Here is a 57,671-nt window from a genome sequence, read left to right as displayed (position 1 = left end):
ATCGTTGAACCATTTTACGGTGCCGGTTTGGCGATTAGACATGGTGAATCTCCAAGAACATAATTTTTCAGTGTACGTGTTGCTCAGGCCAACTGGGCACACCGGCCTATCATAGTCGAAATGCGGGAATGTAGAACTTTTTCAGTAAGAACTTTGAGTCAGTGTCGTAAGAAGGAACCGCATAACGCCCCTCGAACTTACCTTTTCAAATACATTGGTCATAGGTTCAAGCTCCGACAGCGGGGCTACAAGGCGCGTATTACGTGGGTCTCAGAAAAACCCTGCTAACTTGCGGACAGTGCGCCCCGCGTTACAGTCTCGATTCATCTATATCAATTATTTTTTTGGTCCGGCACAGTTTTTAGCCACTAAGTCCCGCATTTTTGCAGTTTGCTCAGGGGTTGGTGGCGGATTGGCATTGCTCATTTTTTCAATTTCAGCGCTGCTGAAATTTTTGCTGACTTGTTCGGCGCCGCATTCGCAATGGGCCTTTGCGGATTTCTCATCCAGCGTCTGGCCCGCAGTAGCGACGCAGTCGTTGATAAATTTTGCTTTGGTTGGCGCGCTCATGGCTGCCTGGGCGCTGAGTGGCACTGCCAGTGCGATAGGGGCGAGCAGGGCTAAAAGACTTAACTTCATGGCGTTCTCCTTATAGGGCACAGCGGGATTGCTATGAGTTGCACATCCATCTGACGGCCTTGAGGCGCTCCAGTTCAGTGCGCGTTTTATTGGGATGGGAGGGCAGGGTGGTGATTAAGTGATACTGCGTGCATGTGCTTGGGCTGAGCTGTGATAGGATGCGCGTCCTTTATATCTGTTCGCTGCTGGTCTAGAGCTTGTCTAGCCTCGTCGTTCAGCTTTTTATTGTTCAATCCAGTCATCTGGTTCGGTTCAAGGTTGGCCGCAAGGCTCCTGCCACTGTGAGGCAGGCATACCACCGGATCACGTACTGGCTCATCCCAACCCACGTGACCTTTGGTAGGGGTCACCACTAGGAGAGGAGGCGCCATGCCCACCATTACTCTTCCCGACGGTAGTCAACGTTCATTCGATCATCCGGTTTCCGTAGCCGAGGTCGCGCTTTCCATTGGTGCCGGTCTGGCGAAGGCCACCGTCGCCGGTAAAGTCGACGGTCAACTGGTCGATGCCAGCGATCTGATCGAAAAAGATGCCAGCCTGCAAATCATTACCCCCAAGGACCAGGAAGGGCTGGAGATCATCCGCCACTCGTGCGCCCACCTTGTAGGTCATGCGGTCAAGCAGCTGTACCCGACTGCCAAAATGGTTATCGGGCCAGTCATTGATGACGGTTTTTATTACGATATCGCTTACGAGCGCCCGTTCACGCCTGAAGACATGGCGGCGATCGAGCAGCGCATGCAGCAGTTGATCGAAAAAGATTACGACGTCATCAAGAAGGTTACTCCACGTGCCGAAGTGATCGACGTGTTCACTGCGCGTCACGAAGATTACAAACTGCGTCTGGTTGAAGACATGCCGGAGCAGCAGACCATGGGTCTGTATTATCACGAAGAATACGTCGACATGTGCCGCGGTCCGCACGTACCGAATACTCGTTTCCTCAAGTCGTTCAAGCTGACCAAGTTGTCGGGCGCCTACTGGCGTGGTGATGCCAAAAACGAGCAGTTGCAGCGTGTCTACGGCACGGCCTGGGCTGACAAGAAGCAGCTGGCTGCTTACATCCAGCGGATCGAAGAAGCTGAAAAGCGCGATCACCGCAAGATCGGCAAGCGCCTTGGTCTGTTTCATACCCAGGAAGAAGCGCCAGGCATGGTGTTCTGGCATCCGCAGGGCTGGACCTTGTATCAGGTGCTTGAGCAGTACATGCGCAAGGTGCAGCGCGAGAACGGTTATCTGGAGATCAAAACTCCGCAGGTCGTCGATCGCTCCCTGTGGGAGAAGTCGGGTCACTGGGCGAACTACGCCGACAACATGTTCACCACCGAGTCCGAGAGCCGCGACTACGCAATCAAGCCGATGAACTGCCCTTGCCACGTGCAGGTGTTCAATCAAGGCCTGAAAAGCTACCGCGAGCTGCCGATGCGTCTGGCCGAGTTCGGTGCCTGCCATCGCAACGAGCCGTCCGGTGCGCTGCACGGGATCATGCGTGTTCGCGGCTTCACTCAAGATGATGCACACATCTTTTGCACTGAAGACCAGATGCAGGCCGAGTCCGCGGCGTTCATCAAACTGACGCTGGATGTGTACGCGGATTTTGGCTTCAAGGACATTGAGCTGAAGCTTTCGACTCGTCCAGAGAAGCGTGTAGGTTCCGACGAGCTGTGGGATCGCGCTGAAAGCGCGTTGGCGTCGGCTCTGGACAGTGCCGGTCTGCCGTACGACCTGCAACCGGGCGAGGGCGCATTTTACGGTCCCAAGATCGAGTTCTCGTTGAAGGACTGTCTGGGTCGTGTCTGGCAGTGTGGTACCCTGCAGCTCGATTTCAACTTGCCGATCCGTTTGAGCGCGGAATACGTGTCCGAAGACAACAGCCGTAAGCATCCGGTCATGTTGCACCGGGCGATTCTCGGTTCCTTCGAGCGTTTCATCGGAATTTTGATCGAGCACTACGAAGGTGCGTTCCCGGCCTGGCTGGCGCCCACTCAGGCAGTGATTATGAATATCACTGATAAACAGGCAGATTTTGCCCTTGAAGTGGAAAAAATTCTCTCGGAAAGCGGGTTTCGTGCCAAGTCCGACTTGAGAAATGAAAAGATCGGCTTTAAAATCCGTGAGCATACTTTGCTCAAGGTTCCTTATCTCCTCGTGATTGGAGATCGGGAAGTTGAAATGCAAACTGTCGCTGTGCGGACACGCGAAGGTGCAGACCTCGGCTCGATGCCGGTCGCCCAATTCGCTGAATTCCTCGCACAAGCGGTTTCCCGGCGTGGTCGCCAAGATTCGGAGTAATTATTATTAAGCGTGAAATGAGACAAGATAAACGAGCTGCACCGAAAGCCCCGATCAACGAGAATATCTCGGCACGCGAGGTTCGGTTAATTGGAGCTGAAGGCGAGCAGCTTGGGATTGTGTCAATTGAAGACGCGCTTCTTAAGGCTGAAGAGGCCAAACTGGATTTGGTGGAAATTTCCGCCGATGCAGTACCCCCTGTTTGCAAGCTGATGGACTACGGCAAATCGATCTTCGAGAAGAAGAAGCAGATTGCTGCCGCGAAGAAAAACCAGAAGCAGATTCAGGTTAAAGAAATCAAGTTTCGTCCAGGGACGGAGGAAGGGGATTACCAGGTAAAACTACGCAACCTGGTACGTTTCCTGAGTGACGGGGACAGGGCCAAGGTATCGTTGAGATTCCGCGGTCGTGAGATGGCCCACCAGGAGCTGGGCATGGAACTGTTGAAGCGGGTTGAAGCTGACCTGCTCGAATACGGTTCCGTTGAGCAGCATCCTAAGATGGAAGGACGCCAGCTGATTATGGTCATCGCCCCGAAAAAGAAGAAATAACCACCAGGGCACGGCAGGCCTTGCGGTTATGTTTATCAACTGAATGCGGAGTATCCGAACATGCCAAAGATGAAGACTAAAAGTGGTGCAGCTAAGCGGTTTTTGAAAACTGCTAACGGCATCAAGCACAAACACGCTTTCAAGAGCCACATCCTGACCAAAATGTCGACCAAGCGTAAGCGTCAACTGCGCGGTAGCAGCTTGCTGCATCCGTCTGACGTGGCAAAAGTCGAGCGCATGCTGCGCCTTCGTTAATTTTGATCAAGAATAGAGGAAGTAACTCATGGCTCGTGTAAAGCGTGGCGTCATTGCCCGTAAGCGTCACAAAAAAATTCTGAAACTTGCTAAAGGCTACTACGGCGCGCGTTCACGCGTATTCCGTGTTGCCAAGCAAGCGGTAATCAAGGCAGGCCAGTACGCCTACCGCGACCGTCGTCAGAAAAAACGTCAGTTCCGCGCTCTGTGGATCGCTCGTATCAACGCTGGTGCTCGTATCAACGGTCTGTCCTACAGCCGTTTCATCGCCGGCCTGAAAAAAGCGTCCATCGAGATCGACCGTAAGGTTCTGGCTGATCTGGCAGTGAACGAAAAAGCGGCGTTTGCTGCGATTGTCGAGAAAGCTAAAGCCACTTTGGCCTAAGTCCCCGACAATCACCGGGCCTCAGTTTCTGAGGCTCGGTGTTAAACGTCATAAATAGGGGAAGAGCCTTAAAGCTCTTCCCCTATTTCGTATCTGGAGTCTGTACATGGAAAACCTGGACGCGCTGGTCTCGCAAGCTCTTGAGGCTGTGCAGAGCGCTGAAGATATCAATGCCCTGGAGCAAATCCGGGTTCAATACCTTGGCAAGAAGGGCGAGTTGACTCAGGTGATGAAGACCCTGGGGAATTTGCCTGCAGAAGAGCGTCCGCAAGTCGGCGCCCTGATCAACGTCGCCAAGGAGCGTGTCACAGAGGTTCTCAATGCCCGCAAGGCGTCGTTCGAGGAAGCGGATCTCGCCGCCAAACTCGCCGCCGAGTCCATTGACGTGACCCTGCCTGGCCGTGGCCAGACCTCGGGCGGTCTGCATCCTGTTACCCGTACTCTGGAACGCATCGAACAATTCTTCACCCACATTGGCTACGGCATCGCCGAAGGCCCTGAGGTGGAAGACGATTACCACAACTTTGAAGCGCTCAACATCCCAGGCCATCACCCGGCCCGCTCGATGCATGACACCTTCTATTTCAACGCGAACATGCTGTTGCGGACCCATACCTCACCGGTACAGGTCCGCACCATGGAATCGCAGCGTCCGCCGATCCGCATTGTCTGCCCGGGCCGTGTGTACCGCAGCGACTCCGATATCACTCACTCGCCGATGTTCCACCAGGTCGAAGGCCTGCTGGTCGATCGCGACATCAACTTCGCTGACCTGAAAGGGACTATCGAAGAGTTCCTGCGGGTGTTCTTCGAAAAAGAACTGGCCGTACGTTTCCGCCCGTCTTACTTCCCGTTCACCGAGCCTTCTGCTGAAGTCGACATGGAATGTGTGATGTGCAGCGGTAAAGGTTGCCGAGTCTGCAAACAGACTGGCTGGCTGGAAGTCATGGGGTGCGGCATGGTTCACCCGAACGTGCTGCGCATGTCCGGCATCGACCCTGAAGAGTTCTCGGGCTTTGCTTTCGGCATGGGCGTGGAGCGTCTGGCCATGCTGCGTTACGGCGTCAACGACTTGCGTCTGTTCTTCGATAACGACTTGCGGTTCCTCGCGCAATTTCGCTGAGGCGCTTCGCGGCAGCCCGCCAATGGCCGCTGTCGCAGAGCACCGGAGTCGCCCGTAACGCATTTTTTTGGAGAGCAGGATGAAATTCAGTGAACAATGGTTGCGCGGCTGGGTAAGCCCGCAAGTATCCCGCGACGAGCTGGTTGCTCGTTTGTCGATGGCTGGCCTTGAAGTCGATAGCGTCACCCCGGCTGCGGGTGTATTCAGCGGTGTGGTCGTGGGCGAAGTGCTGAGCACCGAGCAACACCCCGATGCTGACAAACTGCGTGTATGCCAGGTCAGCAACGGTTCGGAAACCTTTCAGGTTGTCTGCGGCGCGCCAAACGTGCGTCCCGGTCTGAAGATTCCATTCGCCATGATCGGTGCCGAGCTGCCGGGCGATTTCAAGATCAAGAAAGCCAAGCTGCGTGGCGTTGAGTCCAACGGCATGCTGTGCTCCCAATCCGAGCTGCAAGTAGGCGAGGGCAACGACGGCCTGATGGAACTGCCAGCCGATGCGCCGGTGGGTGAAGACTTCCGTGTGTACCTTGAGCTGGATGACGCCAGCATCGAAGTTGACCTGACCCCCAACCGTGGCGATTGCCTGTCGCTGGCGGGGCTGGCTCGCGAAGTAGGCGCGCTCTACGCGGCCCCGGTGGCTGTTCCGGCTGTTGCTGCTGTTGCGGTAACCCACGATGAAGTACGTCCGGTTGACGTGCTGGCGACCAACGCCTGCCCACGCTACCTCGGGCGCGTGATTCGCAATGTTGATCTGTCTCGTCCAACGCCTTTGTGGATGGTTGAGCGTCTGCGTCGTTCCGATATTCGCAGCATCGACGCCGTGGTCGACATCACCAACTACGTGATGGTTGAGCTGGGCCAGCCATTGCATGCGTTTGATCTGGCTGAAATCAACGGCGGCATCCGTGTGCGTATGGCAGAAGAGGGCGAGAAGCTTGTTCTGCTGGACGGTCAGGAAGTCAGCCTGCGTTCCGACACTCTGGTGATTGCTGACCATCAACGCGCCTTGGCAATCGCCGGTGTGATGGGCGGGGAGCACAGCGGTGTTTCCAGCACCACTCGTGATGTATTCCTCGAAAGCGCGTTCTTTGACCAGATCGCCGTTGCGGGTAAAGCCCGTTCCTACGGCCTGCACACCGACGCCTCGCATCGCTACGAGCGTGGCGTTGACTGGCAGCTGGCTCGCAAGGCGATGGAGCGAGCCACTGGCCTGCTGCTGGAAATTACCGGTGGCGAAGCCGGTCCGGTAATTGAAGCTGTCAGCGAAAAAGATCTGCCGTCGATCGCACCGGTTACTTTGCGTGCCGAGCGTATCGAGCAGATGCTGGGTCTGAAAATGGACTCCGCCGAAGTCGAAGGTTTCTTGAATGGGCTGGGCCTCACTGTTTCGTCCGAAGCAGCAGGGCAGTGGCGCGTTGAAGTGCCTAGTCATCGTTTCGATATCAGCCTGGAAGTGGACCTGATCGAAGAGCTGGCTCGCCTATACGGCTACAACCGTCTGCCGGTTCGTTATCCACAGGCGCGTCTGGCGCCGCAAGCCAAGGCCGAAGCCCGCAGTGATCTGCCTGAGCTGCGTCGTCTATTGGTCGCTCGTGGTTATCAGGAAGCAATCACCTACAGCTTCATTGATCCTAAGCAGTTCGAACTGTTCAGCCCAGGGGCCGAGCCGTTGCTGTTGGCGAACCCTATCTCCAACGACATGGCCGCTATGCGTGCGTCGTTGTGGCCGGGCTTGGTCAAGTCTCTGCAGCACAACCTCAACCGTCAGCAGGACCGTGTGCGCCTTTTCGAAAGCGGCTTGCGCTTTGTTGGTCAACTGGACGGCCTGAAGCAAGAGCCGATGTTGGCAGGTGTGGTTTGCGGCAGCCGCTTGCCTGAGGGCTGGGCGCAAGGTCGTGAAGTAGTTGACTTCTTCGACGTCAAAGCAGACGTAGAAGCAGTATTGGGTTTCGCGGGCGCATTGGGCTCTTTCACTTTTGTGCCGGGCAAGCATCCAGCGTTGCACCCTGGTCAGACGGCGCGCATCGAGCGCGACGGTCGTGAAGTGGGCTATGTCGGTGCGATTCACCCTGAATTGTCGAAAACCCTGGGGCTGGATCGTCCAGTCTTTGTTTTCGAGCTGGTTCTGGCAGAAGTTGCACTGGGTAAGATGCCTAAATTCCAGGAGTTGTCGCGCTTTCCTGAGGTACGACGTGACCTGGCGCTGCTGGCTGATGAAGGTGTTCCAGCGACTGCAGTTCTTGACGTTATTCGAGAAAATGCAGGCGAATGGCTCACAGACCTCAGGCTATTTGACGTTTATCAGGGTAAAGGCATTGATCCGCATAGAAAAAGCCTTGCAGTTGGCTTGACCTGGCAGCATCCATCGCGCACTCTTAACGACGATGAGGTCAATGCGGCGACGCATAAAATCCTCACCTCACTCGAGGAAAGGTTAAACGCCACGTTAAGGAAGTAGCGTATGGGGGCTCTGACGAAAGCTGAGATGGCCGAACGTCTGTACGAAGAGCTGGGCCTGAATAAACGAGAAGCCAAGGAATTGGTGGAGCTGTTCTTCGAGGAAATCAGGCACGCTCTGGAAGATAACGAGCAGGTCAAATTGTCCGGATTCGGCAATTTTGACCTGCGAGATAAACGCCAGCGGCCAGGTAGAAATCCGAAGACAGGGGAAGAAATTCCTATCACGGCTCGCCGTGTTGTCACGTTCCGTCCAGGGCAGAAGTTGAAGGCCCGAGTTGAGGCTTATGCTGGAACCAAGTCATAACGACGAGTTACCGCCGATCCCAGGCAAACGCTACTTCACCATTGGTGAGGTCAGTGAACTCTGCGCGGTAAAACCGCACGTTTTGCGCTATTGGGAGCAGGAGTTTCCTCAGCTCAACCCCGTTAAACGACGTGGTAATCGCCGGTATTATCAGCGCGAAGACGTGCTGATGATCCGGCAGATCCGCGGCTTGCTCTACGAGCAAGGTTTCACCATCGGCGGTGCGCGCTTGCGCATGACCGCTGGCGAACCCAAGGATGAAACTCAGGATTACAAACAACTGCTCCGGCAGATGATCGTCGAGCTGGAAGACGTTCTGGTGGTATTGGGCAAGTAGAAATCGCCCGGATACTTCCATAATTCAAACGCTTAGGTTATATTCCTCGAAGTTTCCGCAGCATTGAAACTGATACACGCCTAGTCGGGGCGTAGCGCAGCCCGGTAGCGCACTTGCATGGGGTGCAAGGGGTCGAGTGTTCGAATCACTCCGTCCCGACCATATTCTCTGAGTAAAATCAGACACTTAAGCCGGTTATCTCAACCGGCTTTTTTGTGCCTGCGGAATAGATGCGCAAAACTATTCGATGAACTCGCTGATATTCAGGTCCGGAATTGCTTCAGACCAGACGATTTCCGAGTGGTCGCGCTGGTAGTTTTTCGTCATTTCCTCCGTCGCGTGCCCCGCGATCTTCTGACCATTCTTCCCGTACTGTTTGTACAGATGCAGCGATGGGGGTCTATGCGCTACGGACTGACCTCAGATTGAGTCTCGTAGCGAGTCCAGCCAAACATGCCAATCCCCAGAACAAGCGCGGCAGCTAAAAATCCCTGAATTACGTTCTTCATATCCCCTCCATAGGTGAAAGGTGATTCTACCTTGCCACCGCTGGCGAGCACATTGCGCTTGCCTCAGAGCCAAATCTCAGACATGAAAAAGCCCGCGATGGGAGAGCGGGCTAAGGCCTGATAGTGCCTGCATTCAAATTACGAGGCCGCTTGTGAAAAAAGCGTGAAGGTCAGGCTGAAAATGTTCGGCGCTAGACTTGGCCACACCAAAATCTGCAACAAATCCGCCCCAGCTTGTCTACTCTTCATGAAACTATCGGGTCAGCAGAGGACGCACGATGTATTCAAAACCAGATATCCAGCGAATTCTTGAAACAGCGTTTTTGCCCTCGAAGTGCGAATGCGTTGTCAGTGGAAACGACAGCTTCTCGGTGAAGCTCATCAATCCCGCATCAGGCGATATCGAGCTGTATGTAGCAGCGATCTCCTGGTCTGAGCTTTCCACCAGCAGATCCATCGCCAAGCTGGTGCTCTCGCTGAAAGAACAGAGGGACCTTATGGGTAAGATGGAGTTGTCTATGAAACGACTGGGGTAGGGCGAATACGAAAAGCCCGGCGAACTGGCTCCTACAAGTTCCTATCCTCAGATAACCCAAACTCATGGCTTCAAAAACAGAAACATTACCCACAATGGGAGGGCGAGGACCAAAGGCACCCCGACGAGCAGGACCAAACCCTGAACAAGGTATCTCCAGCGATAGAGGCGGGTCCCTTCAGGTGCGTTCCTGGCATCCTTCCACCAATCCCAAAGGTCCAGAATCCTTAGCAGCTCAAAAACATCTCCGATGTCTGCACGCAATGCCAATTTCTCCCTTTTGCTACGACTCGATATCCGCGCGTAGCGCTAGTTCACACCGACTGGCCATTCCACACATACAGCACCCGACCCAAGATGTGGGTATCGTCGACGCGGATGTCCTCCGGGTCAAGCGATCCTTGCCTTTCTTCTGCAGGCGCTTCTCGTACAGCATTTCGTCGTGGGAGAAGAGGTAGATACCGTTGCCCGTGAACTCCCTGATCGTAGCGTCAACCAGCAGGGGGGGGCGCGGTCCTTAGTCGTCGGAGCCATCGACTGACCCCAGGCGATAATCATCTTGAGATGGAGATGGTCGGTCAGAGGCTATGCAACTGGGTGGTCAAGTCGTAGGTATTTCCCCAGACGGTAATGACGTTCGAGCCGTTGGTGCTGGAAGCCACTTCCTCGGCTGCGTCAGCGATCTTTTGCCAAGCGTCGTCTGACAGGTTCTTCCCGTGCTTTGCCAGCATCTGCTGAACGATGTCCGCGGATGACTGGTGCGCAATCCAAAAAGCCCTATCCTCGAAACGGGACATCCCTGTGCTTGAGCTGCCCGATACCGCTCTTATATTTGGCTGCTCGACATGGAAATGTTCAAAACCACAAAACCTACCAATGGTAGGTTACGACGAATAAGGTTCTTGCTAGGCTATCTACGAATGGTAGGTAAACCCCTAAAGGAGAACCGACAATGTCACTCAATCCTATTTTGTTCATGGGCGGCTCGGGCGCCATTGGCCATCGCACTGCGCGGGCATTACGCGCTGCCCATCCCGATATCCCGTTGCTGATCGGCGGCCGAGATCTTCGCAAAGCTCAGCAAGCAGCGGAGCAGATCGGTGGCGCGCAGGGCGTGCAGATTGATTCCGGTGCAGAAGACCTAGGGCTCGGCGACCGTCAGGTCAGCGCCGTGGTGGTGTTTTACATGGATCACTCGCTTGCCGGGCTGCGTTATGCGCAGAAGCGTGGCGTGCCGCACCTCAGTATCTCTTCAGGCATCTTCGAGATTGCACCGGAAATAGCCGCCTACATGCACACGCCTGATGCTGCGCCTATCGTTCTCGGTTACGAATGGCTGGTAGGCGCCACGACCGTGCCTACGCTCGAAGTCGCCCGGTCGTTTGGCCGGGTGGACGAGATATGCATCAACGCACTGGTCGATGAACAGGACGGCGGAGGGCCAACCGTTGCCACCGATTTTGAACACTTGAACAGAATGTTGCCCGCTGCGATGACTCGCCGAAAAGGTGTGTATGTCTGGCGCGAAGGAGAGGATGCAAAGGCCAGCTTCCACGCTGTGGATGGTACGGCCATCGAATCCACTGGGTTCTCTTCAATCGACGTCGTGGGCCTAGCGACTGCAACAGGTTCGCCCAACGTCCAGTTCAACCTGGCGACAGGCGTGAGCTCGACCCGTCGCCAGGGTGGGGCGATGTCGACGGAGATCATCATTGAACTCGCTGGGGAGGACCTGAAGGGCGAGCCGCTACGCACTCGTCATGCCGTTGTGCATCCGGAGGGCGCTGCCGCCCTGACGGGGCTCAGCGTGGCAATGATTCTTGAGCGGCTATTGGGGCTGGATGGTAAAACACCGACGCAACCCGGCCTGTACTTCCCTTACCAGATTCTCGACGCACAAACGTATCTGCAACGGCTGCAGCAAGAGGGCGGTGAGTTGCGTGAGCTGCAATCGCAATGAGTCAGCGCGCTGCTCACGTCGCTGCGCATTCAGGATTTCGCCTTGATCGCGTATAACCCGCCCGCAATCACCAGTAAACCTCCTGCGATCGTCCACGCATCCGGCACCTCGCTAAACACGAACACACCGATGAGGGTGGCGAATACCAGCAGGGTGTAGTTGAACGGTTGCAGGCTACCCGCCGTGGCCAGTTTGAGTGATTGAATGAGCAGTAACTGGGCGACGATGCCGGTCGTTGAGAGCACGCCAATCAACAGCCATTGGTCAAAAGTGGGATCTACCCAGCCGGGTAATCCGATAAAGGTAATGGCAATCGCGCCGACGACGGCCATGTAGAGCATGTTCGTGGCGAAGGAGTCATGCTGGCTGATACGCCGCGTAAGGATGTTGAACAATGCAAAGCCCAGTGCCGAGAGCAGAGGTATCAGCGCCACCAGTTCGAAAACACCGGCGCCGGGGCGCAGGATAATCAGCGTTCCAGTGAAGCCTATGGCTGCGGCGAGCCAGCGGCGCAGGCCGATGAACTCGCCGAGCATGATCCCGGCCAGCGCCAGCGTCATCAATGGGAAGACCGCATACAGTGCATGCATTTCTGCCAGGCCCAGAAAACGTAACCCAAAGGCAAAAAGCGCTACGTCGATAACGCCAAGCAGTGCTCTGAGTATCTGCAGCCGCGGTTGCTTGCTGCGTATTGCGGTTCTTACACCGCCCCGGTAGGCGGCATAAACGGCGGCAAAAATAACGAATGCCCAATAACGCACCATCACCATCTGTGCCACGGGGAGGTCTTTGACCAGTACCTTGGTGATCCCGTCCTGAGTTGCAAATATCAGCATCGACAGCAGACACAGGACGATCCCAAGCTGTGGGCGTGAGGCCCCAACAGGACGCTCGATACTGGCCAGCGGTTCACTCACTGGTTCAGCCTTCCTTGCCAGCGCGAAGGGCCTGCCAGCTGATGACCGAACTCACCCCAAGCCGGGTGAGGATTTTCGGAGGCAGTTTGCTCGGCCCGGGCGTATTACTGAAATCATCCAGAAACCTGGACTTTATGCCCGTCGCCAACTCAGCCGCCATCACGCCTGCCAGCGTGCTCTTGACCGTTCCGAGGCCGTTTTCGCAGCACGCTGAATACAGGTTCTCTTCTATTTCCCCGAATGCCGGTGCGCTGTTGCGGCTCAGGCACAGACGACCCGCCCAGCTGAATTCCAGCGGTGTTGATTTCAATTCCGGAAAGCGTGCGTCCAGAGAGTGTCGTTGTTCCCGGGCGACATCTGCCACGCGCTGGGGCGTCACTTGAATGCTCGGATCGTAGGTGAATTTAGTGCGAATCACGATTCGTGAAAGTCCATCCACTGTGATCTTGCGCACCGTAGCGCCCATGGGGTCAGCCGGCAGGAGGGCCCACCGCTCGCGTCCCGTCACTGCTCTTTTGAAATCATCGTGATGATAACCGGCAGTCATCGAGGCATACGTGAACACATGCAGCAGGCGCCCCTGGAAATGCCCGAAGTCTTCGATGTGCCCGTTGACGGCGAGAATGACCTTGGGCGCCGTCACCAGACCGCGATGAGAGCGTGCCGTCCAGTCATTTCCCGAGCGTGACAGTTCGACGATAGGAGAGCGTTCGTACAGGCTGATTTTTTCATTCAGTCCGGTTGCCAGATCGCGGATGTATTGCGCCGGTTGGATCATCACGGCCCCAGGCGTGTACAGCCCGCCGTGATAGTAAGTGGAGCCGGTGATGTCGCGCATTTGCGCAGCATCGAAGAGCTCATAATGCTCGCCGATGCCTTTGAGCGACGCCGCGTAATTGGCGTTCAGCCGTTCGCCGCGCTCTGTGGCGGCAGCGTTGATCTTGCCCGAAGGGTCAAAGGTTTCGCTGGCCATGCCGTAGTCGCGTGCAGCCTGAGCGGCAAAATCGATAGCGAATCGGTTCTGCGCAATTTCCCGTGCTGTTGCTGATTCGCCTGCCACTGAGTACTCCCCCGAAGACAGGCTGTGGGGCACGTCGATCATGAACCCGGAGTTTCTTCCCGCGGGCCCGGTAGCAACCTCGTGAGCGTCAACAACCACGATGCGATCCCTGGGTCGCAATTGGGTCAGTCGACGTGCCGCGGAGAGGCCGGCGAAACCGGCTCCGATGATCAGCCAGTCCGCCGTCACGCTCCCATCAAGCTCACGCACAGGAGTAGCACGTCTGGAAATAGCCTCCCAACCCGAAACACCGGTATCTACCGGCAGGCGCTTGATGGAATGTGTGCTCATTTTACGGTCTCATCTACCGACCGATCAGACACATCGATCCAGATGGTTTTGATTTCGGTGTACTGATCGTGAGCGAAAACCGACTTGTCGCGACCACCGAAGCCTGACTCTTTGTAGCCGCCAAACGGGGTAGAGGCATCGCCCTCACCGAAGCAGTTGACGGTGACAATCCCGGCACGGATTTCCCGGGACAGCTTGATCGCTTTGCGCAAGCTGCCGGTGTAAACCGAGGCGGCCAGGCCGTAGACCGTGTCGTTTGCCAGAGCGATCGCTTCAGAGATCGTATTGAAAGTGGTGACTGACAATACCGGCCCGAAAATTTCCTCCTGAAACAGTCGGCTGTCCCGTTCTACGCCATCCACCACGGTCAACTGGACGAACGCGCCATCCTGAGTATCGCCGCCGTAGACGATGTCTAGGTTAGCGGCGCTGGCGTAGTCCAGGTAAGACTTCACCTTGTCGAAATGGAGGCTGCTGACCAATGCTCCCACCCGGTTCTGAGGATCCATCGGGTTACCCATTTTCCACTCGCGTATGTAGGCACCCATGCGTTCCAGCAACTGGTCTTTGACCGAGGCGTGAACCAACAGTCGAGACGTTGCGGAACAGTTTTCGCCCATGTTCCAGAACGCGCCGTTGACCACCTGCTCAGCCACCAGATCCAGGTCTTCGGCATCGTCCATGACCACCGCAGGGTTCTTGCCGCCGCACTCAAGCACCACGCGCTTGAGGTTTGAATCGGCCGAATAGTGCAGGAAGCGCCGACCGGTCGCGGTGGAGCCGGTGAAGCTCACCATGTCGACATCTTTGTGCAGGCCGATAGGCTCACCGACGTCTTTGCCGGTACCTGTCACGATATTGAGCACGCCTGCAGGTACACCCGCTTCGAATGCCAGTTCGGCTACGCGCAGAGTGGTCAGGCTGGTCTGCTCGGCGGGTTTGACGATCACCGAACAACCGGCGGCCAGCGCCGGCCCGATCTTCCACGCGAGCATCAACAGCGGGAAGTTCCACGGCAGCACGCAGCCCACCACTCCGATAGGCTCGCGCACCACCATGGTCAGCGCGTCGTTGCCCACCGGGGCCGTGTTGTCATACAGCTTGTCGATCAATTCGGCGTGCCAGCGCAAGGTATGAATAGTGTCGGGCACATCCACCAACTGGCATTCACGCACCGGTTTGCCGCTGTCCAGGCTTTCCAGTACCGCCAGTTCGTGGCGGTTGTTTTCGAGCAGTCGGGCAAATTTGAGTAACACGGCTTTCCGGTCGCTTGGCGCAAGCAGTCTCCAGCGCCCATCGTCGAACGCTTCTTTGGCCTTGCTAACCGCGATGTCCACATCCTCGGCCGTGCAAGCCGCCAGATCGGTCAGAAACTCGCCCGTTGCCGGGTTGGTTGTTGCCAGCGTGTTGCCTGAAACGGAAGGTTTGAATGCACCGTTGATAAACGCGTTGGCGGGAAACGAAATCGATCGTGCAATAGCGGCATATTCATCCGCAGTAAGAAGGTCACGCATGGCTGGCTCCTGATGTGATGTGTGCAACGGTGCGTTTCACGTTGGCGATAACGGTTTGCAGGCTACGTTTGTCTTCGCCGTTCAGAGGCCGCAACGGCGCGCGGACATCTCCGACTTTCAGGCCGTTCAACTCACAACCAAACTTGATGCATTGCACGAACTTGCCGCCATCCAGCGCATTCATCAGCGGCATCATGGCGGACATGATTTGCCGGCCTTTGTCGAAGTTCTTCTCGACCACACAGGCTTCATATAAAGCCACATGCTCTCGGGGCAGAAAGTTTGAACCGGCGCACACCCAACTTCTTGCACCCCAGGCGAAGAACTCCAGTGCCTGATCATCCCAGCCGCAGGACAACGCGATATGCGGGAATTCACGAGCGAGTAAATGCACGCGGCCCATGTCGCCAGAACTTTCCTTGATGGCCACTACGTTTTTTGATTTGCCTACGCGAGCGAGGTAATCCTCGTTCATCTGTACGCACATGCGCCCGGGGTAGTTGTACAACATGATCGGCATGTTGGCGGCGCGGTCGATGGTTAACGCGTGAATGGCGTTTTCCTGATCGGTCGGCAATGCGTAGGGGGGAGTGGTAACCAGAATCGCGTCGGCCTTGATTGCCTTGGCGTCCTTGGCAAACAGCACGGCATCTTCGGTACGAGTGGCGCCGGTGCCAATAATCAACTGAACACGCGAACCAATAACTTCTTTGGCCCGGGCAGCAAGTTTCAGACGCTCTTCGGCGGTCTGCGCATAATATTCGCCCGTCGAGCCACCAATAATAATGCCATGCACGTTGGCTTCGATTAGCGACTCCAGAACTTCCGGAAAAACAGCCCAGTCAATTTCACCATCGGCTGTGTGCGGGGTTACCGCAGGCGTATAAATACCTTCGAATCTCAAGAGGATTACTCCGAATAGTCATGGCCGGAAGAGCAGTGAACGCGCACGTGATACCGCTGCGGACGCGTTAAAGTTCCAGTGTGTTGTCGTGGCGCAGAGGTAAGAAGTGACTCAGTAATGCCCGCTGAATATAAGGTCATCCTGAAGGTTAGTTATTATTGTCAGTCCTTTAGAAAAGCCTGGCGGTGACTGCCTTAATCACCGCCACACTGTTATCCAACCGACTTCAGTTTTATGGGCGCGTTGCCGCTGTCATCTTTAAGTCTGTTGAGCATGATGTCGCAATACCAGTCGTCAAACTGGCAGACGCCATTTTCGGCCTTCGAAGAAAAGGGCCCGGGTTCATAAGCGGGAGAGTTCACACCCACTTGTGCGCCTTCAACCAGCGTGCGGTCCTGATCATTGGTGGCGAGCCAGACTTTGGTCAGGCGTTCAAGATCGTAGTCAACGCCTTCCTGAGCCGTCTTCTTGACGATCCATTTGGTGGTCACCAGTGTTTCGTTAGGGCCAATAGGCAAGACGCGGAAACTCAGGGCGTGATCGCCCAGGAAATGATTCCAGGTGGACGGATAGTTGAAATACAGCAGCGCCCCGATGTCTGCTTCACCGCTGTTGTCCAGCCTGCCAGACACTGCTGGCTTGCCATCCATGGTGTAGCTGACCGCGCCCGATGACAGAGGGATCCGGGTAATGCGGAAGCGCCCGGCTTCGTCCATGACCAACTGGCTAGGCATGCCTGCGGCTTCGCAGCGGTCCCAGTGTGCTTTTAGCTCCGGGTCATCACTGCCGCCGACGCCTGCAACCGAGAGGTTTTCCACGAACGAATTCATCAGTTCAGGGTGGGTACCGTCACAGTGATAGCATTCGCGGTTGTTTTCGAAGACCAGCTTCCAGTTGCCTTTTTCAATCAGGTTCGATTCGAAAGCGACCCTGCAGTCATCCAGCAGATGAGGCGCAAGGAAAGGCGTTACTGCTTCACGGAAAGTGGAGAAATCAGGGGCTACGTCAGCCACACAGACATAAATGTAGGTGTTGACGATTTCACAATGCACGGGCTTGAGGTTGTACTGGGACTTGTAGAAATCGTCGCCCATGTTGCCAGCAAACAATAGCCGCCCATCCAGCTCAAAAGTCCACTTGTGGTAAGGGCAGACCAGTTTGGCGACTTTGCCTTTAGCCTCGGGGCATACCTTTGAGCCCCGGTGCCGACAGGCGTTATGGAATGCGCGGATCTCGCCATCGGCACCACGAACTACGGCAACCGGATACTGACCGATCTGCAGTGAAAGGTACTGCCCGGATTTCTCTAGTTCGAAGGTGTGACCCGCGAAAATCCAGTCTTTGTGCCACAGCTGTTCAAGGTCTTGTTGATAGACATCCGGATCGCTGTAAAGCGCTCCTGGGAGAGCGTGTCGAGGTTTGCGTTGTGCAATAAGCTGAGAAACGGCTGATCTGATATTCACGTCCCACGCACTCCATTCGCTCCAGGCGCTGCTCACCGGTAAGGGAGCTGCAGCCGATCATTATTGGTTCGAAACTCGGTATTGACCGTCACTTGAAATGTTCAATGATGACGCGATGATCCTGACAAACATCTGTAAACGGCCAACCGTCAGTTCTTCCGGCTTTTGTGAAGGTTACGTGTACAAATCGACGTTCAACAAGAAACTTTTAGGTCAGGCAATGCATAAACAAATGTTATCAATCGTGAGAGGCGCACGGGGAAAGCAGGGCAGGGGAAGTGTGCGAAGCGAAGAGTATCGCAAGCATATTTCAACGCCCTGACCGTGACAAACCAGAGTGTGATTGGCTTTATCACGGAGAGTGAAGGGCTATTTAAGAGGCGTGTTACGTGAAATAGGAGAGCAGCCAGTCGCGCAATTTGCAGCACGCGTGGTCATTGGCCCGGTCTTCCCTGAACGCGAGGTAGTGTTGAGAGTCCTTGTGGACCACTTCTTTCTGAATAGGGCGAACCAGTGCGCCGCTTTCAATCAATTCGGCTACCAACTGGCTCCAGCCGAGTGCCACGCCCTGATTGGCCAGCGCCATATTGATCACCACGTTGTAGTCATTGGCACTGAAGACATGAGGCCGGTCGTGCGGGCGCTTTTCTATATCGGTGTCATGGAAGGCGAGCCAGACGCTCCAGTCAACATGTTCTGCCACTTGTGAGCGCCCGTAGGGGCTCAAGTTGAGCAGGGCGCTGTCGCGCAGGCCTTCCAGGGTCGCGAGCTCCGGATGCTCGTCGCGATACTGAGGGGTGCACACGGGGAATATCACGTCGTGAAACAGCGGATAGTTACGGTAACCACTCTGCACGCTGGAAAATTTAGTGATGAAGATATCAGGTGTAACACCGGGCTCCATTGAAAGGAAGTTTTGCGTGCTGATCAGATTAAGGTCGATGTCCTGATTCTGGCTGAAGAACCCCGGCAGTTTCGGGGAAAGCCACAGTGCGGCAAACGCGGCGGAGCAGCACAGGGTCAGCTCTGACTTGCCAGCCTTGTAAGCGCCGACTCGCTTCGCCGCCTGGGAAATGTTGACGAAGGACAGTTGCGCCGCATCGAAAAAAGCAGAGCCCGCTTCGGTAAGCTCGACCGCTCTGCCAACCCGCCTGAACAGTTCGACGCCCAGATAAGCTTCCAGCTCGCGAATCTGTCGGCTGATAGCGGCCTGAGTCACGCAAAGCGCCTCTGCGGCACGCGTGAAGCTCTGGTATTTCGCGGCGGCCACAAAGGATTTCACCGCTTTGAGCGACGGCATCTTTAATAACGTGTTGTCAGGGTCGATGTGCTTAACCATAACCTAAGGTATCCATTTTCCTGGAAAACGGGTGTAGAGGGCTCGTGACCGAGGCGGGTCGCCAGTACTTCGCAACAGCCTGCATCGCTGATAACCGCCTCTCGCTAGCCTTATGACAGGCGTAGGCAGGCGCTGTCCATAAGGGACCGCCAAGCGTGTCGTTTTTGGATATGTGCTGATCAATAACCTGACGTTATTGATTGATTGGACGAAATGTTGTTAGACGTTGCGGGGCTAAGGTAATAACTTTGTCATCAAGGCTCTCGTCCCACTCAGAAGTCATTGACCATAAATAATAATAAGAGGATTCAAAGGATGTCTCATTCTTTTCTTTCAAGAAGTTCTTCTGCTGCCATAACAAGTTCATTCTGATCGGTGATAGCCCAGTCTATTTCCGAACCTTTTTTAGCACTCGCAGAAGGAAGGGATTATGAGTCATGGTGACGAAATACTCTCGGTCAAGAATATCTATAAAGTCTTTGGCACCCAGCCAAAAGTAGCAATGGATATGCTCAACGGCGGGGCGGATAAAAATGAAATTTTCAACAAGACCGGGCAAGTCGTCGGTGTATTTGACGCTACATTTTCGGTAAAGCGTGGCGAGATTTTTGTCATCATGGGATTGTCGGGGTCCGGCAAGTCAACCATGGTCCGTTTGTTCAATCGTCTGATCGAACCCACCTCGGGCACTATTCATCTTAACGGCAAGGAAATCACCGGCCTCTCCGACGTGGCGCTTTTAAATGTGCGTCGCAAGGAAATGAGTATGGTTTTCCAGTCGTTCGCGCTCATGCCGCACATGAACGTTATCGACAATGCCGCCTTCGGTCTTGAAGTGTCGGGTATCGATGAAAAAGAGCGCCACGAGCGCGCCCGTAAAGCGCTGGAGCAAGTGGGGCTGACCGGTCATGAATACAGCTTTCCGCACCAGTTGTCCGGCGGTATGCAGCAGCGAGTCGGCCTGGCCCGCGCGCTGGCCAATGACCCTGCGATCCTGCTCATGGACGAGGCCTTTTCAGCGCTGGATCCACTCATCCGTCATGAGATGCAGGGTGAGCTTATTCGCCTGCAGGCGGAACAGCACCGCACCATCATTTTTATCTCCCATGACATCGAAGAGGCCATTCGTATCGGCCATCGCATCGCGATCATGGAAGGCGGGCGCATTGTACAGATTGGCTCTCCCCAAGAGTTGCTCTGCAACCCGGTGAACGATTACGTCAGGGCCTTCTTCAAGGGTTTTGATGCGTCGAAGATTCTACGAGCTGGCGACGTCGCAACCCTCAGCGCTGAACATCCGTATGACGGGGACACTTCGCGGCCAACGCTGCATGTCGATGTTCCGCTGCAAGACATCTTTCACATCGTCGCCAATGCCGTGCACCCCGTCGCCGTTGTGGATGGGCAGGGCGTGTTCAAAGGCACCATTTCCAAGAGTCTTTTGCTGCAGACAATGAGTCGTCACTGACCGTGTCAACCGGGCGAAACATCAGCCTCAGCTACTCAGGTATCCAGCATGTCCGATTTCAGCGTTCTTGATCCGTTCCAAAGCATCACTATTCCTCTGGGCCAGTGGGTTGAAGTAGTGCTCAACTATCTGGTGCATAACTTCCGTGAAGTGTTTCGATCCATACGATGGCCTGTGGACCAGATACTCAACGGTATTCAAAGCGGATTGCTGTCCATCCCGCCGACGATTTTCATCATCTTTGCCACGCTGCTTGGTTGGCAGGTGGGCGGCAAGAAGGTGGGTGCCCTCTGTTTTGTCACGCTCACGCTTCTGGGGCTGATTGGCGTCTGGAACGACGCAATGACAACCTTGGCGTTAGTCCTCACATCACTGGTCTTTTGCGTAGTGATCGGTGTTCCGCTGGGTGTGCTCTGCGCCCGCAGCGACCGCCTGGAAAGAATACTCAGGCCAGGGCTTGATGCGATGCAGACCTTACCGGCCTTCGTTTATCTGGTCCCCGTAGTGATGCTGTTTGGTATCGGTAACGTGCCGGGTGTCTTGGTCACCATCATTTTCTCGGTCGCGCCATTGGTGCGCCTGACCAATCTGGGCATCCGCCAGGTACCCGAAGACAAGGTCGAAGCCGCCCGGGCGTTCGGCTGCACACGGCGGCAGATGCTGCTCAAGGTGCAACTGCCCCTGGCTGCCCCCACGATCATGGCTGGCCTGAACCAGGCGCTGATGCTGTCGCTGTCCATGGTGGTCATCGCCTCCATGATTTCTGTCGGTGGCCTTGGGTTGATGGTCCTTCGCGGCATTGGTCGACTGGACATGGGGCTTGCCACGGTGGGCGGAGTTGGGCTGGTGCTGTTGGCAATCTTCCTTGACCGGTTGACCCAGGCCATGGGTGAGCGCAGCAACAGTGCCGTCAAGGGTGAGCGCTGGTACCAGACAGGGCCCGTTGGAATGTTGTTCAAACTTGGAAAAAAGACTGAAGCAAAACATACCGGTGCACCTTTAAAAGAAAACTAAGTGCCGGACGTTAATTGATCGCTGTACGCCTGCCCCTTATCCCCCTGCAAGGTAGATGACGATGAATGCTGACAAACACAGTGTAAAAATAAAAATGATTCGTTGTATGGCCGCTCTGGCGATCGCCATAACACCGGCTTTTGCTACTGCTGCTCAGGAACCTGGCAAGGGCGTATCCATCACACCGATTTTTCCAACCATTGCCGAAGAGCGATTCCGCGGTGAAATTGCCATGGCCGGGCTCAAAGATCTGGGCTACAACGTGCAGCAGCCCAAGGAGACTGACTATCCGGCAATGATGCTCGCGCTGTCTTATGGTGACGCAGACTTCACCGTGCATGCCTGGGAGCAGTTGCATGCGTCGTTCTACGCCAAAGCGGGCGGGGACGACACCATGGTGAAAATCGGCAGCATCATGCCCGGTGTATTGCAGGGGTACATGATCGACAAGAAAACTGCTGATCAATACAAAATCACTTCAGTCGAAGACCTGAAAAAGCCGGAAATTGCCAAGTTGTTCGACAGCAATGGCGACGGTAAAGCCGATATGACGGGGTGCAACCCCGGATGGGGCTGTGAGGTTGTCGTCGAACACCATATGCAGGCCTACGGCCTTGAAAAGACGGTCACCGACAACCGTGGCTCTTACTTCGCCCTGATGGCCGACACCATTGCCCGCTATAAAGAGGGTAAGCCAATCCTCTACTTCACCTGGGTTCCACAGTGGATCTCCACCGTACTGGTCGAGGGCAGGGATGTGGTCTGGCTAAGCGTTCCAAGGACCGACCTTCCCGGCGGGAAAAACGACGTTAACACCACTTACAAAGGCAAAAATCTGGGCTTTGCGGTGGACAACATTCGCGCGGTGTTGAACAAGGATTTTGCCGAGAAGAATCCGGTAGCGGTCAAGTTTTTGTCCGAGATGCAAATCACTACTGATGATGAAAGTGCTCAGAACCTGAAAATGCACAACGGCGAAAACTCTGCTGCGGACATCAAGCGCCACGCGGCTGAATGGATTGCGGCTCACCAGGCTGCCTACGACGGCTGGCTGGCAGATGCCCGAGCCGCCGCAAAGAAATAAGCCGTACCGATAAAGCCTCAGGCTGTCCGTTTTCGGGCGGCCTTTTTTATACCCCGTTTAATAGGGAGGGGCGTATGTCCCTTTATTCATTCATTCAGCAATTCGAACTAGCCGACACGCCTCTTGAAACCCGCAAGCGAATTGAGACCTGTCTGCTCGATATTATCGGCGTCGCGGCCGCAGCACGTGAAAACAACACCAGCCATATCCTGAAGGAGTTTGCGGTTGCCCATTACCCGGCGACAACACTCTCAAGCCGTTTATGGTTTGACGGCAGGTCGGTGCATCCCTTGGGCGCAGCCTATGCGGGCGGTTTCAGTGTCGACAGCCTGGATGCTCATGAAGGCCACTTCACGTCCAAAGGTCACGCGGGTGCGACCGTGGTTCCGGCAATCATCGCGTTGATCGACGCCTTTTGTGCCGGTGGCAAGAATATCAGCGGCGAAGAAATACTCTGCGTATTGACCATCGGCTACGAGACGGCGCTAAGAGCCGGGCGGGCGTTGATGGCTACCGCTGCGCAATATCATGCTTCAGGGGCTTTCGCCGGAATTGGAGTGGTGTGCGCTGGCGCCCGTTTGCTTAAGCTGGACGAGCAAACCTTTAGGCACGCCCTCGGTATTGCGGAATATTTTGGCCCGCGCTGTCCGATGATGCGCGTGGTGGATTACCCGTCGATGCTGCGTGATGCCCATGGCGCTGGCGCTCATGCGGGTATAAATGCGCTGCTGATGGCTCAGGCAGGCGTCACCGGTGCCCCCGCTGAAACCGTCGAATTGGCGGGTGGTCTCCCTTACTGGCAGGGCTTGGGCGAAACCTGGGAAATCGACGAGCAATACTTCAAACCCTGGCCGGTCTGCCGCTGGGCCCAGCCAGCATTGACTGCCATGACGCAACTGATGAGCGAGCATCCGGAGATCGCTCCAGGAAGCATCGAAACAATCCAGATTGAGACCTTTCATGAGTCGGTGCGTTTGCAGGGGCACTTCCCCAAAAATGCCGATGAAGCCCAGTACGCACTGGCATTTCCGGTTGCCGCTCTGGTAGCGCGTGGCCGGGTCAGCGCGGACGAAGTGACGGGGGCGGCTATTGATGCCCCGGACATTCTTGCCATCAGCAAGACTATCAACATCGCTGAAGCGGCTGATTTGTCAGTGCGTTTCCCGGAAGAAATACTCTCTCGCGTCACGGTTCAACTCAAGGACGGCAGGTGTATCTCCAGCCCGACGACATCGGCCAAAGGTGATCCGGCCAACCCCATGACCGCGGCCGAATTCATCGAAAAATACCGGATGTTTTCAGAGCAAAGCCTTGGGGTCTCGCGTAGTCGCTTGCTTGAGCAGGCAGTCGCCAGCCTGGCAGAAAAACCTGATTGCGAAGGGTTGCTTAATCTTCTTCTGTCTCCGTGTGCCGAAGCTGCGTACAAATGAACAGCGGCCGAGGGTGGAACCGATGACTTACGTTTTTGAAAGCGTGCTCAGGGATCAGAACCTGCGTTATTCGTCCTCTGCCAAAACCCTGTCAAAGCCGCAGTCGGCAGTGCGCGTTGCGTTTATCCTGCTGGATAATTTTTCCCTGATGTCGTTTAGCGGCGCCATGGACGCGCTGGTGACTGCGAACCTGATGAACGATTCACCGATTTTCGACATCCAGAAAATCAGCCTCAAAGGCGATGCCGTCTTGAGTGATCTGGGGGTCGCCGTTCCCTTTGACCTGGAGCTTTCGGAACTGCGTGCGCGTCATGATGTGCTTGTTGTAGTGGGCGGCTTGCGGGTCGAGTTGAAAAGCAACCCGTGTCTGCGACGCAAGCTGATTGCCGCCGCAGCCTGTGGCACGAGCATGGGCGGGTTGTGGAATGGCGCCTACTTTCTAGCGGATGCCCGGTTAATGGATGGATATTTCTGCGCATTCCATCCTGATGGCCGCGCAATGATGACTGACAAGTTTCCGTGTCTGGGTATCAGTGACAAGAGTTATGTGGTTGAACCTGACCGGATGACATGCGCTGGTGCCAGCAGCGCGTTGCGGATGATGCTGGAATATATCCGGGGCACCCAAGGCAGTGCGTTGACCCGTGCAGTGGAGGAAATTCTCGGGTGTGACCAGCATGAGCATGTCAGCGGTGTGTCCACTGTGTCGGTGGACTCGGATCCGACGCTGCCGCAAGCCCTGAAGCTGGCGCTGGAGTTGATGCACAAGAACATAGAAGAGCCGTTGAGCCTTGATGACCTGGCTGCCTGCGCCGGAATTTCGAAGCGCCAGCTTGAACGCCGTTTCTTTCGCTTTGTCGGCGCCGCTCCCGGTCGCTATTACCTGGAACTGCGATTGACCCGCGCCCGACAGCTTGTTCTGCAGACCAATCGATCCATCACCGATATCGCCATGGCCACCGGTTTTGTGAGCATGCCGCATTTTCACAAACGCTTTCGAGACTTCTTTGACGCCGCCCCCGGCAGTTACCGGGCGACGTATGAGCTGCGCAAGCAAGCGAGCTGTTAGCATCGCCCAACTTGAATAAAACGGAATGTCCGATGGTTATGTTCCTGACAGCCACCTGATTGGGAATACTTTCCTGTAGGAGCTGCCGAAGGCTGCGAAGCATTTAACCTGACACACCGCCATCGCAGCCTTCGGCAGCTCCTACCCGTCAAATGTTTGCCGCGAGACCTTCAGCGCGGAGCATTATTCAGATTTGTCTTAAAGGCAGAGGCGGGGTTTCTGATTAATGTGTGCGTGCTCCCCCGGCGGTCAGGACAACTCAACTCAATCTGAAAAGCAGTTCGGGTCGTCGGGGGAACATCGATTTTCAGGGGTACAAGTCTGTAGGATGCGCTATCCCCGGTAAGCATCTGGGATGGCCAATTAATCCAGCCTACGCACCGACAGCTATGGAGTACTCCATGCACGAATCCCAATCCTCATCTTCCAGTCAGTTCATGCTTCGCAGTCGCCTTCAATGTGGCGTGGTGGAGCTGCCCGTGCACTATATGCGCGGTGGCACCTCGACTGGCGTAGTGATTTGGGAGCCTTTGTTGCCCCGCGATGAAGGGCTGCGTGCAGAGCTGCTGCGTCATCTGATGGGCGTTCCACTGTCAGGCGATCAGCCAGGGAATCGCCAGATCACCGGCCTTGGCAGAGGCCCTGCCACCAGCAATAAAGTGTTCCTGGCCCGGATCGAAGAAACGTCGGCAGGGCCACAGATCGTCAGCACGCTTGCTCAACTGGCCAGCGATCATGGCGCTATCGACTGGAGTGTGAACTGCGGCAACATGTCTTCTGCGTTGTCGCTCTGGGCCCTTGATGCGGGGCTGATAGCGGCACCTGCCAGTGGCACCTTTGAGGTACAAATCAAAAACACCAACACGGGCGTCGTGACGCTTGCACGTATGTATCGCGATGAGCAGGGGCGTTTCATCAATGCTGAGATTCCGGGCGTTCAGGGCGCGTTCCCCAGTGTTGATCTGTTTCTGCAGTCGCCCGTAGGTAACAAGACTGGCGCGTTCTTGCCGACGGGAAATGTTCTCGACACGTTCGCCGGGCACGACGTTTCCTGTGTTGATGTCGCGGTGCCGATGGTGATCGCTGATGCAGCGAGCTTCGGCAAGACCGGACACGAAGCGGTCTCGGCGCTTGAATCTGACCAGACGTTCATGGCGCAGCTACGTCAAGTCTGGATTGAGGCAGGGCTCAAGATGCGCCTGCGCCGCCGTGATGGCGAGCTTATGAGCCTTGCAGATCTGGAGCGAAGCGAGACCATACCCAAGGTCTGTATCGTCGGTGCTCCGCGTCAGGGAGGCAATATTGCCGTGCGTTATTTCACGCCACAAACGGGGCATGCGTCGATGGCTGTTTCAGGTGGCTGCTGTCTTGCCGCTGCGTGTCTGTTGCCGGGGACTGTTGCTCACAAGATCGCAATGGGTATTGCTGAGCCTGTTGCCTCGTTTTCAGATATCGAGGTGAGCATCGAGAATCCGGCGGGCAAACTGGATACCACCGTCAGTGTGAGAACTGAAGGCAGCCATATCGAAGTCAAGGCTGCTGCCTACCGTCGCAGTGCGCAAATACTGATGCGCGGGCACGCACCCTTGTACAGAGCTTCTGCCCAGCTGATTGAGGCACTGGAGAGTGTTATTCCGGGCTGAAAGGGCTGAATTTCAGGCAAAAGAAAAGCCCGCGATGGGGATCAACGGGCTTAAAGTCATGAAGGAGCTGGGATAACCATACGGGGCGGTCCGTGAAAAAAACGTGAACGGAAACCGCGAATGTTTTCACTTCTTTCTGGTAAGCCTTAATCCGTTAGCGACCCTCGCCATACATCCCGTTCAAGATCACCAGTTCAAGCGTTGCCACGACCACGCACAGCGATATGAAACCCGGACTGAAAACCCGCTTGCGGTTCGATGAGTCGCTGTCGGGCCATGGTCCATCGATAAATAGTCCGATGAGCAACATGCAAATCAGTATTGCCCAGCCCTGCATCCTTTTCGTCAACCCGTTGCGTTCCCATTCGGCCATCTGCTTCGTCTGCCTTTGCGCTGGTCAGCCTGTAAAAACCATCACTGTAACTCCAATAGACGCGGGAGAGCGCCAACATCAGGCCTGTATTGACTATTTAACACCTCGCGATAGTTAAAATATTGTCCTTCCGCCCGAGGTCAATCGGTTAGCATCAGGGCAGTCACACGCAGCGCGATTCTTAAATTTAACAAGGACTACAAGATGTTCGCCAAAGCGTTCGTTCCGTTGATGTTGGTTGCGTCGATGAGTCAGGCCGCGCCAACTGTGAAGATTTTCAACTGGACGGATTATTTCGCACCGGACACGCTGACTAACTTCCAGAAAGAAACGGGCATTGCCGCCACTTACGACACCTATGAGCGGAACGAGACTCTGGATGACACGCTGAAAGCGGGACACTCCGGTTACGACATCGTGGTGCCGTCGAGTCATTTCCTGGCTCGCCAGATTGAGCGCGGCAATTTACAGAAACTGGACAAAAGCCAGTTACCCAACTGGAAGAACCTCAATCCGGTTTTGCTTCAGGCGTTGGCAAACGTTGATCCTGGCAACGCATACGCGTTCCCTTATCTATGGGGGACTACCGGTATCGGTTACAACGCGGCCAAGGTCGAAGCGGTATTGGGCAAGGACACGCCCCTGAATTCCTGGGACTTGATCTTCAAACCCGAGAACCTGAAAAAGCTTTCTCAATGCGGTGTGGCAATGGTCGACAGTGCCGCGAGCGTTCTGCCGATTGCGCTCAACTATCTGAACCTTCCTCCCGACAGCGCAAACGCTGCGGATTACCCCAAGGCCACAGCGGCTTTGCGCGCGGTTCGGCCCTATGTTCGCTATTTCAACTCCACCGAGTACATAACGGATCTGGCCAGCGGCAAGATCTGCGTGGCGGTAGGGTATTCCGGGGACGTCATGCTCGCGCAACATCAGGCGCAGCAAGCAGGCAAGGGCGTTGAAATCAAATACGCGCTACCGCGGGAAGGTTCACCCATGTGGTTTGACATGATGGCCATCCCGGCAGATGCGCCCAATCAAAAAGCGGCCTATGCCTTCATGAACTACGTGCTTAACCCCAAGGTGATCAGCGGCATTTCCAATTACCTGCATTACGCGAATGGCAATGAGAAGGCCGAGGCACTGGTAGAGGCTTCCGTTCACAACGACACCGCAATCTACCCCGACGCCGAAACGCTCAGTACCTTGTTCGCACTTCAGGCCATACCTGCCGATATTGAAAAGCTCAGGTCTCAGGTGTGGGCGCAGGTCAAGGCAGAACAGTGACACGCTGGATCAGCTGCGAGCCTGCCGCGCCTGCTGCATCAGCCAGTCGCGGAAAAGCAGTGCATGCTGTTTCCGGGATTTGCGCTCGGGGCTGACCACCCAATACGACTCCCCCGAACGCACCGGTTTGCCAAACGGCATGTGAAGTTCGCCGCTTTGCAATTCCCGCTCAACATAGTGGATGGGCACGACCGCAAGGCCCAGGCCACTGACCGCTGCGCTGATGAGCATTTCGCTCTGAGAAAACCGTACACCCTGAATAAGCCCCGTGCCGACGCATCCCGATGCGCGCAGCCATTGCAGCCAAAGGCTCGGCCGGCTCGCGTTCTGCAGGGTGGGTACTTTGGAGAAGTCCAGCTGATCACGCTTTTCACCCACGCTGATCAGCCTGGGTGACGCGACTACCACCAGCTCCTCGGCAAACAACTCCAGCGCTCTGGCGTCGTTCCACGCACCCGCACCGCGCATGATGGCGATATCGAAGCGGCAGGTTTTGAAGTCAACATCAGCTTCGATCGGGTTGACCTCGACGGGGATCTCAGGCGCCTGCCGAACGAAGTTTTCCAGCCGCGGTGCTAGCCAGCGCGAGACGAATGTAGGGTTGGCACCAATCATCAGCGAAGCATCCGCTTTGCGCCCGCGGACCAGATCGATGGAGACTTCTTCGAGCCGGTTAAGCATCGGCACCACGTCCTGAACATACTTGCTGCCTGCATCGGTGAGGATCAGACGAGAACCCGAGCGCTCGAACAGGCGTATGCCCAGGAACTGTTCGAGATTGGTGATCTGGCGGCTGACCCCGCTTTGCGTCACGGACAGATCTTCCGCCGCTCGAGTGAAATTCAAATGCCGTGCCGAGGCTTCGAATGCCTGAAGCGCGGAGAGCGAAGGTAGAAATCGGCGCATGGCATTGATCCTGAGTGAGGGCGTCATGATTTTTAGTCATGACGACCCCATTTTTCAAGGCTTCAGTTGTAAAAAGCTTTGTGTCATCAATATGTCGTACGAATCTGCATCTGGGTTGGACGCTTCGTCGTACGCAGAGCATGCAGCGTTTTACGTTGTCCGGTGACGGCAATCTTGCGTACAGGTTTATCACGTTGCACTGAGCAGAAGTCATCTGCCAACAATAAGTCGAACAGCGCCTGGATTCAGCCGGACGCGTTGTCCAATCGACATTTGCCTTACCTGTCTTTTTTCGACTGCCAACCAGATTTTCGCGAGATGATGAGCTCAAAACATCACAAATGGCTAAGAAAAGGGAACGTTTTGCATGATTACGCGCAGAAGATTTACCAAGCTTTTCGGGGCCACCGTGATCAGTGCTTCGACGGGGCTTGTTTCACTGAGTGCCAAAGCAGCCAGCTCGCTTGAGCGTGTGAAATCCTCGGGTGTCCTGCGTATCGGTGCCATCGCCGATGGCGCGCCTTACTATCAGAAAAGCCTGACCGGCGGCCCTTGGCGCGGCTTCTACATCGACATCTGTCAGAAGCTTGCAGATGATCTGGGCGTGAAACTCTCGATTCTTGAAACCACCTGGGGCAACTCGGTACTGGACCTGCAGGCCAGCAAGATTGATGTGTTCTTTGGGCTGAACCCCACGCCAGAGCGCCAGAAAGTCATCGACTTTTCCGGACCAGTGTTCAAAAACTCATTCACGTTCATTGCCAAAAAGTCAGTCACCGCGAAGACGTGGGAAGACTTCAATACCGCTGAGATGCGCATAGGTGTCGACGCGGGCTCTTCACACGATAGCGCCGTTACTCGACTGGCGCCGAACGCTACGGTCTCCCGTTTGAAAACCGCCAGTGATGCGACGGCAGCCCTGCAATCCGGTCGGGTAGACGCCCAGTGCCTGGTGATGGTGCTCGCGCTTGCGTTGCGCGCGAAGAACCCGGCGATCGGTCAGTTGATCGTGCCAACTCCAGTGAACTCCACGACATCCAATGCGGGCTTCCGGCGCGAGGAAGATACCTCCTGGCGCGAGTTCGTCGATGCATGGATCACCGAACACCGTGAAAACGGCTTCATCAAGGACGCGATCATGCGCAACATGGAGCTGGTTAAGGTCACCCAGAAAGACTTCCCTGAAGGCTTCGAAATCTGATCAGCCTTTATTGCTGATGGGCAGTTTTTCAAATCGGGTTATGTGACGTGGGGTTTTGACATGTACGAGTGGGATTTCTCCGCGCTCTGGGAATACCGCTGGCTGTTGCTGGAAGGCCTTGGCCTGACGGTGTCTTTTACCGCTGCCATTGTGGTGGGAGGGCTGGTCATCGGGCTCTTGGCGGCGATGGGCTTGCTGTCGCGCTTTACGCCGGTGCGCGCCGTCGCGCTGATGTTTACCGAGGTGTTCCGCTGCACGCCGGTACTGGTCCAACTGATCTGGTTTTATTACGCGCTGCCGATTCTGGCGGGCATCGAGATGACGCCAATCACTGCGTCATTGCTGGCCTTGTCCTGTTATGGCGGTGCCTTCTACGCCGAGATCATTCGTGGCGGCATCGTCTCCATTGAAACAGGCCAGCGCGAGGCAGGCGGGGCATTGGGCATGACCCCGATGCTGACCATGCGGCGGATCATTCTGCCTCAGGCGATCAGGCGCATGGTGCCGGCGCTGATGAACCAGTCGATCATGCAATTCAAAAATACCTCGCTGGTGTCGGTGCTCGCTGTGCCCGACCTGGTTTATCAGGGGCAGATGATTGCCCATGACAGTTTCCGTCCGCTCGAAACGTATTCCGCCGTGGCGGTTGCCTACTTTGTGATCCTGTTTCCGCTCACCCTTGTCGTGCGTTATCGCGAGAAGAAACACGGAGCCATTCAATAATGTCCGCGAAACCGAAGATCGAAATCACCTCGCTGCGCAAAAGTTTCGGTGCGCTGGAAGTATTGAAGAACATCAACTTCAAGGTTGAGGAGGGCGGTGTCGTCTCGTTGATCGGGCCATCCGGATCGGGCAAGTCAACGCTGCTTCGCTCGATCAATCTCTTGGTTGAACCCGATGCAGGCGAAATTCGTGTGGGTGATACCACGTTCCTGTTCGGTCAGGGGCGTCGGCCCCCGGGCACCAAAGAGCTTGCGGTTTTTCGTGCGCGTACCGGCATGGTCTTTCAGAATTTCAATCTCTTCCCTCACATGAGCGTGCTGGAAAACGTGATGGAGGCACCCGTCCATGTGCGTCGGCTGAGCAAGAGCGTCGCCCGTGATCTGGCTATGTCGCAGCTGGAAAAGGTCGGTCTGGCCGACCGCGCGCAGCAAATGCCCAAGACCTTGTCGGGTGGTCAGATGCAGCGCGTAGCGATTGCCCGGGCGCTGGCCATGGAACCCGAAGTGATGCTCTTCGATGAAGCCACTTCGGCGCTGGACCCTGAACTGGTGGGCGAGGTGCTGAGCACCATTCAGCAGCTGGCGGCAGACGGCATGACCATGGTGATCGTGACCCACGAGATTGCCTTTGCACGCGAAGTGGCTGACCGAGTGGTGTTCATGCGTGACGGCTACGTGATTGAGGAAGGGCCTGCGCGCGAGACCATCGACAACCCTCGCGAAGAAGCGACGCGCAACTTTCTCAACCACTTTCATAAAGGTAACGGCGCCCGTTAAACAGCGCTTGACCGGTTTCATACACATTAATCGTGCCCAGCCCTCGATATGTTCAGGCTGCGCTGCGGGCGGAGGAGTCATGACCATGACCAACGAAAGCGTTCAAAGACTGCGGGTCTTCTTGATTGAAAGCCCGATAAAAATGGCGCGTCTTCAGGGCGTGGGCAACGTTAAAGGCAGCGTAAAGCGTGTGTTGGTGGAACTGACTTCAAGTTCCGGCATTGTCGGCTGGGGAGAGGCTGCGCCCTGGGAGGTATTTACCGGCACAGCTGAAGGAGCGTTCGCCGCGATCGACACCTATCTTCGCCCGTTGGTGATTGGGGCAAACATCCGCTCGATTAGAGCCACTACTCTGGCAATGGACACCGCACTGGTCGGCCATGGTGAAGCCAAACTCGCCATCGAGACCGCGATGTTCGACATCCTCGGCAAGTCCTGCGGGTTATCCATTGCCGACCTGCTGGGCGGCAGAGTGCGCGACAGCATCCCGCTCTCGTTTTCGATTGCCGACCCGGACTTTGAAGCGGACATGGAGCGGATGCGGGCGATGGTTCCGGCAGGCAATCGCATCTTCAAGGTCAAGACCGGGGTTAAACCCCACGCCGAGGACATGGCCCACTTAGAGGCCATGCGCAGTGAGTTTGGTAACTCGATTGATTTGCGACTCGACTACAACCAGGCGCTGGCACCCTTTGGCGCAATCAGCATTCTGCGTGACGTCGACCAGTTCCGACCGACCTTCATCGAGCAACCGGTCCCACGTAATTGCCTGGCTGCGATGGCGTCTTTTGCCGATGCACTGGACACGCCGATTCTGGCCGATGAGAGCTGTTTTGACGCCCGTGACCTGATGGAAATCATCCGTCTCGGCGCGGCCGATGCGATCTCGGTCAAGCTGATGAAAGCCGGTGGCATTCTCAAGGCACAGGGAATCATGGCCATCGCCGACGCTGTGCATATCCCGGCCTACGGCGGCACCTTGTGGGAGGGCGGTGTGGCGCTGGCCGCAGGGACTCAGTTCATCGCGGCGACGCCGGGCATGTCGCTGGGTTGTGAGTTCTACATGCCCCATCACGTGCTGACTGAAGACGTGTTGGAGGAACGCATCCCCAACCGTGAGGGTGCTGTGATTGTGCCGACCGGACCGGGGCTTGGCATCTCTGTCACTGAAGCATCGCTGCGCGGCAATGCGCGCATTCTGGCTGAACGATGAGTGGTGCATCCAGTATGAAACAGCACGCAGCAAACCCACCTCGGCACATCGTCGTGATCGGTGGCGGCATCGTTGGCGTGTGCAGCGCGCTGGCGCTGTTGAAGGACGGCCATCGCGTGACGATTCTTGAGCCGCTAGAGCCGGGCGGCCAGCAAGCGGCGAGTTACGGCAATGGTGCGTTTGTGAGCCCGGCTTCGATCATTCCGATGTCGATGCCAGGGCTGTGGAAAAAGGTCCCCGGTTTTCTCATGGATCCTCAGGGGCCATTCACGATCCGCTGGCAGTACCTGTTGAGGCTCGCACCGTGGCTGATCCGCTTCGTCAAGGCGGGTGCTACTCCGGCCAGGGCCGCCCGAACAGCCAGGATCCTGTCGACGTTGTTATCCGATGCGCCCGCGCGGCATCTGGCGCTTGCCTCTGCATGCGGCGTACCGGAGCTCATTCGTCGGGACGGTTTGCTGTACGTTTATCCGGACCGTGAAGCCTTTGCTCAGGAGGCTTTTTCATGGCAGCTAAGGCGCGACAATGGCATTCAATGGTGGGAGCTGGACGCCGATGCGCTGCATGAGTTTGAGCCTGCGCTGAACCCTCGGTACACCTTCGGGGTGTTACTCGAAAGCGGCGGGCATTGCCTAGATCCCGGAGCCTATGTGCGCGGATTGGTCAACCGCTTTACCTCGCTTGGCGGCGAACTGATCCGGGCGCGAGCCGAAGGATTCAACATCAGCAATGCTCATCTGCAAAGCGTGCGTACCGACAAGGGGCCAGTCGTCTGTGATGGCGCGGTCATCAGCGCCGGTATTCACTCCAAGGTACTTGCGAAGCGTGTCGGCGATACGGTTTCTCTGGAAAGCGAGCGGGGCTACCACGTTGAAATCGCTCAGCCTGCCAGTGGTCCGCGCATACCGGTCATGCCCTCGGACGGCAAGATGGCCAACACCATGACGCTGGGCGGATTGCGCGCTTCGGGTCAGGTGGAACTCGCCGGTGTTGACTGCCCGCCGGACTGGAAGCGCGCAGACATCCTGCTGCATCACTTGTTGAGGACCTATCCAGGGCTCGGTGATGATCCTTCCCAGTTGAAGATATCGCGCTGGCAAGGCAACCGTCCTTCAACACCCGATGGGCTGCCTGTGATCGCCGCGTCCCGTGCGACGCCAGACGTTGTGCATGCCTTCGGTCACGGTCATGTCGGCCTCGCGTCCGCGCCCATGACTGCTCAGATAGTGGCCAGCCTGTTTGCGGGCGAGTCAGCGCCCATCGACATCACACCTTTCGCGGCGTCACGCTTCTGACCAGGACCCCGCAGAGGTTCGAGGCTAGGTGCCGACTGCGCAAACGGCATAAGCTTATGTTTATACGGTTCTTCAATAGTTTTCGTAAATTATTATAATTAAATGGAATTTTAAAAAGCGCGGGTCATGCTTTTGGCATAACCCGCGCGTCCTCGAAAGGCGAAGGATTCCATGACCCTACGAAAACTTATTATCGCGGCAGGCCTGATGCTTGCGGCGGCAACAGCGCATGCCGAACAGACCATCAGTATTGGGTACCAGCGCTCTTCCACGCTGTGGATCCTGCTCAAGGAAAACGGCCAACTGGAGGAACGGCTCAAACCTCTGGGCTTCACCGTCAATTGGCATGAGTTCAGCAGCGGGCTGCTGAGTGCATTGAACGCCGGCGCGGTCGATCTACACGCCGATGTGGCTGACGCCTTTGCGCTGTTCACCCAAGCCGCCGATGCGCCGCTGACCTACTACGCACGTGAAGCGCCATCGCCGAGTGCTCAGGCGATCATCGTCTCGAAAGACTCGCCGATTAAAACTGTCGCCGACCTCAAGGGTAAAACCGTAGCGGTGTCCAAGGGTTCGGGCAGTCACTTTCTGCTGATCTCGGCGCTGAAAGAGGCCGGGCTGACCCTGAATGACATCACCCCGCGCTATCTGGAAGCACCGGACGGTGTCGCCGCGTTTGCCAGCGGCAAGGTCGATGCCTGGGCGATCTGGGACCCGTTCCTGGCCACCCAGCAACGTGAGCATCAGGTGCGGGTCATCACGGATGGCAGTCAAGGGTTGGCCAACTACAACCGCTTCTATCTCGCCAATACCAGTTTTGCCAAAGCGCACCCCGAGGTCTTGCAGGTGGTGATCGACACCCTGCGCGAATCTGGCAAGTGGGTGAAGTCACATCCGCAAGACGCGGCGAAAATTCTTGCGCCGGTGTGGGGCAACATCCCTGTCGAAACCGTGGAGCTGGCTAACAGCCGTCGCAGCTACGACATCATCCCTGTCAAACCCGAAGAACTGGCCGAGCAGCAGCGGATCGCCGACACCTATTACGGCGCAAAACTGATCCCCAAACCGCTGAAGACTTCCGGGATGAGTATCTGGGCGCCACAAGGCAAATAGCGTGAGGTTCAACCCCTTCGACTGGAGCTGCACATGAGCCGTCAAATTCACCTGTCCGCGTTTTTGCTGACCGGGCCGGTCATCCACAGTCACGCCGTCTGGCGCCATCCCGAGACCCTCGGCAACTACCTCGATCCTGAGTACTACGCGCGAACGGCGCGAGTGGTCGAGGAGGGGTTGTTCGACTTTCTGTTCTTTGCGGATCGTCTTGCCGTAGGCGATCAAATGGGTGGCTCCCGTGACGTGGCATTGCGTTACGGCGCCCAGGACGCCACGCGCCTGGACCCGTTGCCGATCCTGTCTTATCTGGTTGGTCAGACCCACAAGCTCGGCCTGGGGGCCACGCGCTCGACTACCTATTACGAGCCAGCCCATATTGCGCGAGAGTTCGCCACCCTCGATCACTTGTCCAAAGGCCGTGCCGCCTGGAACATCGTGACCTCGATGAATGACAGCGAAGGACGTTTGTTCGGCAAGGAAAAACACCTGGAGCACGACCTGCGTTACGACCGTGCCGACGAGTTTGTCGAAGTGGCGCTCAAGCTCTGGCGCAGTTGGGAGCGTGACGCGCTGAAGCTGGACCGGGAAACGGGTGTGTTAGCGGATCCGTCGAAAATTCATCCCGTGCAGCATCAGGGTGAGTGGTTCAAGGTTGAAGGACCGCTGAATATTCCGCGCACCCCTCAAGGTCGCCCAGTGCTGATACAGGCGGGTTCTTCAGGGCGCGGTCGGCGCTTTGGAGCGCGTTGGGCCGAGGCGATTTTCACCATCCATCCGCACCTCAAAGCGATGCAGGCGTTCCGTGAAGACGTGCGTGGGCACGTGGTGCAACAAGGGCGTACGGCAGACAGTTGCAAGGTGTTAACGGCAGTGATGCCATTTATTGGTGGTTCCGAAGCCGAGGCCCGCGCCAAACGCGACAAGCACAACGCACTGGCGCGTCCTGAGTTGGGCCTGGTGACACTGGCCTCGCAGTTGAACGTCGACCTGTCGCCATTCCCTCTGTCGGCTACTTTGGCAGAAATTGCCCAATCGCCGTTGATTCATCCCGCTGCCGCGGAGAAGTTGCTGATGCAGGGTGCTGAGACCACGCTGGAAGAGCTCGGCAGGATCTTCGCCAGCAGCGTTCGCGTGCCGCAACTGGTGGGTACCGGCGCGCAGATCGCTGATCAACTGGCGGATATTTTCCTGCGCGGCGGCTGCGATGGTTTCGTCATTTCTCCAGCGTATTTGCCGGGTTCTTTCAGTGAGTTCGTCGAAAGCGTGATTCCGCATTTGCAGCGCAAGGGGCTGTTTCGCACTGCGTATGAAGGTTCGACGTTAAGGGAACACCTTGGGCTTGGGGCTGAGTCATGAGTTCAGGCGCTGCTTAGCTTTGCTTGAGTCGGCGATCCGCCTCTGCCCAGGTGCCGGTCATCAGGCTGGTCGGTGCGAAATCCTCGAAAGCCCAGCGAATAGAGACGGCTGCCCGACGCAAAACCACTGCTTCCACATCGAGCGTCCACAAGCGTTCCGCGCCCTTGAAGGCTGCGATCATCGGGCTTTCGAGAATCAGTTCGGTACGCCCGGAAAGCTGCAGCATGTCGCCCGTTGCAAAGTCGACGAATAACAATCCAGCCTTGGGATTAAGCTCAAGGTTGCCCAGCGTATTGAAGTGCAGGTTCCCGGCATAGTCCGGGATGGTCAGGTGATTGCCTTCCACTTTAATGAACCCCGGCCGTCCTCCCCGGTGTGAAACGTCGATTGAGCGTTGCGGGTCCTCTTGATCGATGTAGCTGGCAACGAAGAACGTATCCGCATCCCGGATGATCATCGTGGTTTGCTCGTTCAGTTCAGTGAAGTCCAGGCGTTGGGGCTTATCGCCAGAAACCTCCGCAGTTCTCGAATACTGACGTTGCTGAATGTACTGCGGGCAATTGCCGAAGGCGTGTTCGACGGCTATTTCCAGCTGGTCATCTGCGGCCTGTGAGATCACCCCATTGACGCGACTTCTGCGCCGCCTATGCAACTCGATACCCAGCAGACCGATGGCATCGCCTGTTTGTAGTCCGGGGGTCGCAGGGTCTTGCCGGTCAGGTGAGATTTGCAGCGTCAGGTGCGTTGGATCGGACGACGTGACAAAGCCTTCCGGCCCTTCGATCAGGGTTGCCCATGGTCTGCCCTCTGAATCCACCGCGCCCACAATCATGAAAGGCAGTTGCCGGTAGAACTCCCGGTGCTGATCAGGCAGGTAGTTGCGGATGACCTTCGGACCAAACATCTCCATCTGGTCAGAAACGCCGAGCTGTTGGTGAAGCATTTTTTCACCCGCATGCCAGGGGGAGCGAGAAGGCTTCGGGAGCTGTTCCATGAGTGGGCACTCTTCGTGTTAGCGGTCTGGGCTAAAGGGCAATCAGCTGATGCTAGCTGTTTATTGCAACTCAGGCCCGATTTTGCCGGGTATCACCTGACAAGGCTCAGCAGAGAGGGCCGGTCGAATGTATCGATTTGTATAAGAATTGTATGTGAATAAGAATGAGTCGTAGTAACATTGCCCGACAATATGACCGGGCTACAGGTGTGCCCGGTGTCTTATAAGGCCTGCACGTTCATGCGTCGAATTCTTGTCTCACTCTGCCTCCTCAATGCGTACTCCGTCTCTGCCCTCGCTGAACAAACAACTTCCGAAAAATTGCCTGTGGAGCTGCAGGCGACCGATATCAACGGTGCTGCTGAAACCGAAAACCCCCAAGGTCCGGTAAATGGATACCGGGCAACACGCTCAGCAAGTGCCACACGCACCGATACTTCAATTCATGAAACGCCACAGTCCATCAGCGTGGTTTCACGTGATGTGGTTGAGGATATCGGCGCAACCCGTTTGCAGGACGCACTGGATTACGCAGGGGGCGTTGGCCGGGCCAATAACTTTGGCGGGCAAGGTATGACCACCTTCACCGTGCGTGGCTTTACGACGGGGGAGTTCTACCGCAACGGATTCCCGATAAACCGTGGTTATCCGAACATGCCCGATGCCAATACCATTGAGCGCCTTGAAGTTCTGCGAGGTCCTGCCACGACGCTGTACGGCCGAGGTGATCCGGGCGGCACCTTCAACGTGATCTCCAAACAGCCGTTGGCCGAGCGCACCGTCACCCTGGGCAGCCAGATCAACGATCAGGGCATGCATCGCGGCACGCTGGATGCCAGCGGCCCTCTGGACGAGGACGGCAAACTGGCCTATCGCCTGAACATGGTGGGTGAGGGCGGCGATACCTTCCGCGATCACGTCGAAACCGAGCGCTATGGGGTGGCACCCGTGTTGACCTGGCAGGTCAGCGGCACGACCCGCCTCCTTCGAAGGTGATTTCATGCGCAACAATCACCCTCTCGACCGCGGTCTGACGCGGTATCCGGCGCAAACCAGTACTGCATCGCGGGACACGTTCTTTGGCGAGAAAGACGCTGGCAAACTGCACAATGACAACAACATGGCCCAGTTGCGTTTTGAGCACATGCTCAATGACAACTGGACACTCGGGGGCGGTACGCAGTGGCTCGACGGGACCCTGCAAGGCAACGCCATCGAGGCCAACGGCCTGGCCGCTGATGGCCGGACGCTGGGGCGTAACTTCAACTATCGCAAGCTGGAGTGGACGTCTAAAGACACCCAGTTGAACCTCACCGGGCACTTCTCCACGGGCGGGTTCGATCACACCCTGCTGACCGGTATCGAATACGAAGATTACGACTACACGTCGATCATTCAACGCTCAAGCGGCGCGGTCGGCGCCTACCCGGTTGATATCTACAATCCCGTTTACGGCCAGCCTCGCCCGGCGCTGACCCGAACGCCCACTGACGACAGGGAAAACCTCAAGACGTACGCGGCGTTCATTCAGGATCAGGTGGCCCTGACCGAGCGCTTGAAAGTATTGGCAGGCGCACGCTTCGAACGCTTTGAACATGAGTACGAGTCCTACGTGCCGGGTGTTCGTGACTGGTCGAAAAGTGACAATGCAGTAACGCCACGACTGGGTGTGATCTACGACCTTACCGACACTGTGGCCATTTACGCGGACGCTGCACGTTCCTTCAAACCCAACACGGGTGCTGCGCGCCTGGGCGGTGGCTTCAAGCCGGAGGAGGGCAAGTCTGTCGAGATGGGCATCAAGTGGGAAGCACTGGACGGCCAGTTGAGTGTTGATGCGGCGGTGTACCAGATCGAAAAACAGAACGTTTTGACCACTGATCCTGTCGTCAACACGTTCAGCGTCGCTGCCGGGGAAGTGCGCAGCCGTGGCTTTGACTTGAATGTGGCGGGCAATCTGACCCCCGAATGGCGTGTGATTGGCGGGTATGCCTATGTGGATGCAGAAGTGACCAAGGACAACACGTTGAAGTCCGGGACACGTCTGCTGAACATTCCCGAGAACAGCTTCAGCCTGCTCAACGTCTATGAGTTTCAGGACGGCGGCATGAAAGGCCTGGGGCTGGGAGTTGGTGCCAAGTATGTCGACCAGCGCGCGGGCCAGACCGCAGCCAATGCGTTCTCGATGGATAGCTACACCGTGGTGGACCTGCTGGGTTACTACAAGGTCAACGAAAAGATCCGCTTGAACCTTGACCTGAAAAACCTGTTCGACAGTCACTACGAAGAAGGTGCCTTCGGCAACGTCTACGCCTATCCGGGTGCCCCACGCACCGTTCAGGCGGGGATTTCCTACACGCTGTAGGGAGCGGAAACCGGTTCTTCGTAACCGTGGTCTGTTTTTGCTGCGCGACGCATGCCCGCCCATCAAACACAGGCCACCCCCTGAATTTGAAATGCGTTTTCTGTAGGAGCTGCCGAAGGCTGCGAAGCATTTATCCTGAAGCCCCGCGATCGAACGGGATCTGTTGGAGCGAGGCTGCCCGTGAATCAGCCGGCGCGGTGTGTCAGGCACTGCTGCGTTAACTTTCTTCGCGGGCAAGCCTCGCTCCAACAGAAATCCCCGATCCATCAGGCGTTATATGCAGTGAGTCGCGCACCATTACGCGTCTGTCAGACAGTACGCCGTGCAACCAGCCTCGCCAGCCACAGGCACAATCCAAACGCAATCAGCGCCATCGCTGTCAGCACATGGATCATCGCTTCGCTGCCCATTTCCGACATCACATAACCGCACGCAATCGGCGCTATGGCTTGGGCCAGTAGTGCAGGGCGTGCCATTCGGCCGGAGACAACGGCGTAATCACTTTGATGTACGACCACCAGCGGCAACGTGCTTTTGACGATAGCGCGCAGGCCGTTACCGGCGCCGTAACACACCAGCCCCCATGCGACGAGAGCGGGCGCGAAGTCCACCAGCAACAGCCCCAGAGCTGTCATGCCGCTGGAAAGAAGGGCGGTGAACATCGGGGCCTTACGCTTGAACATCAGGTCGATGACCCGACACAACACCTGCGCCGGACCAATCATCGCGGCCAGCGCAATCGCCGAGGTGAGACTGTGCCCGCGGGCTTGCAGTACCGTCAGAATCACAATCGACAGACAGGTCATCAAGGCTGCGGCAATCGCAAACAATGCGGTCATTGCCCAGTAGATAGACGGCGCGAGCGGAGTACCACTGCCCTGAGCAGCACGGCTCGGCCCGGCCACCGGCACATGCGCGTCCAGCGCATAACGATACAAAGGGTAAAGCAGGAACAGGACTACTGTGCCGAATACACCACAGGTCATTCGCCAGCCCATGAGGTGATCCATCAGTGCCAGAAGTGGCCAGATAACGGTGGTACAGAATCCGGAAATCAGTGTGATCCCGACAATGATAGGGCGGGCTTCCAGCCCATAGGTCGCGCCCAGTGACGTGAACAGCGCATCGTAAAGTCCGCTGGCCATGGCGACCCCGATGATCACCCAGGCCAACAGAAAGACCGGCAGCGAGGGGGCGAGCGCCATCAACCACAGGCCAGCGGCGAGAATCAATCCGTGAGCCGCCAGCACCTTGCGCCCGCCGAGGCTTGCGATCAGTCGCCCGCACAGAGGAGACAGCAGGCTGGCGACCAGCAAGCCGATGGATGCGCCACCCAACACCCACTGATGTGACCAGCCCGTGTCAGCCGCAATGGGGTCAGCCAGTACGCCCAGCAGGTAAAAAGACCCGCCCCAAGAGAGTATTTGCAGCAACCCGAGCAGGGCGATTTTGCCATTGCCGGGGCGGCGGGGCAGAGCAGCGGTATTCAATCGAAATCCTTAGCGTCAAGCCGTCAGTGCGCCAGTCACAGTCCGGAATCCTAGCAGCTTCAAAGTGCTCAATGACAGCCGTTCAGGCCTCAGCGCAGGCTCCACGACACGCCGACATAAACCCCAAGACCTTCACCCGGTGTCGAGCGTGCGGCGTCCAGCCCTCGGTCGTCGTAACCCGGCGTGACGGTCGCAGCGTAGTGTTTGTTGGTCAGATTGCGCATGTCCACCCAGGTCTGCCAGTCGTTCTTCGCGGCGTTGTAGCCCACCGTTGCGCCGAACAGTGCGTAAGGGTCGGCGTAGTAGCTATTGGCGTAATCCACCGCTGCCTTGGACACCAGTTGGGTGTTGACCGCCGCGAAGAAGCCTTGCGGCCAGTCGTAGCGCAACTCGCCCTGGTAGTAATGCATGGGCAGACCGGGCAAGCGGTTGTCGCCGAAGCGATCGTCGTCACGGTAGTGGAAATCGCTGAAGGTGTAGGCCTGACGCAAGCTCAGCTCGCCGCCTTCATGGGACCACAGTTTGCTCAGCAGGCTTGCTTCAACGCCCTGATGCACGGTGGGGCTGGCATTCAGTTCGTAAGGGGTAGTGGCGTTGGCGTCCGGGAGCACCGAAAGCAGTTCGTGACGCACTTGTGCGTAGTACCACGCCAGGCTCCATTGGCCGAGCGCGCTTTCACCACGGCCGCCTATTTCCAGGGTGGTTGCGGTCTGGTTGCGCAGCTCGATCGGGTCGCGCTGCGCACCGGTGGCGACGCCGCTGCCCGCCGGAAACAATTGATTGGAGCTGTAGATCAACGACCAGGGATGAGGGCCTTCCACCGAGCGGCTGAGGTTGGCGAACACTTGCACGTCCGGCGTCAATTGGTAGCGCATGCCCACACGAGGCGCATAGTCCCAGTCGCTCATGCTGGTCTTGCCACCGTTATCAGGGTAAGTCACGGCGCTCTCGCGTCGGGTATAAATGGCTGCGAGGCCGGTGGTCAGCCACAAATCGTTGGCGATCTCCAGATCGTTGCCGACGTGCAGCACCGTGTCCGAACCCTGATAGGTAAAGTTGCGAATACGTGTGCCGGGCGCGTAGCCAGCGGTATTGCCGACCGGGATGCGGACGAACTCGCTGGCGCCGGAGTTGGGCAGGTGTTTGGTCACGCGCAGGCCCAGTGTGCTGTTGCTCTCCAGACCCCACAGCGTATCGCGACGCTTGTAATCGAACGTGCCACTGACGTCGGTGTAAGCCACTCTCAGGCGGTTTGGCCCTTCGCGCAGGTCCATGGGGTAGTCGTGATAAGCGAGGCCGGTCTGGATGCTCGAATCGTCGTCGATGTACCAAGTGGTTTTGTTACCGATGAACGTGCTGCCCGGTTGATCGCGGTTGTAGTCCCGCGACTCGTAGATGGGGTTGGCCACTCGGGTATCGTGTTCGATGGAGTTTTTGCTCACGCGCCCGGCAAGTTCGTTGTCGGTTTCGCGGTGGCGCAGATAAAAGCGAGTTTCCAGGTTCGGGTTGAAGCGATAACCGAAGTTGGCGATTACCCCCTGGCTTTGACTGGCCGTGTGATCCTGATAACCGTCGGAGCGCGCATCAGTCATCGCCACGTAGTAGTCGAAGTCACCCAGTACCTGGCCGGAGCTGACCTGACGCTGTTGATAGCCGTGGCTTCCGGTCACATAGCGCACCTGAAGCAGCGGTGCATCGTAGCCGCTATGGCTGACGTAATTGATCGCACCACCCAGAGCCAGTGCGCCCCGGTCGAAACCGTTGGCACCGCGCAGCACTTCCACATGGTCGAGCCACAGCGGCTCCAGCAATTCATAAGGCGTACCGCCGGGGCCTGTGAGTGGCAGGCCGTCGAGCATCGCGTAAACCCCGGAGGCATGCGCACCCGGTGCGCGATTGATACCCGAGCCGCGTATTGAAATCTTCACCCCTTCATTGCCCGCCGACTGGGCATAGACACCCGGCTGATACGCCAGCACATCCTGGTTACTGGCCACGCGGCCCTGTAGCGGGCGACGCAAGTCGATCACGTTGGTGCCGCCGGGTACCTTGGCAAGGTGTTCTTTCGCGTCTTCGACTGACAGGTCTTCGCCGCTCAGCTCCTGCTCACGTATCAGCACCTGCCCCAACTCCATCTCCTGAGCCTCGGCCAGCGCCGGACAAATAAGGGCCAGGCCCAGTAGCGCGGCGGGCAGGGGTTTCGGCGAAAACATTGGGGGCTCCAGACATAGAAAACAAACAGTGAAACCTGCGACGTATCAAAGGACGAAAGAAACACATGGCAATTTTGATTTTTTGCCAGACACCAGCGTGCCTGATTTACCGCGTCAACTGGCTCGCGGGCAAGCCTCGCTCCAACAACCCCCTTCCATTCAGTTGGTTACACTTGGGTTGATTGAGCCCTCTTGTTTATGGCATCACGCTGTCGTGTTTAAAACAGCGAACCAAGGAACACACGAGCACCGCGAGGCCGCGATAGCGTTGTATCAGACCGTTCCGTCCTTGATTGGCATCCCCTTGCATTTGTTTCAGGAGTATCTTGCAGGGCGAGCCAACTCAACGCCGAAGTCATCAACCCATTTCTGGAGCACGCATGAGCGCTATTGAATACCGCAACCTTGGCCGCAACGGCGTCAAGGTCTCGCCACTCACCCTAGGCACCATGATGTTCGGTGGGCAGACCGATGATGCGGTGGCACAGCGCATCGTCGACAAGGCATTTGAGCAGGGCATCAACTTCATCGATACCGCCAACAACTACAACGGTGGAGCGTCCGAGGAAGTCGTGGGCCGATTGATCGCCGAGCGTCGCTCGCACTGGGTGCTGGCCAGCAAGTTTGGCAACCCCAACCCTGGTGGCAAGGCGCCCAATGATCGTGGCGCCTCTCGGCACAGCATCATTCAGTCTGTGGAATCGAGCCTCAAGCGTTTGAACACCGATTACATCGACCTGCTTTATCTGCATCGCGAAGATGACAGCGTTCCGGTGGAAGAAACCCTGCGTGCGCTGTCGGACCTGATCCGAGCGGGCAAGATCCGCGCTTATGGCTTGTCGAATCATCGCGGCTGGAAACTCGCAGAGTTCAGCCGCACAGCCGACTTGCTCGGCATTGAACGTCCAGCCGCGAGCCAGCCACTGTACAACCTGGCTAACCGGCAGATTGAGGTCGAGCACTTGCCGGCCGCCGAGTATTACGGGATTGGTGTGGTGTCCTACAGCCCGTTGGCGCGTGGCGTATTGACTGCTAAATACGACCCGACCTTGCCGCCAGCCGAAGATACCCGTGCCGGGCGCAACGACCCGCGTTTGCAGCAGACCGAATGGCGCGCCGAGTCGTTGAGTCTGGCGCAACGAGTCAAGGACCACGCGCAGGCACGGGGCATCACGCCGGGGCAATTTGCGCTTGCGTGGGTGTTGAACAACACACTGATCACCTCGGCCATCGCCGGTCCACGCACCGAAGAACAGTGGAACGACTATGTACCGGCGTTGAATTACGCGTTCACGGCTGAAGACGAGGCGTTTGTTAATGATCTGGTGGTCACCGGGCATTCGTCGACACCGGGCTACAACGACCCGAGCCATCCGTTTCTTGGGCGTCAATCGCGGGTTTGAAGATAAGTGCTGCTCCATGGTTCATGTTTGCTTCGCAACAGCGCGATGTCTGGGAACTGGCAACACACGATCAACCTGGAACGCCATCCCCTGTAGGAGTGACCGGGGTGGCGCTCCACCTTGCTCGCAATGGAGGCACTGCGTTACATCAGGCATGTCGCGTCATCGTTCATCGCGAGCAAGCTCAGCTCCCACAGGATTGTCGCAATGTCGTAGAACCGGCCGGGTTTGCGGCGCCAAGGGTGTCAGGTACACCGGAGCAGGTCTTGCTATTGCTCTCTAGCCTTGAAAATTCCAGTTGTAACGCACTGTTTGCAGGCCCCGGCCTTGCGCCCGGCAAAAAGCGTCGGTATACAGCGCCCACAAAGGAGCTTTCATGGTTATGTCATATCGAGCGTCTGAGTTACCCGCGCCGGGATTTGCACCGAATCTGTTGAGAGTCGGTGTATTGATGGCCTGCGGTATGGGCAATGGTTTGCTGGCTGGAACGGCATGGGCCGAAGAGGGTGCGGTTGCAAGTAACAGTGTGCAATTGGACGCGATCACCGTCGTCGGTGAGCAGGACACCGGCTACCAGGCCACTCAGGCTGCGGTCGGTGGCTTCGGTCAGGCGCCGTTACTGGATACGCCCGCATCGATTGCGGTGATCACCGAGCAGCGACTCAAGGATCAGCAGGCGCGCCTGCTCAGCGACGTGCTGCGCAACGATGCTTCGGTCGGCGAGAGCTATGCGCCGGTGGGTTACTACGAAAATTTCGTGGTGCGCGGTTTTGCCCTCAATTCCGCCAGCAGCTACAAGATCAACGGCCGGACCATCACCGGCGAGCAGAACGTCGCGCTGGAAAACAAGCAGCAGGTTGAGTTGCTCAAGGGGCTGGCAGGTTTGCAAAGCGGGGTGTCCGAGCCCGGTGGTCTGGTCAACTATGTCAGCAAGCGTCCGGAAAATGTACGTTCGGTCACGGTGTCCACCAATGAGCAGGGCGAGCGCTATCTGGCGACCGATCTGGGCGGCTGGTTCGGCAGCGAGCAGCAGTTGGGCATTCGTACCAACCTCGCCCATGAAGACATTCGCTCCTATGTTGATCACGCCGACGGCAAGCGTGACTTTGCTTCGCTGGCGGTCGACTGGAACATCAGCCCCGACAGCCTGCTGCAATTGAATGCCGAGTATCAGAATCGCGAACAGCGCTCTGTGCCCGGTTACCAGTTACTGGGCGGCATCGCGGTGCCGCACAATCCAGACCCCAAAGACCTGTTGGGTTACCAGAGTTGGTCCAATCCTGTGGGCATTCAGTCGCTGAACCTTGACGGGCTTTATGAGTACCGCCTCAACGACTCATGGAAAGCCAGCTTCAGCGCCTCGCGCAGCCGAGTGGTGATCGATGACTACAGCACCTTTGCCTGGGGCTGCTATGGCTCGGCCAGTTGCTCGGGGATTGATGTGGCGAATTACTTCAGCCCTGAAGGTGAGTACGATATTTCCGATTACCGTAGCCCTGACGATACCCGCCGCAACGACGAGGCTCAGGCCGCTATCAGCGGGCAGTTCGACACCGGATTCCTCAAGCATGATCTGACGTTTGGGACCACGGCGTTCCGTCGTCTGGTGGACCGCCGCGCGTCGTTTAACAAATTTATCGGCACGGGAACCATCGGCAGCACTCCCGACACATTCGAGCCTGCACCTGGCGAACTCGGCCACACCTACCGCCGCCTGGATAGCCGTCAATATGGACTGTTCGCCACCGACAGAATCAGCTTCAACGAGCAGTGGCAAACGGTGCTCGGCGGTCGGCAAATTCGCCTTGATGAAGAAAGCTACGACAGCACAGGCGCCACCACCCGGCACACCCAACGTGCGGAGTTTTTGCCTCAGGCGGCGCTGATCTATAAACCGCGCCCGGACACTTCGCTTTACATCAGCTACAGCAAAGGTTTGTCGCTGGGGGGCGAAGCGTCCTGGTTCAGCAGCAACGCCGATGAGATTCTGCCGCCGACCACCTCAAAGCAGATCGAACTGGGGGCCAAGCACGATTGGCAAAATCTTAGCCTGACTGCCGCGTTGTTCCAGATCACTCAGGACTACCAGTACAACCGTCCCAACGACGATGGAACCCTGACCTACGTTCAGCAAGGCAAGCAGAAAAACACCGGTCTCGAACTGTCAGCCAATGGTCGTGTGACGTCGAATCTGCAAGTATCGGCCAGCGTCGCCGCGATTCGGGCGCGTGTCACTGGCAGTGGCACCGAGGCCTACGACGGTCATCAGGCAATCAACGTTCCCAAACTTCGCGCCGCGCTGCATGGTGACTACAGCATTCCCGGCTTCAACGGTCTGGCCTTGCTGGGTGGCGTGCAGTACAGCGGCAGCAAGTACGCCAACCGCCAGGGCAGCGTGAAGGTCGATGACTACGCGGTATTTGATATGGGCGGACGCTACAGCACCAAGGTCGAGAGCTATGACACGGTATTGCGACTGACCGTCGATAACCTGTTCGATAAACGTTACTGGCGTGACGTGGGCGAGTCTGCGGGCGACGGTTATCTATTCCCGGGCGCGCCACGGACTGCGCGGTTGTCAGCCACTGTGAATTTCTGAGGGCAAGCATGAGCAAGTTTTTTATCAGTGGCACGCTGTTGGTATGCGCTGCACTCGCCGGGTGTCAGCAACGGCCTCCGGCCAATGATCAACTGGATGCCGTGCTGTGGACGCAAACGTCTATCGAGCACGAATTGATCTACCGACAGGTATTCGACAGCGCCACCCGGCAGCTGGATGTCGCGCTCGCTGACCCGAAGTGGGACGCCTTGGCGCTACCCCCACGCGATCTGACTGGCCTGCCGCCCGCGGTGATCGTCGATATCGACGAAACCCTGCTGGATAACATCCCGCTCAATGCCCGTGATATTCGCAACGACGAGATCTATTCCTACGACCGCTGGAATGTGTGGGTGGACCAGGCCAGAGCACAGGATTTACCAGGCGCGGTGGGCTTTCTTCAGGCCGCTACCCAACGCGGCGTGAAGGTGTATTACCTGACCAATCGCGAGCATTCGCAAGTAGCGGCGACAGTCAGAAACCTACGCCTGCGAGGCTTTCCGGTGAGCGATTCGCAGCAGGTGCTGGCTGCTGCAACGCCCACGGGTAGCTGTGAAAAAGACGGATACGGTAAAACCTGTCGCCGCCAATGGGTCGCCAGCCATGCTCGGGTGCTGATGCTGGTCGGGGATTCGTTTGGCGATTTCGTCCAGGCGGGGAGCAATAACCTTGCGGCACAGCGCAAGGCGGCCGAGCCTTATCTTTCCTGGTTGGGGCAACGCTGGTTCCTGTTGCCCAATCCGACTTACGGCAAATGGTACAGCGCGCCTTATGGCGATCAGGAAGACCTGCCCATGACGCGCAAACGCGAGCTCAAACAACAGGCGCTGGATCTCCAGCAATAACTCACAGCCAAGGCTGTCCAGGGTGGCGCCCGGCGCCAGTGGACCGAGGGGCAAACCATGTCAACGCTGGAAATCATTGCGGTGGTCATCAACATCATCGGTGTGTGGCTCACCACCCAGCGCATTCGCTGGTGCTGGCCAGTCAGTGTGGTGGCGGTGTTGTTGTATGCGTGGATTTTTTACGACGCAAAGCTTTATTCGGACATGCTGCTGCAGGTGATTTTTGCCTTTCTTCAGGGCTACGGCTGGTGGTGCTGGAGTCAGGGTGGGCTGGACGATGGCAAGGTGCACGTGGCACGTCTGCCGCTGAACACAGCTGTGTTGAATCTGATCGTCGGAGCGCTGGCAGCCGTGCTTCTCGGGAGTCTGATGGCGCATTTTACCGACGCAGTCGTGCCGTGGCTGGACGCTTCGCTGACAGCTTTCAGCCTGGTTGCCAGTGTCTGGGCAGCCCGCAAGTACGTGGCCAGCTGGTGGTTGTGGATCGTCCTCGACTGCGTCTACGTCGGTATGTACCTGCATCGGGATCTGGACCTCACTGCCGGTTTGTACGCCGGATTTGTGGTGCTGGCATTCTACGGCTATCGCGCCTGGCGGCGGGATTTGTTGAGTCAGGAAGCACGACGTGGCGAGTTGAGCGCAGGGGTTTGAATAAGTTTGTGCTCAGGATATATGAGCGTGTCGAGTGCAACTGAAAGGCTTTCGAAGCGTCTGAAGACCATGGCCGGGTTTTGGTTTTACCCTTACAATGCCGTCGCGAAACCGTCTTCAGTCGCCGTTTTTCCAGGCCGGATCGGGGCGCAAAATGTACAGCGTCCTTTGATCCAGATACATACTCATTTGCCTGGCTCGGGCTGAAGGTTCTTTTCTCTTTGTTATTCATGGTTTTATCCCGTTTGCCGAAAAAGCATAACCGGGCTTTGCCTGTTCGTGCCTGACAACATCAGGCACTAAAGGGTCTTTACAAACAATTTTTGGATTCGCACGCGCGGGTCTCAGGTAGTGACCATGCCAGCCCTTCCCAAGACTGAACTTGAGCAGGCCCTTGCCCTATGCAAGGGCAGTTTTTTATCAGTCGGTTTTTTCAGTTTTTTCGTCAACCTGCTGATGCTGGTGCCGTCTTTTTACATGCTGCAGGTTTACGACCGGGCAGTGGGCAGCGGCAGTGTGTCCACGTTGGTGATGCTGACGCTCATCATGCTTTTGCTGATGGCCACCGTCGGTGGACTGGAATGGGTACGTTCACGCGTCATGGTGCGTATCAGTACGCGGCTGGAGGCGCTGCTGGGGCAACGACTTTTTGACGCCAGTTTCAAGCAGGCGCTGAACTCAGGCGGTATGAATGCTTCGGCCCAGCCGCTGAGTGACCTGAGTGGCCTGCGTCAGTTTCTGACGGGCAACGGGTTGTTCGCCTTCTTTGACACGCCGTGGATTCCGATCTATCTGGCAGTCATGTTCATTTTCCACCCTTGGTATGGATGGATGGGGGTGATTAGCGCCTTGCTGCTCGGGGCATTGGCGTACCTCAATGAGAAACTCACTCAGGCACCATTGCACGCTGCCAATCGCGAGCAAATGGCGGCAACGTCTTTTACCAATAAAAGCCTGCGTAATGCCGAAGTGGTCGAGTCTATGGGCATGCTTGGGCAACTGCGCAATCGCTGGAAAGCCCGCACCCACAAGGTTCTGGTTTTGCAAAGCCTGGCCAGTGACCGCGCCGGTGCTATCGCAGCGGTCTCGAAGACATTCCGCCAGGTCGTGCAGTCGCTGGTGCTGGGCCTTGGCGCCTACTTGACCATCAAACACGAAATATCTTCTGGTTTGATGATCGCGGGATCCATTCTGCTGGGACGTGCACTGGCGCCCATCGACCAGTTGATCGGTGTCTGGAAGGGCTTCATCGGTGCACGTGCGCAATACGCTCGTCTTCAGGACCTGTTGCGTAAAATCGCCGCAGAACCTGAGCGCATGTCGCTGCCAGCTCCTGAAGGCACGATCAGCGTTAGCAATCTTTCAGCGGGGTCTCCCGACAGCCGCAAGCCGATCATCCGCGGGCTGAACTTTCATGTGGCGGCGGGTGAGACTGTGGGGGTCATCGGTCCCAGTGGCGCTGGCAAATCTACACTGGCCCGGGCGTTACTGGGTGTCTGGCCAAGTCTGCAGGGCACAGTGCGCCTGGATGGCGCGGACATCACACAATGGCGACGTGAAGAGTTGGGCCAGCACATCGGCTATTTACCTCAGGATATCGAACTGTTCGAAGGCACGATCAGCGAAAACATTGCCCGATTTGGTGATGTTGATGCCAGCGCAGTCGTTGCTGCTGCACGGATGGCCGGTGTACACGAACTGATCTTGCAGTTGCCTGAAGGCTACGACACCGTCATCGGTGCCAACGGGGGTGGCTTATCAGGCGGGCAGCGTCAACGTGTCGGGCTGGCACGTGCCCTTTATGGCGCGCCGCGCCTGGTGGTGCTCGACGAACCTAACTCCAACCTTGATGACGCTGGCGAGCGAATGCTTGCCGAAGCGTTGCAAAAACTCAAGCAGAGCGGGGCGACCGTGTTCGTCATCACCCATCGATCCGGTGTGCTGGCCAATGTCGACAAACTGCTGGTACTCAATCAGGGCGAGCTGAGCCTCTACGGTCCACGTGACAAGGTTCTGGCTCATCTGCAAGGCGGTGCGCAGGCTGCTCCGCAATCCATTCCGGCCAGGCCTTGAGACGTGATGAACCCATCTATGCAAAACCTCATCCAGGCTCCTGCCCAATTACCCGGGTTACCGGTCGATGATCGCCCGACCCGACGCATCGGCTACCTCATTCTGCTGGTCACCTTCGGCCTCTTCGGCGGCTGGGCAACCTTCGCTCCTCTGGGAAGCGCGGCATTGGCGCCAGGTGTCGTGACCGTCAAGAGCTACCGCAAAACCGTACAGCACCTTGAGGGGGGAATCGTGCGCGAGCTTCGCGTGCATGACGGGGATCAGGTAAAAGCCGGTGATGTGCTGCTGGTACTGGACAATACCCAGGCCCGCTCCGAAATGGAGATGATGCGCAGCCAGTTGATTGCAGCTCTTGAGCTGGAAGCGCGGCTGGTCGCCGAGCGCGACGGGCTGTCTGAACCGGTTGCCGTACGGGGGCTGAGCGCCAATGATCCACGGGTGCGGGAAGCTCATGAGAGCGAGTCGCGGATTTTCCAGGCTCGTCGTAATTCCTTGCTGGGCGAGGTGGGTCTGCTGGAAAAATCGATTGGCCAGATTGAGCAGCAAGTTCGGGGCTATACCGCAATCATCGCCAGCAAGCAGACGCTGGCGAAATCCTATCAGGACGAGATCGTGGATTTGCGGGCGCTGCTCGCTGACGGTTATGTCGACAAACAGCGTTTGCGGGAGCAGGAACGCAGCCTTTCGCGGCTCCAGGCCGAAGTCGCCGAACATCAGTCTGACAGCGCCCGGGCCCGGGTGCAGATAGGTGAGGCACAGCTGAAGATTCTGCAACTGAGAAAAACCTTTGCCTCCGAGGTGGCCGAGCAGTTGGGGGAAACGCGAACCAAGGTATACGACTTGCGTGAACGTCTCGCCACCGTGCAGGACCGCGCGCAACGCACTGAAATTCTGGCGCCCGAGTCGGGCATGGTCATGGGCATGGCCGTCCATACCCTCGGCGGTGTCATCAGTCCGGGCACGCCATTGCTTGATATCGTGCCAGCCAGCGAAGAGTTGATTGTCGAGGCTCAGGTGTCGCCAATGGATATCGACCGTATTGCTCTGGGCAAACTGGTGGATATCCGTTTCAGTGCTTTCAAAAGCAGTACCACGCCGGTTATCGAGGGGCGGTTGGTGCAAATTTCCGCCGACCGGTTGATCAACAAAGACAACGGCGCTGCCTATTACCTGGCCCGTGTGGCGGTGACCGATCAGGGTCGCAAAAATCTGGGTGATCTGGCGTTGGTGCCAGGTATGCCTGCTGAAGTCTTGATCAACACGGGCTCGCGGACTTTGCTGCAATACTTGATGCAGCCTGCGACCAATGCGTTTGCCCGCTCGTTGATCGAGGACTGAGTATGAAACGCTTGATCGCGATCGGTTTCGGGCTGTCGTTCACGGCTCTGGCTTTCGGCCAGGCGCCAGATGTGGCCGACAGCCAATATGTCGACCTCTGGCAATTGCAGCAAGAGGCACATAGTGCCGACCCCCGGATTCTCAGGGCGCAGGCCCGGATCAGAAGTGGAGAAGGCCGCAAGCGCGAAGCCTTTGGTCAACTGCTTCCGCAGTTGAACGCCACCGGCAGTGTGAATCGCAGCCGCCGGGATGATGACCTCAGCCGCACCGAGTACAACGGTAAGCGTGCGGCACTGGCTCTAAACCAGAAGATTTACGATCCGCAGAGCTGGCGCAGTTACCTGAAATTTTCCGAGTTGGCCGAGCAAAGCCAGTTCGAATCAGAAGATGCACGGGTTCAAGCCAGCATTGACTTGTCCGAGCGCTATTTTGCGGTGCTGGCTGCCGAGGATGAGCTGTCTCTGGTGCGCAGCGAACTGCAAGCAACCCGTCACAACCTCAAGCGGGCAGAGCGCCTGTACGCCGATCAGATGGTGACCATCACCGACAAGCTCGATATTGCGGCCCGGGTCGATACGCTGGAGGCTGATGAAATCGATGCGCTCAACAAGGTCGCGATCACCCGGGAAGCGATCTCTGAGCTGATAGGCCGTGATGTCCGCGAGCCGTTCAAGCGGATTGCAGAAAACCCGGCGTTCAGTTTGCCTGCGCAAACCGAGGCGTATTGGGTGCAGACCGCACTGGAGAATAACCCGGCACTCCATGCCCGGGAGCACAGTATCAATGCCGCCGAAGCAGCCATCAGCGAAGCCAAGGCAGGGCATCTTCCACGCCTGGGTTTGAACCTGAGCGGGCAACGCAGCGACATTGGCTATGAGGGCTCGTTGACGCCGCGATCGGATAATTACATCGCTTCCCTGGATTTACAGATTCCGCTTTACAGCGGAGGCGCCACCAGCGCTCGCGTCGCAGCCTTTGAGGGTGACAAGGAAGCTGCTCAGCAGGACCTCGAAGCGCTGCGTCGTCAGGTCGTCAAGGAAACCCGCACCGCTTATATCGGCATGGCCGCTGGGCTCAGCCGGATCAAGGCCACGCGCAGGGCATTGGAATCTGCCGAGAAATCCCGCCAGGCCACTGAAAAGGCTTACCAGTACAGCGTGAAAAACGCGACCGATGTACTGGACAGCATCCGCAATGAATTCCGCGCGAGACGCGATCTCTATCAGTCCCAATACAAGTTCGTCACCAGCATGCTGGTACTGCACCGCTGGAGCGGTCGACTGGGCGAAGCAGACATTCGCCGGGCGAACGATTGGCTGGTTGTTCCGCTTTAACCACCCCAAAAGCAAAAGCCCCGGCAGACCAGAAAACTGACTCCCGGGGCTCTCTGTTCAGCAATCAGGCTACTGAAATGAAGTCACTCTGAGACAGGGCATTCACGCCCGTGAGTTTGATCGAAAAGTCAGCGGCTGATCCCGCGTCCGTAGTGCCGTATAAAATCCCGTCAGTCAGCTTCAACTGTCCGGCTCCGGTGAACGCGGCATCGCTTGCGATCAGTGTGAAGTCTCCCAACTGCGTCAGGTCGATGCGGTCCGTCCCCGACTGGAAGTCAGTGATTGTGTCCCGCGTCGTATTGGTATTACCCAATTGGGTGAGATTGAATACAAACGTATCGCTGCCCAGTCCACCCGTCAGCACGTTGGCGGCGTTATTGCCAGTCAGTATGTTGTCCAGAGCGTTACCGACCAGATTGAAGGCGACTGTGTTGGTCAGCGTTGCATTTTCAACGTTGGCGCCGAGGGTGTAAGTCCCTCCTGCTGTAGTAATCGCCACATTTACTGTATCGGTCCCTTCATCCGCCAGTTCGGTGACGCTGTCGGCCGCGCTGTCCACAATGTAGGTGTCGTTGCCCGCGCCACCAGCCAGTGTGTCGGCACCGGCACCACCATCAAGAATGTTGTTTGCGTCGTTGCCGATAATGTTGTTGGCCAGCGCATTACCGGTGATATTGATCTGCACGCCGCTCTCGGAGAAGCTCGCGTCAGCGTCTTCCAGGTTGGCGGCGAGGGTAATGTTGACCGCGCCCTTGCTCGAATCACCGCCCCAGATTTCGACAAAATCCTGCCCTTCGCCGGCTTTCTCGATGATGACGTCGATGACCTGGTTATTATCGTTCAGCTCGATCACGTAACCGTCATCACCTTTGCCGCCTTCATAGGTATCGGCCCCCGCGAAGCCGTCCAGGAAGTTATTGCCACTGTTGCCGGTCATGTGGTTGGCCAGATCATTACCTTGGGCTTTTATATTGCCGGTCCCGATAAGTACCAGATTTTCGAGGTTATCCGCCATCCGGTATTTGGCCGCTGTGGAGCGGACAGTGTCGATACCACCGTTGGCGCTCTCAATGATGATGTCTGCGTTCTCATCGACGATGTACGTGTCGTTGCCATTGCCGCCGATCAGGGTGTCGGTGCCCAGACCGCCATCCAGGATGTTGGCCGCGTTGTTGCCCGTCAGTACGTTACCCAGGGCGTTACCGGTCAGATTGAATGCAATAGTATTGTTCAGCGCTGCATTCTCAATGTTATTGCCCAGTTTGTAAGTACCGCCTACGGTAGTGATTGCGACGTTGACCGTATCGGTCCCTTTATCCAGCAACTCGGTGACGATGTCGGCCGCGTTGTCCACGATGTAAGTGTCGTCGCCCGCGCCGCCAGCCAGTGTGTCGGCACCGGCTCCACCGTCAAGAATGTTGTTTGCGTCGTTGCCGATGATGTCGTTGGCCAGCGCATTACCGGTGATATTGATCTGCACGCCACTCTCGGAGAAGCTCGCGTCAGCGTCTTCCAGGTTGGCGGCGAGGGTAATGTTGACCACGCCCATGCTCGAATCACCGCCCCAGATCTCGACAAAATCCCGTCCTTCGCCGGCTTTCTCGATGATCACGTCGATAACCTGATTGTTATCGGTCAACTCGATCACATAGCCGTCATCACCTTTGCCGCCCTCATAGGTATCGGCGCCGGCGAAGCCATCCAGGAAGTTATTGCCGCTGTTGCCGGTCATGTGGTTGGCCAGTTCATTGCCCTGGGCTTTTATATTGCCGGTCCCGATCAGTACCAGATTTTCAAGGTTATCCGCCATCCGGTATTTGGCCGCTGTGGAGCGGACAGTGTCGATACCACCGCTGTCGCTCTCAACGATGAGATCTGCGTTCTCATCGACAACATAGATGTCGTCACCGTCCCCGCCGATCAGGGTGTCGGTGCCCAGGCCGCCGTCCAGAATGTTGGCTGAACTGTTGCCGGTAATAACGTTGGCTACCGCATTGCCGGTCAGATTGAGCAGCACGCCTGGCTCAGTATTGTGCGCATCCAGGTTTTCCAGATTCGCTGCGAGCGTCAGGGTGACAGCCGCTCGGCCTGAGACTCCGCCAAACAACTCCAGAGTATCGTTACCTTCACTCGCCAGTTCAGTGATTTTGTCTTGCAGCGCATTGGTCGCGGTCAAATCCACAGCGTAGGTGTCATCGCCTTTGCCACCGATTAACGTGTCGATGCCCTCCAGACCATCCAGTCTGTTGTTGCCATCGTTGCCAATGAGGATATTAGCTAGATCATTACCTTTGGCTTCGACGTTGGCGTTACCCAGCAGCGTCAGGTTTTCGATGTTGTCGCCCAGTTCGAAATCGACCGAGGACCTGACCAGATCAATGCCGTCGACTGCCAGGGTTTCGACCACGGTATCGCCTGCACCGACGATGTAAATGTCGTTACCTTTGCCGCCGCTCAACACGTTGGCTGCAGTGTTTTGCGAACCGTCGAGGGTGTTGGCCAATGCGTTGCCGGTGGCATTGATTGCGTTGCTGCCGGTCAGGGTGATGTTTTCCAGGGTTGAACCCAGGGTGAAATCTACGCTGCTCTCGACGGTGTCGATCCCGGCGGTATCGATGATCTGGTCAGCGATATCGTCCACCACGTAGGTGTCGTTACCCGCGCCACCGTTCATGAGATCGGCACCGGCGCCCCCGTCGATACGGTTGGCGGCGGCGTTGCCGATCAGGATGTTATCCAGTTCATTGCCCGTCAGGTTGAAGGCTACGGCGTTGGTCAGTGTCGCGTTTTCGAGGTTTTCACCCAGCGTGTAAGACGAGCCAGCCGTGGCGATGGCGACGTTGACGGTGTCGGTCCCGGCAAGGCTGTCTTCGGTGATGACGTCTAGTGTGTTATCGATGACGTAAATGTCATTGCCCTGGCCGCCAATCAGGGTGTCAGCGCCCAGCCCACCGTTGAGAACGTTGGCCCCGGCGTTGCCGGTCAGGATGTTATTGGAGGCGTTGCCGGTCAGGTTGAGCAGGGCTTCGGTCTGGCTGGCGTCGAGATTTTCAAGCGTTGCCGCCAACGCGAGGGTGACCGCTGCGCGGCCGCCGGTTCCGCCGGTCACCTGCAAGGTATCGGTGCCTTGGCCTGCCAGTTCGGTGACGGTGTCTTGCAGGGTATTGGTGGCCGTCAATTGCACTACATAGGTGTCATCGCCCTTGCCGCCGATCAAGGTATCGGCACCGCCCAGGCCGTTAAGGATGTTATTGGCGTCGTTGCCGGTGATGATATTGGCCAGGCTGTTGCCGGTGCCATCGAGGTTGCTGCTACCGGTCAGCGTCAGGTTTTCGATGTTGTCGCCCAGTTCGAAATCGACCGAGGACCTGACCAGATCAATGCCGTCGACTGCCAGTGTTTCGACCACGGTATCGCCCGCACCGACGATGTAAATGTCGTTACCTTTGCCGCCGCTCAAGACGTTGGCTGCAGTGTTTTGCGAACCGTCAAGGATGTTGGCCAATGCGTTGCCGGTGGCATTGATTGCGCTGCTGCCGGTCAGGGTGATGTTTTCCAGGGTTGAACCCAGGGTGAAGTC

42 protein-coding genes, 1 tRNA gene and 5 pseudogenes (1 of these 48 running past the window's edge) are annotated in these 57,671 nt (G+C 57.0%); 33 read left to right on the top strand and 15 right to left on the bottom strand.

All coding sequences use genetic code 11. The features are described from left to right. Together EE949_RS12225 and EE949_RS12220 are read right to left on the bottom strand one after the other, a co-directional pair. A protein-coding gene (locus tag EE949_RS12225) for a cold-shock protein (protein WP_003179963.1) crosses the window boundary here: on the bottom strand, positions 1 to 42 show its 5' end (the start). It extends 171 nt beyond the left edge of the window; 42 of the gene's 213 nt are visible here — the first part of the coding sequence; the start codon lies at positions 40 to 42; its stop codon lies off the left edge, out of view. Positions 43 to 336: 294 nt separating this feature from the next. Next, positions 337 to 639 carry a hypothetical protein gene (locus EE949_RS12220; RefSeq protein WP_122664530.1) on the bottom strand — a complete coding sequence of 101 codons (303 nt, stop codon included), beginning with the start codon at positions 637 to 639 and terminating at the stop codon, positions 337 to 339. Positions 640 to 1,008: 369 nt separating this feature from the next. On the opposite strand from EE949_RS12220, the gene thrS reads away from it, so the two are divergent. From thrS to EE949_RS12170, 9 genes are all read left to right on the top strand, one after another. After that, positions 1,009 to 2,931, top strand: a complete 1,923-nt coding sequence (thrS, locus tag EE949_RS12210; protein WP_122664528.1) for a threonine--tRNA ligase — start codon at positions 1,009 to 1,011, stop codon at positions 2,929 to 2,931. After that, entirely contained in the window at positions 2,931 to 3,482 is a 552-nt protein-coding gene (gene infC / locus EE949_RS12205; RefSeq protein WP_169851780.1) for a translation initiation factor IF-3, read from the top strand. Before thrS ends, infC begins: the two co-directional genes overlap by 1 nt. A gap of 60 nt (positions 3,483 to 3,542) precedes the next feature. Then, positions 3,543 to 3,737: a 50S ribosomal protein L35 gene (rpmI, locus tag EE949_RS12200; RefSeq protein ID WP_002553160.1), complete on the top strand. Its 195-nt coding sequence runs from the start codon at positions 3,543 to 3,545 to the stop codon at positions 3,735 to 3,737. 28 nt (positions 3,738 to 3,765) lie between these two features. Further along, positions 3,766 to 4,122 (top strand): 50S ribosomal protein L20, encoded by a 357-nt coding sequence (gene rplT, locus EE949_RS12195; RefSeq protein WP_007905879.1) that lies wholly within the window; start codon positions 3,766 to 3,768, stop codon positions 4,120 to 4,122. Between the two features lie 106 nt (positions 4,123 to 4,228). Next, positions 4,229 to 5,245 carry a phenylalanine--tRNA ligase subunit alpha gene (pheS, locus tag EE949_RS12190; protein WP_122664527.1) on the top strand — a complete coding sequence of 339 codons (1,017 nt, stop codon included), beginning with the start codon at positions 4,229 to 4,231 and terminating at the stop codon, positions 5,243 to 5,245. 79 nt (positions 5,246 to 5,324) lie between these two features. Then, positions 5,325 to 7,703: a phenylalanine--tRNA ligase subunit beta gene (pheT, locus tag EE949_RS12185; RefSeq protein WP_122664526.1), complete on the top strand. Its 2,379-nt coding sequence runs from the start codon at positions 5,325 to 5,327 to the stop codon at positions 7,701 to 7,703. Positions 7,704 to 7,706: 3 nt separating this feature from the next. Further along, entirely contained in the window at positions 7,707 to 8,009 is a 303-nt protein-coding gene (gene ihfA, locus EE949_RS12180) for an integration host factor subunit alpha (RefSeq protein ID WP_002553164.1), read from the top strand. Next, on the top strand, positions 7,990 to 8,346 hold the full coding sequence (locus EE949_RS12175; RefSeq protein ID WP_122664525.1) for a MerR family transcriptional regulator: 357 nt from the start codon (positions 7,990 to 7,992) through the stop codon (positions 8,344 to 8,346). Before ihfA ends, EE949_RS12175 begins: the two co-directional genes overlap by 20 nt. A gap of 85 nt (positions 8,347 to 8,431) precedes the next feature. Then, positions 8,432 to 8,508: transfer RNA gene (locus EE949_RS12170), tRNA-Pro, on the top strand. A 78-nt stretch (positions 8,509 to 8,586) separates the two neighbouring features. Here EE949_RS12170 and EE949_RS29810 read toward each other — a convergent pair. Then, positions 8,587 to 8,748, bottom strand: a pseudogene (locus EE949_RS29810) (integrase); the annotation flags it as partial. 385 nt (positions 8,749 to 9,133) lie between these two features. Between EE949_RS29810 and EE949_RS12160 the strand changes: the two are divergent. After that, the gene (locus tag EE949_RS12160) at positions 9,134 to 9,391 is read left to right on the top strand and encodes a DUF1652 domain-containing protein (protein ID WP_122664524.1); all 258 of its coding nucleotides are present in this window, start codon (positions 9,134 to 9,136) and stop codon (positions 9,389 to 9,391) included. Positions 9,392 to 9,704: 313 nt separating this feature from the next. On the opposite strand, the pseudogene EE949_RS30255 reads toward EE949_RS12160, so the two are convergent. After that, positions 9,705 to 10,145, bottom strand: a pseudogene (locus tag EE949_RS30255) (S24 family peptidase); the annotation flags it as partial. A gap of 197 nt (positions 10,146 to 10,342) precedes the next feature. On the opposite strand from EE949_RS30255, the gene EE949_RS12145 reads away from it, so the two are divergent. Beyond that, entirely contained in the window at positions 10,343 to 11,350 is a 1,008-nt protein-coding gene (locus tag EE949_RS12145; RefSeq protein ID WP_122664522.1) for an NAD(P)-dependent oxidoreductase, read from the top strand. 29 nt (positions 11,351 to 11,379) lie between these two features. Here the strand turns inward: EE949_RS12145 and EE949_RS12140 are convergent, their stop codons facing one another. The 6 genes from EE949_RS12140 to EE949_RS12115 all read right to left on the bottom strand — a co-directional run bounded on the left by EE949_RS12140 (position 11,380) and on the right by EE949_RS12115 (position 18,838). After that, positions 11,380 to 12,267 (bottom strand): DMT family transporter, encoded by an 888-nt coding sequence (locus tag EE949_RS12140; protein ID WP_122664521.1) that lies wholly within the window; start codon positions 12,265 to 12,267, stop codon positions 11,380 to 11,382. Between the two features lie 4 nt (positions 12,268 to 12,271). Then, complete coding sequence (locus tag EE949_RS12135; protein ID WP_122664520.1) at positions 12,272 to 13,618, bottom strand: NAD(P)/FAD-dependent oxidoreductase; 1,347 nt, start codon at positions 13,616 to 13,618, stop codon at positions 12,272 to 12,274. Next, positions 13,615 to 15,132: an aldehyde dehydrogenase gene (locus tag EE949_RS12130; RefSeq protein WP_122664519.1), complete on the bottom strand. Its 1,518-nt coding sequence runs from the start codon at positions 15,130 to 15,132 to the stop codon at positions 13,615 to 13,617. The genes EE949_RS12135 and EE949_RS12130 overlap by 4 nt, the downstream gene beginning before the upstream one ends. After that, a complete protein-coding gene (locus tag EE949_RS12125) occupies positions 15,125 to 16,036 on the bottom strand; it encodes a dihydrodipicolinate synthase family protein (RefSeq protein WP_122664518.1) in 912 nt (303 codons plus the stop codon). The genes EE949_RS12130 and EE949_RS12125 overlap by 8 nt, the downstream gene beginning before the upstream one ends. A gap of 212 nt (positions 16,037 to 16,248) precedes the next feature. After that, positions 16,249 to 17,499, bottom strand: coding sequence for an aromatic ring-hydroxylating oxygenase subunit alpha (locus EE949_RS12120; protein WP_122664517.1), 1,251 nt, complete (start codon positions 17,497 to 17,499; stop codon positions 16,249 to 16,251). A gap of 385 nt (positions 17,500 to 17,884) precedes the next feature. Continuing rightward, positions 17,885 to 18,838, bottom strand: coding sequence for a LysR family transcriptional regulator (locus EE949_RS12115; protein ID WP_122664516.1), 954 nt, complete (start codon positions 18,836 to 18,838; stop codon positions 17,885 to 17,887). A 430-nt stretch (positions 18,839 to 19,268) separates the two neighbouring features. Here EE949_RS12115 and EE949_RS12110 point away from each other — a divergent pair, with 430 nt between their 5' ends. The 7 genes and pseudogenes from EE949_RS12110 to EE949_RS12075 all read left to right on the top strand — a co-directional run bounded on the left by EE949_RS12110 (position 19,269) and on the right by EE949_RS12075 (position 28,203). Next, entirely contained in the window at positions 19,269 to 20,306 is a 1,038-nt protein-coding gene (locus EE949_RS12110) for a quaternary amine ABC transporter ATP-binding protein (RefSeq protein WP_122664515.1), read from the top strand. Positions 20,307 to 20,351: 45 nt separating this feature from the next. Continuing rightward, positions 20,352 to 21,320: pseudogene (proW, locus tag EE949_RS12105) on the top strand (glycine betaine/L-proline ABC transporter permease ProW); the annotation flags it as partial. 106 nt (positions 21,321 to 21,426) lie between these two features. Next, entirely contained in the window at positions 21,427 to 22,404 is a 978-nt protein-coding gene (proX, locus tag EE949_RS12100; RefSeq protein ID WP_122664513.1) for a glycine betaine/L-proline ABC transporter substrate-binding protein ProX, read from the top strand. A gap of 74 nt (positions 22,405 to 22,478) precedes the next feature. Continuing rightward, positions 22,479 to 23,834: an MmgE/PrpD family protein gene (locus EE949_RS12095; RefSeq protein WP_122664512.1), complete on the top strand. Its 1,356-nt coding sequence runs from the start codon at positions 22,479 to 22,481 to the stop codon at positions 23,832 to 23,834. A gap of 22 nt (positions 23,835 to 23,856) precedes the next feature. Next, entirely contained in the window at positions 23,857 to 24,903 is a 1,047-nt protein-coding gene (locus EE949_RS12090) for a GlxA family transcriptional regulator (protein WP_122664511.1), read from the top strand. A 401-nt stretch (positions 24,904 to 25,304) separates the two neighbouring features. Beyond that, positions 25,305 to 26,546, top strand: a complete 1,242-nt coding sequence (locus EE949_RS12085; protein ID WP_240350531.1) for a PrpF domain-containing protein — start codon at positions 25,305 to 25,307, stop codon at positions 26,544 to 26,546. A gap of 550 nt (positions 26,547 to 27,096) precedes the next feature. Beyond that, positions 27,097 to 28,203, top strand: coding sequence for a polyamine ABC transporter substrate-binding protein (locus EE949_RS12075; protein ID WP_275898996.1), 1,107 nt, complete (start codon positions 27,097 to 27,099; stop codon positions 28,201 to 28,203). 9 nt (positions 28,204 to 28,212) lie between these two features. Here the strand turns inward: EE949_RS12075 and EE949_RS12070 are convergent, their stop codons facing one another. After that, entirely contained in the window at positions 28,213 to 29,109 is an 897-nt protein-coding gene (locus EE949_RS12070) for a LysR substrate-binding domain-containing protein (protein ID WP_122664508.1), read from the bottom strand. Positions 29,110 to 29,476: 367 nt separating this feature from the next. Between EE949_RS12070 and EE949_RS12065 the strand changes: the two genes are divergently transcribed. The 7 genes from EE949_RS12065 to EE949_RS12035 all read left to right on the top strand — a co-directional run bounded on the left by EE949_RS12065 (position 29,477) and on the right by EE949_RS12035 (position 36,786). Further along, positions 29,477 to 30,310: a transporter substrate-binding domain-containing protein gene (locus EE949_RS12065; RefSeq protein WP_122664507.1), complete on the top strand. Its 834-nt coding sequence runs from the start codon at positions 29,477 to 29,479 to the stop codon at positions 30,308 to 30,310. A gap of 60 nt (positions 30,311 to 30,370) precedes the next feature. Next, a complete protein-coding gene (locus tag EE949_RS12060; RefSeq protein ID WP_122664506.1) occupies positions 30,371 to 31,033 on the top strand; it encodes an amino acid ABC transporter permease in 663 nt (220 codons plus the stop codon). After that, entirely contained in the window at positions 31,033 to 31,809 is a 777-nt protein-coding gene (locus tag EE949_RS12055; protein ID WP_122664505.1) for an amino acid ABC transporter ATP-binding protein, read from the top strand. Before EE949_RS12060 ends, EE949_RS12055 begins: the two co-directional genes overlap by 1 nt. A gap of 85 nt (positions 31,810 to 31,894) precedes the next feature. Next, a complete protein-coding gene (locus EE949_RS12050; protein WP_122664504.1) occupies positions 31,895 to 33,022 on the top strand; it encodes an enolase C-terminal domain-like protein in 1,128 nt (375 codons plus the stop codon). A 14-nt stretch (positions 33,023 to 33,036) separates the two neighbouring features. Further along, on the top strand, positions 33,037 to 34,317 hold the full coding sequence (locus tag EE949_RS12045) for an NAD(P)/FAD-dependent oxidoreductase (protein WP_122664629.1): 1,281 nt from the start codon (positions 33,037 to 33,039) through the stop codon (positions 34,315 to 34,317). Positions 34,318 to 34,488: 171 nt separating this feature from the next. After that, a complete protein-coding gene (locus EE949_RS12040) occupies positions 34,489 to 35,430 on the top strand; it encodes an aliphatic sulfonate ABC transporter substrate-binding protein (protein ID WP_122664503.1) in 942 nt (313 codons plus the stop codon). A gap of 33 nt (positions 35,431 to 35,463) precedes the next feature. Continuing rightward, positions 35,464 to 36,786 carry an LLM class flavin-dependent oxidoreductase gene (locus tag EE949_RS12035; protein WP_122664502.1) on the top strand — a complete coding sequence of 441 codons (1,323 nt, stop codon included), beginning with the start codon at positions 35,464 to 35,466 and terminating at the stop codon, positions 36,784 to 36,786. A gap of 19 nt (positions 36,787 to 36,805) precedes the next feature. Here EE949_RS12035 and EE949_RS12030 read toward each other — a convergent pair. Beyond that, positions 36,806 to 37,780 (bottom strand): annotated as a pseudogene (locus EE949_RS12030) (pyridoxamine 5'-phosphate oxidase family protein); the annotation flags it as partial. A 240-nt stretch (positions 37,781 to 38,020) separates the two neighbouring features. Here EE949_RS12030 and EE949_RS12025 point away from each other — a divergent pair. Continuing rightward, positions 38,021 to 40,145 (top strand): annotated as a pseudogene (locus EE949_RS12025) (TonB-dependent siderophore receptor). 308 nt (positions 40,146 to 40,453) lie between these two features. Here EE949_RS12025 and EE949_RS12020 read toward each other — a convergent pair. Beyond that, positions 40,454 to 41,635, bottom strand: coding sequence for an MFS transporter (locus EE949_RS12020; RefSeq protein ID WP_240350530.1), 1,182 nt, complete (start codon positions 41,633 to 41,635; stop codon positions 40,454 to 40,456). Between the two features lie 89 nt (positions 41,636 to 41,724). Beyond that, a complete protein-coding gene (locus tag EE949_RS12015) occupies positions 41,725 to 43,848 on the bottom strand; it encodes a TonB-dependent receptor family protein (RefSeq protein ID WP_122664500.1) in 2,124 nt (707 codons plus the stop codon). A gap of 380 nt (positions 43,849 to 44,228) precedes the next feature. Here EE949_RS12015 and EE949_RS12010 point away from each other — a divergent pair, with 380 nt between their 5' ends. The 7 genes from EE949_RS12010 to EE949_RS11980 all read left to right on the top strand — a co-directional run bounded on the left by EE949_RS12010 (position 44,229) and on the right by EE949_RS11980 (position 54,091). Then, positions 44,229 to 45,251: an aldo/keto reductase gene (locus EE949_RS12010; RefSeq protein WP_205504892.1), complete on the top strand. Its 1,023-nt coding sequence runs from the start codon at positions 44,229 to 44,231 to the stop codon at positions 45,249 to 45,251. A gap of 376 nt (positions 45,252 to 45,627) precedes the next feature. Then, positions 45,628 to 47,850, top strand: a complete 2,223-nt coding sequence (locus tag EE949_RS12005; protein ID WP_122664499.1) for a TonB-dependent siderophore receptor — start codon at positions 45,628 to 45,630, stop codon at positions 47,848 to 47,850. An 8-nt stretch (positions 47,851 to 47,858) separates the two neighbouring features. Then, on the top strand, positions 47,859 to 48,695 hold the full coding sequence (locus EE949_RS12000; RefSeq protein WP_122664498.1) for a 5'-nucleotidase, lipoprotein e(P4) family: 837 nt from the start codon (positions 47,859 to 47,861) through the stop codon (positions 48,693 to 48,695). Positions 48,696 to 48,752: 57 nt separating this feature from the next. Continuing rightward, positions 48,753 to 49,346 carry a nicotinamide riboside transporter PnuC gene (pnuC, locus tag EE949_RS11995; protein ID WP_122664497.1) on the top strand — a complete coding sequence of 198 codons (594 nt, stop codon included), beginning with the start codon at positions 48,753 to 48,755 and terminating at the stop codon, positions 49,344 to 49,346. A 357-nt stretch (positions 49,347 to 49,703) separates the two neighbouring features. Next, positions 49,704 to 51,419, top strand: a complete 1,716-nt coding sequence (locus EE949_RS11990) for a type I secretion system permease/ATPase (protein WP_122664496.1) — start codon at positions 49,704 to 49,706, stop codon at positions 51,417 to 51,419. Positions 51,420 to 51,437: 18 nt separating this feature from the next. Next, positions 51,438 to 52,757: an HlyD family type I secretion periplasmic adaptor subunit gene (locus tag EE949_RS11985; RefSeq protein WP_240350529.1), complete on the top strand. Its 1,320-nt coding sequence runs from the start codon at positions 51,438 to 51,440 to the stop codon at positions 52,755 to 52,757. Positions 52,758 to 52,759: 2 nt separating this feature from the next. Beyond that, the gene (locus tag EE949_RS11980; protein ID WP_122664494.1) at positions 52,760 to 54,091 is read left to right on the top strand and encodes a TolC family outer membrane protein; all 1,332 of its coding nucleotides are present in this window, start codon (positions 52,760 to 52,762) and stop codon (positions 54,089 to 54,091) included. A 64-nt stretch (positions 54,092 to 54,155) separates the two neighbouring features. Here EE949_RS11980 and EE949_RS11975 read toward each other — a convergent pair. Beyond that, positions 54,156 to 57,671 (bottom strand): beta strand repeat-containing protein (locus EE949_RS11975; protein WP_164666760.1); only part of this gene is annotated, 3,516 nt, incomplete at its 5' end.

Origin of the sequence: Pseudomonas viridiflava (genome assembly GCF_900602065.1) — a bacterium.
GTDB lineage: Bacteria > Pseudomonadota > Gammaproteobacteria > Pseudomonadales > Pseudomonadaceae > Aquipseudomonas.
The sequence above is the reverse complement of the archived record's forward strand: the minus strand, read 5'-3'. Positions and strand labels throughout refer to the sequence as shown.

Bases quoted from the DNA above. Each gene is read 5' to 3' on its own strand.
- EE949_RS12220 (WP_122664530.1), bottom strand. From the start codon at position 639: ATGAAGTTAAGTCTTTTAGCCCTGCTCGCCCCTATCGCACTGGCAGTG.
- thrS (WP_122664528.1), top strand. From the start codon at position 1,009: ATGCCCACCATTACTCTTCCCGACGGTAGTCAACGTTCATTCGATCAT.
- rpmI (WP_002553160.1), top strand. From the start codon at position 3,543: ATGCCAAAGATGAAGACTAAAAGTGGTGCAGCTAAGCGGTTTTTGAAA.
- rplT (WP_007905879.1), top strand. From the start codon at position 3,766: ATGGCTCGTGTAAAGCGTGGCGTCATTGCCCGTAAGCGTCACAAAAAA.
- pheS (WP_122664527.1), top strand. From the start codon at position 4,229: ATGGAAAACCTGGACGCGCTGGTCTCGCAAGCTCTTGAGGCTGTGCAG.
- pheT (WP_122664526.1), top strand. From the start codon at position 5,325: ATGAAATTCAGTGAACAATGGTTGCGCGGCTGGGTAAGCCCGCAAGTA.
- ihfA (WP_002553164.1), top strand. From the start codon at position 7,707: ATGGGGGCTCTGACGAAAGCTGAGATGGCCGAACGTCTGTACGAAGAG.
- EE949_RS12175 (WP_122664525.1), top strand. From the start codon at position 7,990: ATGCTGGAACCAAGTCATAACGACGAGTTACCGCCGATCCCAGGCAAA.
- EE949_RS12160 (WP_122664524.1), top strand. From the start codon at position 9,134: ATGTATTCAAAACCAGATATCCAGCGAATTCTTGAAACAGCGTTTTTG.
- EE949_RS12145 (WP_122664522.1), top strand. From the start codon at position 10,343: ATGTCACTCAATCCTATTTTGTTCATGGGCGGCTCGGGCGCCATTGGC.
- EE949_RS12135 (WP_122664520.1), bottom strand. From the start codon at position 13,618: ATGAGCACACATTCCATCAAGCGCCTGCCGGTAGATACCGGTGTTTCG.
- EE949_RS12130 (WP_122664519.1), bottom strand. From the start codon at position 15,132: ATGCGTGACCTTCTTACTGCGGATGAATATGCCGCTATTGCACGATCG.
- EE949_RS12115 (WP_122664516.1), bottom strand. From the start codon at position 18,838: ATGGTTAAGCACATCGACCCTGACAACACGTTATTAAAGATGCCGTCG.
- EE949_RS12110 (WP_122664515.1), top strand. From the start codon at position 19,269: ATGAGTCATGGTGACGAAATACTCTCGGTCAAGAATATCTATAAAGTC.
- proX (WP_122664513.1), top strand. From the start codon at position 21,427: ATGGCCGCTCTGGCGATCGCCATAACACCGGCTTTTGCTACTGCTGCT.
- EE949_RS12095 (WP_122664512.1), top strand. From the start codon at position 22,479: ATGTCCCTTTATTCATTCATTCAGCAATTCGAACTAGCCGACACGCCT.
- EE949_RS12090 (WP_122664511.1), top strand. From the start codon at position 23,857: ATGACTTACGTTTTTGAAAGCGTGCTCAGGGATCAGAACCTGCGTTAT.
- EE949_RS12085 (WP_240350531.1), top strand. From the start codon at position 25,305: ATGCACGAATCCCAATCCTCATCTTCCAGTCAGTTCATGCTTCGCAGT.
- EE949_RS12070 (WP_122664508.1), bottom strand. From the start codon at position 29,109: ATGCGCCGATTTCTACCTTCGCTCTCCGCGCTTCAGGCATTCGAAGCC.
- EE949_RS12065 (WP_122664507.1), top strand. From the start codon at position 29,477: ATGATTACGCGCAGAAGATTTACCAAGCTTTTCGGGGCCACCGTGATC.
- EE949_RS12060 (WP_122664506.1), top strand. From the start codon at position 30,371: ATGTACGAGTGGGATTTCTCCGCGCTCTGGGAATACCGCTGGCTGTTG.
- EE949_RS12055 (WP_122664505.1), top strand. From the start codon at position 31,033: ATGTCCGCGAAACCGAAGATCGAAATCACCTCGCTGCGCAAAAGTTTC.
- EE949_RS12050 (WP_122664504.1), top strand. From the start codon at position 31,895: ATGACCAACGAAAGCGTTCAAAGACTGCGGGTCTTCTTGATTGAAAGC.
- EE949_RS12045 (WP_122664629.1), top strand. From the start codon at position 33,037: ATGAAACAGCACGCAGCAAACCCACCTCGGCACATCGTCGTGATCGGT.
- EE949_RS12040 (WP_122664503.1), top strand. From the start codon at position 34,489: ATGACCCTACGAAAACTTATTATCGCGGCAGGCCTGATGCTTGCGGCG.
- EE949_RS12035 (WP_122664502.1), top strand. From the start codon at position 35,464: ATGAGCCGTCAAATTCACCTGTCCGCGTTTTTGCTGACCGGGCCGGTC.
- EE949_RS12015 (WP_122664500.1), bottom strand. From the start codon at position 43,848: ATGTTTTCGCCGAAACCCCTGCCCGCCGCGCTACTGGGCCTGGCCCTT.
- EE949_RS12010 (WP_205504892.1), top strand. From the start codon at position 44,229: ATGAGCGCTATTGAATACCGCAACCTTGGCCGCAACGGCGTCAAGGTC.
- EE949_RS12005 (WP_122664499.1), top strand. From the start codon at position 45,628: ATGGTTATGTCATATCGAGCGTCTGAGTTACCCGCGCCGGGATTTGCA.
- EE949_RS12000 (WP_122664498.1), top strand. From the start codon at position 47,859: ATGAGCAAGTTTTTTATCAGTGGCACGCTGTTGGTATGCGCTGCACTC.
- pnuC (WP_122664497.1), top strand. From the start codon at position 48,753: ATGTCAACGCTGGAAATCATTGCGGTGGTCATCAACATCATCGGTGTG.
- EE949_RS11990 (WP_122664496.1), top strand. From the start codon at position 49,704: ATGCCAGCCCTTCCCAAGACTGAACTTGAGCAGGCCCTTGCCCTATGC.
- EE949_RS11985 (WP_240350529.1), top strand. From the start codon at position 51,438: ATGCAAAACCTCATCCAGGCTCCTGCCCAATTACCCGGGTTACCGGTC.
- EE949_RS11980 (WP_122664494.1), top strand. From the start codon at position 52,760: ATGAAACGCTTGATCGCGATCGGTTTCGGGCTGTCGTTCACGGCTCTG.